The 57,671-nt window shown below is 35.5% G+C and carries 45 protein-coding genes (2 of these 45 only partly in view); 28 read left to right on the top strand and 17 right to left on the bottom strand.

Features of this window, described 5'->3' with window-relative positions:
* The 5 genes from NAT50_RS07570 to NAT50_RS07550 all read left to right on the top strand — a co-directional run.
* Positions 1 to 1,481, top strand: the 3' portion of a protein-coding gene (locus tag NAT50_RS07570; RefSeq protein ID WP_250592614.1) for a pyruvate dehydrogenase complex dihydrolipoamide acetyltransferase. Its footprint begins 136 nt before the window's first position; the window shows 1,481 of its 1,617 coding nt (coding positions 137-1,617); the start codon falls outside the window, past its left edge; its stop codon occupies positions 1,479 to 1,481.
* A 69-nt stretch (positions 1,482 to 1,550) separates the two neighbouring features.
* Positions 1,551 to 2,534, top strand: a complete 984-nt coding sequence (locus NAT50_RS07565; RefSeq protein ID WP_250592613.1) for a M28 family metallopeptidase — start codon at positions 1,551 to 1,553, stop codon at positions 2,532 to 2,534.
* Complete coding sequence (locus NAT50_RS07560; RefSeq protein WP_250592612.1) at positions 2,524 to 3,207, top strand: SDR family NAD(P)-dependent oxidoreductase; 684 nt, start codon at positions 2,524 to 2,526, stop codon at positions 3,205 to 3,207. Before NAT50_RS07565 ends, NAT50_RS07560 begins: the two co-directional genes overlap by 11 nt.
* A gap of 35 nt (positions 3,208 to 3,242) precedes the next feature.
* Complete coding sequence (locus NAT50_RS07555) at positions 3,243 to 3,839, top strand: SprT-like domain-containing protein (RefSeq protein WP_250592611.1); 597 nt, start codon at positions 3,243 to 3,245, stop codon at positions 3,837 to 3,839.
* Positions 3,840 to 3,888: 49 nt separating this feature from the next.
* On the top strand, positions 3,889 to 4,950 hold the full coding sequence (locus NAT50_RS07550) for a mannose-1-phosphate guanylyltransferase (RefSeq protein WP_250592610.1): 1,062 nt from the start codon (positions 3,889 to 3,891) through the stop codon (positions 4,948 to 4,950).
* 40 nt (positions 4,951 to 4,990) lie between these two features.
* On the opposite strand, the gene NAT50_RS07545 is transcribed toward NAT50_RS07550, so the two are convergent.
* From NAT50_RS07545 to NAT50_RS07535, 3 genes are all read right to left on the bottom strand, one after another.
* Positions 4,991 to 5,758: an ABC transporter ATP-binding protein gene (locus tag NAT50_RS07545; protein WP_250592609.1), complete on the bottom strand. Its 768-nt coding sequence runs from the start codon at positions 5,756 to 5,758 to the stop codon at positions 4,991 to 4,993.
* Positions 5,759 to 5,760: 2 nt separating this feature from the next.
* Complete coding sequence (locus NAT50_RS07540; protein ID WP_250592608.1) at positions 5,761 to 6,510, bottom strand: MlaE family ABC transporter permease; 750 nt, start codon at positions 6,508 to 6,510, stop codon at positions 5,761 to 5,763.
* A gap of 124 nt (positions 6,511 to 6,634) precedes the next feature.
* On the bottom strand, positions 6,635 to 7,486 hold the full coding sequence (locus NAT50_RS07535) for a glycosyltransferase (protein WP_250592607.1): 852 nt from the start codon (positions 7,484 to 7,486) through the stop codon (positions 6,635 to 6,637).
* 59 nt (positions 7,487 to 7,545) lie between these two features.
* Here NAT50_RS07535 and NAT50_RS07530 point away from each other — a divergent pair, with 59 nt between their 5' ends.
* The 3 genes from NAT50_RS07530 (at position 7,546) to NAT50_RS07520 (ending at position 10,950) form a co-directional block, all read left to right on the top strand.
* Positions 7,546 to 8,658 (top strand): glycosyltransferase family protein, encoded by a 1,113-nt coding sequence (locus tag NAT50_RS07530; RefSeq protein WP_250592606.1) that lies wholly within the window; start codon positions 7,546 to 7,548, stop codon positions 8,656 to 8,658.
* Positions 8,658 to 9,422 (top strand): FkbM family methyltransferase, encoded by a 765-nt coding sequence (locus NAT50_RS07525; protein WP_250592605.1) that lies wholly within the window; start codon positions 8,658 to 8,660, stop codon positions 9,420 to 9,422. The genes NAT50_RS07530 and NAT50_RS07525 overlap by 1 nt, the downstream gene beginning before the upstream one ends.
* Positions 9,423 to 9,486: 64 nt before the next feature.
* On the top strand, positions 9,487 to 10,950 hold the full coding sequence (locus tag NAT50_RS07520) for a lipopolysaccharide biosynthesis protein (protein WP_250592604.1): 1,464 nt from the start codon (positions 9,487 to 9,489) through the stop codon (positions 10,948 to 10,950).
* Between the two features lie 326 nt (positions 10,951 to 11,276).
* On the opposite strand, the gene NAT50_RS07515 is transcribed toward NAT50_RS07520, so the two are convergent.
* The 5 genes from NAT50_RS07515 to gcvP form a co-directional block, all read right to left on the bottom strand.
* Complete coding sequence (locus NAT50_RS07515) at positions 11,277 to 11,753, bottom strand: hypothetical protein (RefSeq protein ID WP_250592603.1); 477 nt, start codon at positions 11,751 to 11,753, stop codon at positions 11,277 to 11,279.
* 109 nt (positions 11,754 to 11,862) lie between these two features.
* Positions 11,863 to 12,000, bottom strand: a complete 138-nt coding sequence (locus tag NAT50_RS07510) for a hypothetical protein (protein WP_250592602.1) — start codon at positions 11,998 to 12,000, stop codon at positions 11,863 to 11,865.
* Between the two features lie 472 nt (positions 12,001 to 12,472).
* Positions 12,473 to 13,927 (bottom strand): hypothetical protein, encoded by a 1,455-nt coding sequence (locus NAT50_RS07505; protein ID WP_250592601.1) that lies wholly within the window; start codon positions 13,925 to 13,927, stop codon positions 12,473 to 12,475.
* 557 nt (positions 13,928 to 14,484) lie between these two features.
* A complete protein-coding gene (locus NAT50_RS07500; RefSeq protein ID WP_250592600.1) occupies positions 14,485 to 15,543 on the bottom strand; it encodes a 3-oxoacyl-ACP synthase III family protein in 1,059 nt (352 codons plus the stop codon).
* Between the two features lie 206 nt (positions 15,544 to 15,749).
* Entirely contained in the window at positions 15,750 to 18,599 is a 2,850-nt protein-coding gene (gene gcvP, locus NAT50_RS07495) for an aminomethyl-transferring glycine dehydrogenase (RefSeq protein WP_250592599.1), read from the bottom strand.
* Positions 18,600 to 18,837: 238 nt separating this feature from the next.
* Between gcvP and NAT50_RS07490 the strand changes: the two genes are divergently transcribed.
* The 3 genes from NAT50_RS07490 to NAT50_RS07480 all read left to right on the top strand — a co-directional run bounded on the left by NAT50_RS07490 (position 18,838) and on the right by NAT50_RS07480 (position 27,901).
* The gene (locus NAT50_RS07490) at positions 18,838 to 24,555 is read left to right on the top strand and encodes an alpha-2-macroglobulin family protein (protein ID WP_250592598.1); all 5,718 of its coding nucleotides are present in this window, start codon (positions 18,838 to 18,840) and stop codon (positions 24,553 to 24,555) included.
* A gap of 147 nt (positions 24,556 to 24,702) precedes the next feature.
* Positions 24,703 to 27,090, top strand: a complete 2,388-nt coding sequence (gene pbpC, locus NAT50_RS07485) for a penicillin-binding protein 1C (RefSeq protein ID WP_250592597.1) — start codon at positions 24,703 to 24,705, stop codon at positions 27,088 to 27,090.
* A gap of 4 nt (positions 27,091 to 27,094) precedes the next feature.
* Complete coding sequence (locus tag NAT50_RS07480; RefSeq protein ID WP_262918623.1) at positions 27,095 to 27,901, top strand: UbiA prenyltransferase family protein; 807 nt, start codon at positions 27,095 to 27,097, stop codon at positions 27,899 to 27,901.
* 35 nt (positions 27,902 to 27,936) lie between these two features.
* Here NAT50_RS07480 and NAT50_RS07475 read toward each other — a convergent pair whose 3' ends face one another.
* From NAT50_RS07475 to NAT50_RS07460, 4 genes are all read right to left on the bottom strand, one after another.
* Positions 27,937 to 29,961, bottom strand: a complete 2,025-nt coding sequence (locus NAT50_RS07475; RefSeq protein ID WP_250592596.1) for a M3 family metallopeptidase — start codon at positions 29,959 to 29,961, stop codon at positions 27,937 to 27,939.
* Positions 29,962 to 30,196: 235 nt separating this feature from the next.
* The gene (purE, locus tag NAT50_RS07470) at positions 30,197 to 30,682 is read right to left on the bottom strand and encodes a 5-(carboxyamino)imidazole ribonucleotide mutase (protein WP_250592595.1); all 486 of its coding nucleotides are present in this window, start codon (positions 30,680 to 30,682) and stop codon (positions 30,197 to 30,199) included.
* A gap of 92 nt (positions 30,683 to 30,774) precedes the next feature.
* A complete protein-coding gene (locus NAT50_RS07465; RefSeq protein WP_250592594.1) occupies positions 30,775 to 31,956 on the bottom strand; it encodes a 5-(carboxyamino)imidazole ribonucleotide synthase in 1,182 nt (393 codons plus the stop codon).
* A gap of 331 nt (positions 31,957 to 32,287) precedes the next feature.
* On the bottom strand, positions 32,288 to 32,842 hold the full coding sequence (locus tag NAT50_RS07460) for a hypothetical protein (protein ID WP_250592593.1): 555 nt from the start codon (positions 32,840 to 32,842) through the stop codon (positions 32,288 to 32,290).
* 74 nt (positions 32,843 to 32,916) lie between these two features.
* Here NAT50_RS07460 and hpt point away from each other — a divergent pair, with 74 nt between their 5' ends.
* The 12 genes from hpt (at position 32,917) to NAT50_RS07400 (ending at position 44,889) form a co-directional block, all read left to right on the top strand.
* Positions 32,917 to 33,453 (top strand): hypoxanthine phosphoribosyltransferase, encoded by a 537-nt coding sequence (gene hpt, locus NAT50_RS07455; RefSeq protein ID WP_250592592.1) that lies wholly within the window; start codon positions 32,917 to 32,919, stop codon positions 33,451 to 33,453.
* Between the two features lie 59 nt (positions 33,454 to 33,512).
* A complete protein-coding gene (locus NAT50_RS07450) occupies positions 33,513 to 34,085 on the top strand; it encodes an adenylate kinase (RefSeq protein WP_250592591.1) in 573 nt (190 codons plus the stop codon).
* 85 nt (positions 34,086 to 34,170) lie between these two features.
* Positions 34,171 to 35,400, top strand: coding sequence for a hemolysin family protein (locus tag NAT50_RS07445; RefSeq protein ID WP_250592628.1), 1,230 nt, complete (start codon positions 34,171 to 34,173; stop codon positions 35,398 to 35,400).
* Between the two features lie 68 nt (positions 35,401 to 35,468).
* Positions 35,469 to 36,470: a GTPase ObgE gene (obgE, locus tag NAT50_RS07440; RefSeq protein ID WP_250592590.1), complete on the top strand. Its 1,002-nt coding sequence runs from the start codon at positions 35,469 to 35,471 to the stop codon at positions 36,468 to 36,470.
* Positions 36,471 to 36,629: 159 nt separating this feature from the next.
* The gene (locus NAT50_RS07435) at positions 36,630 to 38,780 is read left to right on the top strand and encodes a S46 family peptidase (RefSeq protein ID WP_250592589.1); all 2,151 of its coding nucleotides are present in this window, start codon (positions 36,630 to 36,632) and stop codon (positions 38,778 to 38,780) included.
* A gap of 239 nt (positions 38,781 to 39,019) precedes the next feature.
* Positions 39,020 to 39,706 (top strand): tetratricopeptide repeat protein, encoded by a 687-nt coding sequence (locus NAT50_RS07430; RefSeq protein WP_250592588.1) that lies wholly within the window; start codon positions 39,020 to 39,022, stop codon positions 39,704 to 39,706.
* Positions 39,707 to 39,709: 3 nt separating this feature from the next.
* Entirely contained in the window at positions 39,710 to 41,065 is a 1,356-nt protein-coding gene (locus NAT50_RS07425; RefSeq protein ID WP_250592587.1) for a UDP-N-acetylmuramate--L-alanine ligase, read from the top strand.
* Positions 41,066 to 41,190: 125 nt separating this feature from the next.
* Positions 41,191 to 41,874, top strand: coding sequence for a RadC family protein (radC, locus tag NAT50_RS07420; protein WP_250592586.1), 684 nt, complete (start codon positions 41,191 to 41,193; stop codon positions 41,872 to 41,874).
* Between the two features lie 4 nt (positions 41,875 to 41,878).
* Entirely contained in the window at positions 41,879 to 42,508 is a 630-nt protein-coding gene (locus NAT50_RS07415) for an ABC transporter ATP-binding protein (protein WP_250592585.1), read from the top strand.
* Positions 42,505 to 43,737 (top strand): ABC transporter permease, encoded by a 1,233-nt coding sequence (locus tag NAT50_RS07410; RefSeq protein ID WP_250592584.1) that lies wholly within the window; start codon positions 42,505 to 42,507, stop codon positions 43,735 to 43,737. The genes NAT50_RS07415 and NAT50_RS07410 overlap by 4 nt, the downstream gene beginning before the upstream one ends.
* On the top strand, positions 43,730 to 44,203 hold the full coding sequence (locus NAT50_RS07405) for a hypothetical protein (RefSeq protein WP_250592583.1): 474 nt from the start codon (positions 43,730 to 43,732) through the stop codon (positions 44,201 to 44,203). Before NAT50_RS07410 ends, NAT50_RS07405 begins: the two co-directional genes overlap by 8 nt.
* Positions 44,203 to 44,889 carry a YjjG family noncanonical pyrimidine nucleotidase gene (locus tag NAT50_RS07400; RefSeq protein WP_250592582.1) on the top strand — a complete coding sequence of 229 codons (687 nt, stop codon included), beginning with the start codon at positions 44,203 to 44,205 and terminating at the stop codon, positions 44,887 to 44,889. The genes NAT50_RS07405 and NAT50_RS07400 overlap by 1 nt, the downstream gene beginning before the upstream one ends.
* A gap of 57 nt (positions 44,890 to 44,946) precedes the next feature.
* On the opposite strand, the gene NAT50_RS07395 is transcribed toward NAT50_RS07400, so the two are convergent.
* Positions 44,947 to 46,224 (bottom strand): replication-associated recombination protein A, encoded by a 1,278-nt coding sequence (locus NAT50_RS07395; protein WP_250592581.1) that lies wholly within the window; start codon positions 46,222 to 46,224, stop codon positions 44,947 to 44,949.
* A 131-nt stretch (positions 46,225 to 46,355) separates the two neighbouring features.
* Between NAT50_RS07395 and NAT50_RS07390 the strand changes: the two genes are divergently transcribed.
* A complete protein-coding gene (locus NAT50_RS07390; protein WP_250592580.1) occupies positions 46,356 to 47,111 on the top strand; it encodes a rhomboid family intramembrane serine protease in 756 nt (251 codons plus the stop codon).
* 29 nt (positions 47,112 to 47,140) lie between these two features.
* On the opposite strand, the gene rlmB is transcribed toward NAT50_RS07390, so the two are convergent.
* The 4 genes from rlmB to NAT50_RS07370 all read right to left on the bottom strand — a co-directional run bounded on the left by rlmB (position 47,141) and on the right by NAT50_RS07370 (position 54,336).
* Positions 47,141 to 47,875: a 23S rRNA (guanosine(2251)-2'-O)-methyltransferase RlmB gene (gene rlmB / locus NAT50_RS07385; protein WP_250592579.1), complete on the bottom strand. Its 735-nt coding sequence runs from the start codon at positions 47,873 to 47,875 to the stop codon at positions 47,141 to 47,143.
* Between the two features lie 65 nt (positions 47,876 to 47,940).
* Entirely contained in the window at positions 47,941 to 49,362 is a 1,422-nt protein-coding gene (locus NAT50_RS07380; protein ID WP_250592578.1) for a SusD/RagB family nutrient-binding outer membrane lipoprotein, read from the bottom strand.
* Between the two features lie 11 nt (positions 49,363 to 49,373).
* A complete protein-coding gene (locus tag NAT50_RS07375; RefSeq protein ID WP_250592577.1) occupies positions 49,374 to 52,583 on the bottom strand; it encodes a SusC/RagA family TonB-linked outer membrane protein in 3,210 nt (1,069 codons plus the stop codon).
* Between the two features lie 85 nt (positions 52,584 to 52,668).
* Positions 52,669 to 54,336: a ShlB/FhaC/HecB family hemolysin secretion/activation protein gene (locus NAT50_RS07370; RefSeq protein ID WP_250592576.1), complete on the bottom strand. Its 1,668-nt coding sequence runs from the start codon at positions 54,334 to 54,336 to the stop codon at positions 52,669 to 52,671.
* Positions 54,337 to 54,504: 168 nt separating this feature from the next.
* Here NAT50_RS07370 and rpsL point away from each other — a divergent pair, with 168 nt between their 5' ends.
* The 4 genes in view from rpsL to rpsJ are tightly spaced (at most 23 nt apart) and all read left to right on the top strand, a layout consistent with a single transcriptional unit that may run on beyond the window.
* Complete coding sequence (gene rpsL / locus NAT50_RS07365) at positions 54,505 to 54,888, top strand: 30S ribosomal protein S12 (protein ID WP_250592575.1); 384 nt, start codon at positions 54,505 to 54,507, stop codon at positions 54,886 to 54,888.
* Between the two features lie 23 nt (positions 54,889 to 54,911).
* The gene (rpsG, locus tag NAT50_RS07360) at positions 54,912 to 55,388 is read left to right on the top strand and encodes a 30S ribosomal protein S7 (RefSeq protein WP_250592574.1); all 477 of its coding nucleotides are present in this window, start codon (positions 54,912 to 54,914) and stop codon (positions 55,386 to 55,388) included.
* Between the two features lie 11 nt (positions 55,389 to 55,399).
* The gene (fusA, locus tag NAT50_RS07355) at positions 55,400 to 57,544 is read left to right on the top strand and encodes an elongation factor G (protein ID WP_250592573.1); all 2,145 of its coding nucleotides are present in this window, start codon (positions 55,400 to 55,402) and stop codon (positions 57,542 to 57,544) included.
* A gap of 11 nt (positions 57,545 to 57,555) precedes the next feature.
* Positions 57,556 to 57,671, top strand: partial view of a 30S ribosomal protein S10 gene (gene rpsJ, locus NAT50_RS07350; protein WP_073311719.1) — the 5' portion only. Its footprint extends 190 nt past the window's final position; 116 of the gene's 306 nt are visible here — the first part of the coding sequence; its start codon is at positions 57,556 to 57,558; the stop codon falls past the right edge of the window.

Here is a 57,671-nt window from a genome sequence, read left to right as displayed (position 1 = left end):
TGGAATTCGAGTCTTTCAATGCAGGAACTCTATTATATATTGGTATTGAAGCAGGACAATCGGCACCGGTAGACTCATTACTAGCAATTATTGGTAATGAAGGTGAAGATATTTCAGCTTTACTAAATTCTGGAACTACTCCAAAAGTAGCAGCAGAAGCAACTCCTGTTGTAGAGGAAAAAGCAGTGTCTGCTCCTCAAACAACTTCGTCATTACCGGCAGGGGTTAAAGTAGTAACGATGCCGCGTTTAAGTGATACAATGACTACCGGTACAGTAGCTACTTGGCTTAAAAAAGTTGGAGATGCTGTAAAAGAAGGTGATATCTTAGCGGAAATCGAAACTGACAAAGCAACAATGGAATTCGAATCTTTCAATTCGGGTACCTTATTATATATTGGTGTTGAAGAAGGAGGTTCTGCTCCAGTAGATAGTATTTTGGCAATATTAGGGCCTGCAGGTACTGACGTGTCGGCTATTGTGGCTGGTTTTAAAGCAGGTGGCGATTCAGTAGTTGAAGCCCCTAAAGAAGAAAGTAAACCTTCGGTAACAACAAATACAGTTTCGACTCCAATTTCTGATGCACAAGGAAGAATTTTTGCTTCGCCTTTGGCTAAAAAAATAGCACAAGAAAAAGGAATCAATCTATCTCAGGTAAAAGGATCTGGTGAAAACGGAAGAATCACTAAAGCCGATGTAGAAAACTTTACACCAGCGGTAGCTACAACTTCAGCAGCACAAGCAGTGGCGCAAGCTACGTCTACTGTTGCAGCGGTTAAACCATTTGTTCCTGCAGGTGAAGTATTCCAAGAAGAAGTGAAGAACTCTCAAATGCGAAAAGTAATTGCTAAACGTTTGGCTGAGTCGAAATTTACTGCACCACACTATTATTTAACGATCGAGTTGGATATGGATAATGCCATTGCATCGCGTAACATGATCAACGGTTTACCAGAAACAAAAGTTTCGTTTAACGATATGGTGATTAAAGCGTCTGCTATGGCTCTTAAAAAACACCCTCAGGTGAATTCGCAATGGAAAGACGAAGCAACTGTAATTAATCACCATGTTAATATTGGTGTAGCAGTAGCTGTAGAAGATGGTTTGGTTGTTCCAGTATTGAAATTTACAGATCAGATGAGTTTGACTCAAATTGGTACTTCTGTAAAAGATATGGCAGGTAGAGCAAAAGCTAAAAAAATCCAACCAGCAGAAATGGAAGGTAGTACATTTACTATTTCTAACTTAGGAATGTTTGGTATCCAGTCATTTACTTCTATTATTAATCAACCTAATTCTGCCATCTTATCGGTAGGAGCAATTATTGAAAAGCCAGTGGTTAAAAATGGTCAGATCGTCGTTGGAAATACCATGACGGTGACTTTAGCTTGCGATCACAGAACTGTTGATGGTGCAACAGGAGCGCAATTCTTGCAGACGTTTAAAGCGTTTATGGAGAATCCTGTGACAATGTTAGCATAATAGTTAAATTTCATATAACAGAATCCCATCTTTTAGATGGGATTTTTTATTTTTACATAAAATAGCTTTATGAAACGTATTATAAGAATTACTCTTTTTGTTTTTGCAATAGTTTTTGGTACCCATCTGTCGGCGCAGGATAGTGCGGTGTCTTCTCCTAAACTAGATACCCGCTCAAACTCGTTGTCATCGGAGGAAAGTATTACAAAGACATTGTTTTTTCTGACGTCTGATGAAACCAAAGGAAGAGAGCCCGGAACACCAGAAATGGAAAACGTGATGGTTTATTTGGAACAGATTTTCAAAGAGCACAACGTAAAACCTTATTATGAGACATATCGTGATAAATTATCCAATTACGATATACCGGCGTATAATATCGTTGGGGTTATAGAAGGTAACGACCCGAAGTTAAAAAATGAATACGTTGTAATTGGTGCTCATTATGATCACATTGGAAAAGCAAGTGATATTAATGGTGATATTATTGCTAATGGAGCAAATGATAATGCTGTGGGCACAACCGCAGTCACAGAACTTGTGAAATATTTTGGAAAAGCAAAGACGAATAAAAGATCGGTAATTTTAGCATTATTTACGGCAGAGGAAAAAGGTTTACTAGGTTCTAGACACTTGGCTCAAAACATGAAAAAAGCAGGAGTTAATGTTTATTTTATGTTTAATTTTGAAATGATTGGAGTGCCTATGCAAGGTAAAGACATGTTGGTCTATATGACAGGAATTACCAAATCTAATATGGCTAAAAAAATGAACGAATATGCTGGCGAAAAATGGGTTGGTTATTTGCCTGCCGAAACACGTTATCAGTTATTCAAAGCCTCAGATAATTATCCTTTTTATCAGGAATACAATATACCGGCACATACTATTTCAACTTTCGATTTTGAAAATTATGAATTTTATCATCATGCCGACGACGAATGGGATAAAATGGATGTAAAACACATGCAAAAAGTTATTAATACTTCTATTCCCGTTTTAGAAAAAATGATTAATGCCCCAGAAAAAGAAATTCAATTAGATGGAAACTAAACATATTATTATTACTGGAACTTCACGTGGTATTGGTTTTGAATTGGCTTTGCAGTTTGCCAACGCCGGACATAAGGTTCTGGCCATATCCAGAAAAACACCACAAGCTTTACTAGGACATTCAAATATATCATGTCTTTCAATCGACCTTAGTATCGAGGAAGATTTAGAGAAGGTAACTCAATTTATTGAGCATACTTGGAAAAAAGTAGATGTTTTGATTCATAATGCGGGTGTTTTACTGTTGAAACCTTTTGATCAAATATCAGCAAAGGAATTTGAAGATATTTATAAAGTGAATGTTTTTGCAGTCGCAAATCTGACCAGATGCTGTATTCCTTATTTACAAAAGGGCAGCCATGTTGTTACGGTAAGTTCTATGGGAGGAATCCAAGGAAGTATGAAATTTGCGGGATTAGCGGCTTACAGTTCTAGTAAAGGAGCCGTAATTACTTTATCAGAATTATTGGCCGAAGAATATAAAGAAAAAGGTGTTGCATTCAATGTATTAGCCTTAGGTGCGGTTCAAACAGAAATGTTACAGGAAGCTTTTCCTGGCTATCAAGCGCCTATTTCGGCAAAAGAAATGGCAGACTATATTTTCAATTTCGCATTGACTGGAAACAAATACTATAACGGGAAAGTGTTACAGGTAAGTTCAACTACCCCATAATTGGGTAGAGGATCCAATACGAGTAAACGGCAATTATGAGCGACGTACTATACAAATACCTTCCAGAGCATTCGGTTTCACTGTGTTTCGAATTGATAAAATCGAATCACGTGCATCTGAAAATTGTCAATGAACGAGTAACGCGTCACGGCGATTATCGAAGAGATGGTAGCGGAGCACATATTATTACGGTGAATTATTCGCAAAATAAATATCGTTTTTTAATTACACTCGTTCATGAAATTGCACATTTGGTAGCCTTTGAAAAATATGGAAGGCATATAAAACCACATGGGGAGGAGTGGAAGCTCACTTTTCAACGTTTAATGGTTCCTTTTATCAGACCTGAAATTTTTCCACATCAGTTATTGTCTTTAGTGGCAAGACATTTCAGAAATCCTAAAGCGAGTAGTGATACCGATGCTACTTTGGCTTTGGCTTTGAAACAATTTGATCCGGAAAACGATAAAAATTATGTTTTTGAAATTCCTTATGGTAGTACCTTTAGAATTCACAACGGGAAAATTTTTAAAAAAATAGCCTTGCGTACCAAGCGTATTGAATGTTTGGAATTGGCAACCGGAAAAGTTTATTTGTTTAATCCAAATGCAGAAGTTGAGTTGCTGAGTTAAAATTTATCTTTGTAACTTAGCGGGCTTGTTACTTTGTGACTCAAATATTATGAATAAAAATTATTACGCAATAATAATGGCCGGTGGAGTAGGTTCACGCTTTTGGCCAGTTAGTACCTCTGAATTTCCGAAACAGTTTCACGATATGCTTGGAACTGGGGAGACTTTAATTCAGAAAACATTCACTCGTTTATCTCAGATAATCCCACAGGAAAATATTTTAATTTTAACCAATGAAGTTTACAACGACATTGTGTTAGAACAATTACCGATGGTAAAGCAAGAACAGATAGTTCTAGAACCAGCCATGCGAAATACAGCACCTTGTATTTTGTATGCTTCGTTAAAAATTAAAAAGTTGAATCCGAATGCTGTCGTGGTGGTAGCTCCATCAGACCATTGGATTGAGGATGAAATTCAGTTTTGTGCCAATTTGCAGCAGTCCTTCAATTTCTGTGAGCATGATGAAAAATTAATGACTTTAGGGATTTTACCTACTTTTCCGAATACGGGTTATGGATATATCGAATTTGATAAGTTAGACACTCGTCCGGTTAAAAAAGTGAAGCAATTCCGTGAAAAACCAGATTATGCCACGGCGCGTAAGTTTATTCAGAGTAGAAACTTTTTGTGGAATGCAGGTATTTTTGTGTGGAGTGTTTCATCGGTACTTAAAGCCTTCGAAGAGTTTCAACCCACAATGTTTGCTCATTTTATGAATGGGTATGAGTTTTTCAATACAGAAAAAGAAACCGCTTTTATCAAAGATAATTATCCGTTGGCTCAGAATATTTCGGTAGACTATGCTATACTAGAAAAAGCACAAAATGTATACGTATTGCCCGCGACTTTCGATTGGAATGATCTAGGGACTTGGGGATCTTTGTACGACAAATTGCCTAAAGATGAGCAATATAATGCAGTAGTGAATGCTTCGGTATTTTTAGAAAACGCTTCGAATAATATCATTCGTACTGAAGGAAAAAAACTCGTGGTTATTGATGGTTTAACAGATTATATTGTAGTTGATAAAGAAGATGTACTTTTGATTTATCCTAAGAATAAAGAACAAGATATAAAAGCTGTAGTGGCTAAGTTAAAAGAGCAATAAAAAAAAAGAGGCTATTTCACTTTCGAAATAGCCTCTTTTTTTATAATCCTTCTTTTAGAACCGCTTCTCTGACTTTTTTAAATAATTCCGAAGAATATACAAAATCCGTTACGGCTTCATTGTCGGTTTTAAAGATTTGTGTTTTATCACCTTCCCAAGCTTTTAATCCATTTTTAAGGAATACGATTTTATCACCAATTTCCATTACAGAGTTCATATCGTGTGTATTAATCACAGTGGTAATGTTGTATTCTTTAGTAATTTCCTGAATCAAATTATCAATTACAATCGCCGTTTTAGGATCCAGTCCCGAGTTGGGTTCATCACAAAACAAATATCTAGGGTTGTTTACAATAGCTCTAGCAATGGCAACCCTTTTTTGCATACCTCCTGAGATTTCAGAAGGTTTTTTCGTATGTGCATTAACCAGATGAACTCTATCGATCACAAAATCGACACGTTCTTTAATCTCTTTTTTGGTTTTGTTGGTAAACATCTTCAAAGGGAATCCAATATTCTCTTCAACGGTCATGGAGTCGAACAAGGCACTTCCTTGAAAAACCATCCCTATTTCTGTTCGTAGTTCGCGGCGTTCATCGTCGGACATATCCGAATAAATTCTGCCGTCAAAAGAAATGGTACCACTATCTACCTGATGGATTCCTAGTAATGATTTTAAAAAAACGGTTTTTCCAGAACCGGATTGTCCTATGATCAGATTGGTTTTTCCAGCATCTAAAGTAGTCGAAATTCCTTTTAATACCATTTGGTCGCCAAACGATTTTTTGATGTCTTTTACTTCTATCATACTTATTTAGCTAAAAGGAGTTGTGTTAAGATATAATTCACTAAAATTATCACTACCGATGTCCAAACGAAAGAAACTGTGCTGGCTTTTCCTACTTCCAAAGCTCCACCTTTCATGTAGTATCCGTGAAAAGATGGGATGGTAGCGAGGATAATGGCAAAAACAAAAGTTTTTATGAAAGCATAGGTTACGTGAAACGGAATGAATTCGGTTTGTATTCCCGTCATGAATTCGCTTGGTGAAGCAAATCCTCCATAAACGGCCGCAATCCATCCGCCTAAAATACCTAAAAACATACTAATTCCTATCACAAAAGGATACAATAAGAGAGCCACTAATTTAGGAAATACCAAATAGTTTAGAGAATTAACTCCCATTACTTCCAACGCATCAATTTGTTCTGTTACTCTCATGGTTCCAATACTAGAAGTAATGAAAGATCCCATTTTACCGGCCATAATGATGGAAATAAAGGTAGGGGCAAACTCTAAAATTACCGATTGTCTGGTGGCAAATCCAATTAAATATTTAGGGATTAACGGATTGGTTAAATTTAACGCTGTTTGTATAGATACAACCCCTCCCACAAAGAAGGAAATGAAACATACAATCCCTAAGGAATCAATAATTAGGTCGTCAATTTCTTTGAAGATAAGCGTTCTCATCACCGACCATTTGGTTGGTTTTTTGAAGATCTCTTGCAACATTAAAAAATATCTTCCTATTTGCGAGGTATATCGAATTAACATCATTTACTTTTCAGTTTTGCTGCTTTTGTTCGTTAGAATTGGGTTTAAATGCCAATAGTGAATAAATATTTGGTAAAAATAACATAAAATATTGACAAAAATAAGATGGTGCTTGGCTATCGTATAATTAACTGAAAATCTTTGCCTTCATTTTTTTCCATCGGTAGGCTTTCACAAATTTGGCTTGCTCCGGTGTGACTAACATGGTTTTCTTTTCGGCTTTGGCTTTCCAAAAACCTCGAATGTAGTCTATAAACAATAGTGGTTTACCTTTTCGCATAGCCAGTTTTAGAGACGCAATGGCAGTGATAAAAAAACCGTAGCCCAGGGTGTAAAAAGCTTCGCCTTGTTTGTATCGGGAAGCTTTATTGTAATTGGCTCCCGTAGGTTTCAAATGTTTTACTTGCAGAGAGGCATCGGTAATCACTTTCCAACCATAAAATTTAGAAAGCAATTCGTCAACGGTGTCCCAGCCCATAGCCGGTTTAAGTCCACCTATTTGTTGAAAACAAGCTTTTCGGTAGGCTTTAAATGCTCCTCTGATATGGTCTTTGTCGGTTAGGTTTTCAAGAATCCATTCTCCGTTTTTTTCGATGTAGGCAAATCCGCCAGCCATTCCAATTTTTTCGTCACTTTGAAAATGAGCAATAATCGTTTCAAAATAATTGGCTGGAAAAATTAAATCAGAATCCCCTTTCACCATGATATCATATTCGTCATCCAAAGTAGCTAATCCGGCCTGAAATGCCTGAATCACTTTGCTTCCCGGTAAATGAATGGCATCGGATTTTTTTTCTACTAAAGAAATCCAAGGATGTTCTTTGGCAAAATCAGTCACAATCTGAGCCGTTTTGTCAGTAGAATTGTCGTTAACAATTACCGCTTTTTTGGGTAATACCGTTTGATTGGCAAGGGATTCTAACGTGAGACCGATGAATTTTTCTTCGTTATGTGCAGGAATGACAATATAATAGTTCATTGTTTCGAGTAAGTATATACAAATATCTTTATTTTTGTGGGATTAGAAAAATGATTGCTTTGAAAAAGAAACAAATTGCCTTTATCGAAATGGAAACGCATTCGGCGTTACTGGAACAGTGGTATTTGTTGTTAAAAGATATGACGTTTGTCGAGTATCATTTTTTTGTGAGTAAGAAGGTGAATGATAAACTAACTAGCATACCCCAATATAAAATTTCGGAGATTCCTTTTGTAGATGGGGTAGATTTTTCAGGTTTTGATGCTGTAGTGGTGAATACCATGCATCGTAATTTTGAACAGTACCAACGCTTATTGCAAGATAAACCTGTTTTATGTTTGATCCACAACTTAAATTTCAGTCTTTTTTTTGAAACGATAAGTTGGAAGAATGTTTTAGAAGAGAAACAGCGATTCACTTATTTTTTAAAATTGTATATCAAAGAGAAAGTCGCTTCCCGCAGAAAAATAATTTTAGGAGCAAAACAATTAGGCGTCTTATCGCATTCTTTATTAGAGGAAATCAAAGGGAAAAGTTCTTTGTCAGGAAAAACACAAGTCATTCAGTTGAATTATTGTCATCATTTTAGCTTTAACACTTCCAATACTATCCAAATTGTGATCCCTGGAAATGTATCGAACAAGCGAAAAGATATCAACTTGCTTTTTGACCTTTTACCACAATTACAACCGCAAGAAAAACTTCATTTTACTTTTTTAGGAAAACCTGAAAACCATAAAATTTCGAAGCAACTCGAATTTTTAAAGGAAAATTGTCATCAAAATATAACACTTTCCTATTTTGACCGATTTATTCCGTGGGAAGAATACAGTGGTCGCATTGCCGAAGCTCATTTGTTATTATGTCCTGTAAAAAAAGAGACCTCATTTTATTGGGTTGATGAAGTTTATGGAAAGACCAAAGTAAGCGGAAGTGAAGGCGATTGTATTTATAATGGTAAGATTGGCTTGTTTCCGACTACTTATCCCAAAATGGATTGGCACAATTGGTATTATGAAAATGGCGATTCGTTACGTACCATCTTAAACACACTTACCTTTGAGCATTTAGAATCGGAATACCGAAAACTAGAGCCTTTCGTAGAAAAATATGCTTTTGAAAAAGTAAAAAAAAGAGTAGAAACACAATTGATTAAACTAACCGAAATATAATGTTAAACATCTTAATCCGATGGGCATACCGCTATTGGCCAGCCTTGTACAAAAAAAGATATTATAAAACTTTAGGTTCTTTGACGACCGGGAATTACAAATGCGAACCTGAGCTTTTGTATATTCATCAGGTTCTTAAAGACGATTCGGTTTTTGTAGATATAGGAACCAATAAAGGGATTTATTTGTATCAGGCTGAAAAAGTAATTCAGAACGGAGCAATTTTCGGATTTGAACCCAACCAAAGTTTGGTAGATTATATTAAACCGCTTTTTCCAAAAGTAAAATTGTTTCCTTTGGCTGTTTCTTCCAATACTGGAACTTCCGTGTTGCACATTCCTAAAAAAGGGAACGGATTGCAAGACACCAGAGCGTCATTAGAAGAGATGGGTGAAGGGGTAGAGAAGATAGAAATTAGAACCATTACGTTAGATGATTGGGCAAAACAAGAAAACATCACTAAAATCGATTTGGTTAAAATTGATGTCGAGGGGCATGAATTCGATTCAATTAAAGGTTGTGAACAGATTTTAAAAACCCTTAAACCTATTTTTATCATCGAAATTGAATTGCGTCATGCGAACTATCCAATCCATGAAATTTTTGATTTTATTACCGGATTTGGTTATGATGTATTTTACTTCGATAGAAAGACGTTATATTTAAAACCTTTTGAAGTATCGCAAATGGCTGAATTTCAAAAAGACGAGTATTTGAATGATTTTAATAAATACATTAATAATTTTATTTTTATTCCGAGATAGTTATCATAGGCGTGTATCATAATTGATTATCAGAAGGGAACGTCACCACTTACCATTCAAAAAAATGAGCATAGTAGCAAGGCAAAGTTTAAAATACAGCATCGTAGGTTATTTTAGTACGTTAATTGGCATTTTGTCGACCGTATTCTTATATCCTAACGATTTGGAATTTGCAGGAAAACTACAATTTGTCTTCCAAACCGCCTTACTTATTTTGCCTGTGGTGGCTTTGGGAATCATGCATGCAAACGTGCGTTTTTTTCCTCAAATGTCAGCCTCCAATAACCAACAAAATCTGTTTAAATTTTCGGTAGTATTTATTCTCTTCAATTTCTTATTGGGAGTAGGCGTATTGTTGGTAGCCGTTTTATTATTGCCTCATCTGAAAATGACCGATTTCTGGCAAATGAGTCAGTATATCCTTCCGGTAGCTTTGCTGTTGGCTTTGATACAATTGACTTCTAAATACATATCTATCAAAAAGCGAATTGTTGTTCCTAATATTTTTGAAAATGTTTTTCCCAAAATAGGAATGTTAGTTGGTTTTTCAGTGTTAGTGTTTTATGGTTTTCAGGAAGAAAATGCCATTCTGCTGTACATCGGTTTTTTTGTGTTGGCACTATTTGGGATGTTGTTTTATCTGAATCGATTGGAAAAAGTTTCCTCTAAGATTAATTTCTCCTTTCTGAAAAAAGACGCCTTCGGCAAAGAATTGATTGAGTATTCGTTTTATACTTTTTTAGGGAGTATGGGCTCTGTAATAGCACTCAATATAGATACTTATATGATTGGAGAAATGTTGAGTTTTTCCGAAGTTTCTATCTATAATACATCCTTAAATTTAGTGCGAATGATTACCGTTCCTGCTTTGGGTGTATATACGATTTCGGCTCCGATCATAGCGGGGTATATCGCCGAAAACAAGCTAAAAGAGTTACAGGAACTGCATCATAAAACTTCTTTTTACCTTTTTACGATTGGTGCGGTGTTGTTTGGTTTGGTTGCTGTTGGTATTGAGGATTTGTTTGCATTAATGAAAAACGGAAACGAGTTACTCAAAGGACTCAATGTAGTTTATATCATGGGATTCGCGTTGTTGTTTGATTTGGCTACCGGTTTTAACGGTTATATTATCTCCAATTCTAAATACTATAAATTCAACAATACAACTACGATTGCTTTGGCTTTACTTACAGTTTCCACCAATCTTATTTTCTTGTTTTGGTTCCGTATGGGGATTGTTGGTGTATCATTGGCAACGGCGCTTTCATTGACCATTTACAATCTTATCAAGATTGTTTTCAATTACAGGAAGTTTGGTGTACACCCTTTTAGCGCAAAATATTTGTATGTATTAGGGGTTTTACTGTTAGTATTGTTTGTGGGCAAAGTATTACCTGATTTTGAAAACAAGTTTGTAACACTCTGTTATAAACCTTTAGTAGCTTTAGTAATCTTTGCGCTCGGGAATAAGGTTTTTAATATAATTTCGATCAAAGAAATAGTGCCGAAATCATTGTTTAAATAGTTTTTAACTTCAAAGAACTAATGCGTTCTGAATAGCATAAAATTAAATAATCGATAACAAACCGAAACAAAAAAAGCTCCTCAGAGAGAAGCTTTCCAACGTTTTGTAAACGGTTTTTTGGGATAGTGTCTATAAAAATAGTTAGTGAGATACTTCCTTAATTTATTAAGAGTTTTTGTCAAGAAACTTTATTAACTTTTTATATAATTTTATTATCAAAAACAAGATAATTGAACATATTATTAATATTAATAAACTAATAAAAGAATCAGAAAAATAGTTGACATCATATTGTGTTTTTGCTTCAAAGATATTATTTGCCATGATTATAAAATATAAGTTCCAAAAATTTGCCCAGTTAATTTATTAATTTTTAATCTAAAATGTCTTTCTTTTTCAAAAATTGTTCCTACACCTCCTTGAGTTACTGATACTGAGAGCATACCTATAATATCGATGGTTACAATGTTTTCATCGATAGATACTGAAAATTCTTTTTGATTCCAATGTCTTCCTAAAGTCATGCCTTCAATGTCAGATGTAACATTTAGAAATTTATAAGGATCGAGTTCTTGTTTTACCCTTATGCTTAGATCAAAAAAAATTGAAATATCTAATTTAGCTATTGATAATTTTTCATTTGGGTTTTGTTGAATATAACTTAGTTCAAATGTTTCAGTGCCTTTGGTTTCATCTAAATAATTTTTAAACTCATTCACACTATTAAAGCTTAAAGAATTTGATGCATCTAAATTGTTATTGAAACTAAATGTAGCATTGTTTAATCTCGCCAAATCAATCAATTGTTTAATGAATTCTTTTGAAGTAATACTAAAATTACCTTCTTAGTCTAAATGTAAAGAAAGATATTCTTTTACATTGTTATTAATTTTTTCCATTCTTGTTGAATTTTTAATCTTTCTTCCCTAAAAAATCACTAACTTTTTTATACAATTTTATTACGTAAAAAAGAATTATAAAAATAATTGCTAATGCAAAAATTTGCACTAAGAATAATTCTAAACTAAAATTTTCAATGTGTTTTTCCATTTTTTTATTTTAAAAGAGTAGTTTAATCATTTCCACAGAAATGATATTACCAGTTAATTGATTTAATTTTTATGACTATTTTCGATTTTATAGTATATAGTAAACCACACTTTTGTAATTGTGTTGAAAAAATATTCAAATCTTCACCTATTTTGAACTGCTTTAAAAAGTATCTGATAATAAATCGTCTTTTTTCATAAACTATATAGTAATTAAAAATAAACATAAAAATAAAGGGGGTTTGCAAACCCCCTCATTTTTATACTTACATAGTTAGTGAGATACTGCCTTATTTATTAAGAGTTTTTGTCAAGAAACTTTATTAACTTTTTATATAATTTTATAATAGCATATATTACAACTACCCAAATAATTATATTTATAAAAGGAATAATTGTAATGGCATAATCTAACCAATTTCCATTGTGAGCATCATCAATTTGTTCTAGATTCATCTTTTATTTTTTATTTGTTAATCAAAATACCATATCGATTCATATATGTCTCCATATGTTGAATCAACATACATGACAATTCGGATTTGTTGGTCGATTGTTAAACCATTAAATCCAGGAATTGTATAATTTTGTTTCATCGAACCATACAAAGTTACCTTATAATTGCCATTCGATAATTCAGTTATCGATGTAGCGTTGTTGTTTGGAAGCCATGAAGTAAAAGCATTTAGGCCATATAAATTGGAACTTATATTATTAGGAGATATAGTTAGTTTACCATTAATTTCCTTTCCAAATTTTATAAAAACTTTTACTCCACCCAATAAATTAATCTTAAATTTTTGTGTACTAGTGAAATTATTTTGTTGGGAAGGAAGTTCAATATTTTCAAAACTACTACTAAAATTTGTGTTATTATCTTGCAAGAATGTGTTTAGTTCATTCACACTATTAAAGCTTAAAGAATTTGATGCATCTAGATTGTTATTGAAACTAAATGTAGTATTGTTTAATCTCGCCAAATCAATCAATTGTTTAATGAATTCTACAGCTTTTAGTTCATATTCCCCGAATGGGTTTTTATTTTTATCAAGATATTCATTAACAGTTTCAAAAATAGTTTTATTTTGAAATAGAAAAAACTGTTGTTCAGGAGAAAGTTTTGTTATAAATTCAAAAAAAGTTGTATCTACATCTTCATCATTTGTAAAACCTTCTGGATCTTTTGGTTCATTTGGAGAGCTAACATATGTAGGTTCAAAAGAGTCACTGTTTCCTCCCGGACTTTCATAGTTGGAAGGAACAAAAGAAATACTGTTAAAGTCTATTGTTTCTGTAGTACTACCACCTGATTGATCATGAGAAAAACAAGCTATATATCTTTGTGGCTGAGCTTCGCAGTCGCCTTGTCCTGCAAAATGAGTTACTCCGTCGGCATTGGCACAATATATAAATTCAATGGTATAGCAATCAGAACTTGTTCTGGTGTTTTTTGAATTGCTATTTGTTAAAAGTTTAACTTTAGCAAAACCCTTGAAATTTCCTTCGTGGTGGTTTGCAGAGGTTCTGAAATATGTAATGTGTAATGCATTTTGGTTTCCATTTTTATCGACATTTAGTACGATGTTCTCAAATATGTTAAGATTTACAGTTTTAGGTTGTAAAGCGATATTGTAGGATAGGCGTCCGTTTTTTTCAACAATCTTTATCGGATCATTAGCGATTGTAAAACCGTATATTTTTTTGAGATTGCTCTTGGCTGTTACCCCTGATGTATTTTTGTTGTTGACTATTAAACTATTAAAAGCATTTTGGAATACATTGTCAACACTATATAATTTTTCAAAATTTACGAAAGAGGTTTTAATTGATTCTTGCTTGAAGTTTTCATTGGGATCATCTTGACTACAGGAAAGTATAATCGTAGTGATGAAAAATAATAATAATTTTGAAACATTTTTTAGTTTCATTTAGTTTGTTTTTTAATTTTTAGATTTTTGTTTCAACACAGTAAGGATGAAACGATAGACAATGATAAGGATTTTAACACATACAGGGTTATGGTTTTTCCGTATATTTTGTTAAAGTTTGGAAGTTGTGATCACAAGTGGAAATAGCGTTTGAGTCATGCAATTTTTATAATTCAATTTGTTTTTTATGTAAAACGTGTCAGACCTTGTTGATGCCTTTCGGTCAAAAGAACTGGATTTGGAATGCGTGAACAGAGAACTTGCTGAGGTGGATGCTTTTATTGCGGGAGTTACTGCGTACAAAGCCACTTTGTAAGAACAAAAGAGGGAATCAGAAATGACGCCCTTTTTTTGATTAACGGAATTAGTGAGTCATAGTGTTGAAAGATTCCGTTACTACGTTTAGCCCCATCGTAATTTTAGTAAACGATGGGGCGATTTCTTTTTTAGGAACTTCTTAAAAGTAAATAAACGATAACAAACTAAAACAAAAAAAAGCTCCTCAGAGAGAAGCTTTCCAACGTTTTGTAAACGGATTTTTACCGCTTACAGGCAAACTAACATTTGTAAACAATGGCATTAATGTTCATTCCGGCTCCTACCGAAGCAAACAAGATGACATCGCCTTTGTTGAGTTGTTGATTTTTTATTTCTCCCTTCACAATCAAATCATAAAGAGTAGGTACTGTGGCCACGCTGCTGTTTCCTAATTTGTGAATACTCATAGGCATAATTCCTTCTGGTGGAGTTTGCTTGTATAGGCGATAAAAACGTTGGATGATTGCTTCATCCATTTTTTCATTGGCCTGATGAATAAGTACTTTTTTAACCTCAGAAATAGGAATTCCACTTTTTTCTAAACAAGCAGCCATGGCTTTAGGCACTTGACTTAGAGCAAACTCGTATATTTTACGACCGTGCATTTTAATGTAGCGCACATCGGGATCATGATCTTTATTGAAGGAATTACCAAAAAATAAATAATAAGCTTCATCATACGTAAACGAAGCCGTTTCGTGTGCCAAGATTCCTCCGTCTTCTTTAGAAGCTTCTATAATAGTTGCTCCGGCACCATCGGAGTATATCATACTGTCTCTATCATGAATGTCTACAACCCTAGATAAGGTTTCGGCACCAATAACCAAACAACGTTTCGCCATGCCGGCTTTAATGTAGGCTTGAGCCTGAATAACGCCTTCTATCCAACCCGGACATCCAAAAAGCATGTCGTAGGCTACACATTTAGGATTTTTTATTCGAAGATCGTACTTCACTCGTGCGGCGAGACTCGGTAAGATATCGGTTTGAATGGCTCCTTTTTTAACATTGCCAAAATTGTGTGCAAATATGATATAATCGAGAGTTTCAGGGTCGATGTTGGCATCTTCAATGGCTTTTCTTGCTGCAATACTTGCAATGTCTGAAGCAAGAAGATCATCGGTTACGTATCTTCTTTCTTCGATACCAGTAATATCGTGAAATTTTTCTGTAATGGTTTCGTTAGGTAAAGGAAATGGTGTGCCGTCATCGTTAAGAAAAACATGTTTGGCGAAATCTAAATTGGTAACAATTTCAGAAGGTATGTAGCTGCCAGAGCCTGTGATTTTGATATTCATTTTGGGTATTTTTTGAGAATCACTAAATTAGTTAAACAAATTAATAGAATTTATGTAAAATTTTAATAAAATTTATTTTTGTCAATTTAGCAACAAAATAACATAAAAATTACAGTATTTATTTTTATAGAAGATTATAATGAATTACTCAATAAAAAAAACCCTTTCAAAACGAAAGGGTTGTCTTATTTGAGTGTTTTTAGAAATTAATTTTCCATATACACTTCAATCGGTGCACAAGAACAAACTAAGTTTCTGTCACCATAAGCATCGTCTACACGACGTACTGTTGGCCAGAATTTGTTCTCAGCAATATACTCTAAAGGATACGCTGCTTTTTCTCTTGAATAAGGGAAATCCCAACGATCAGCTGTTACCATCGCTAACGTATGTGGTGCATTCTTTAACGGATTGTTAGTGTCTTCTGCGGTCGCTTCAGCGATTTCTTTACGAATAGCAATCATAGCATCACAGAAACGGTCTAATTCCGCTAAATCCTCAGATTCAGTAGGTTCGATCATTAAAGTACCAGCCACCGGGAAAGAAACGGTTGGTGCGTGGAAACCATAGTCCATCAAACGTTTAGCAATGTCGGTTACTTCAATGCCGTTTTGTTTGAATTCACGACAATCTAATATCATTTCGTGAGCTGCACGACCCATTTCTCCAGAATATAAAATAGGATAATGACCTTCAAAACGCGCTTTCATGTAGTTAGCATTCAAGATCGCATGCTCTGTAGCAGAACGCAATCCTTTTGCGCCTAACATACTAATATATCCGTAAGAAATTAAACAAACTAATGCCGAACCGTAAGGTGCTGCAGAAATGGCTGAGATAGCGTCTTTACCACCTGTAGCTACGATTGGGTTGGTAGGTAAAAAGTCAACTAATTTTTCGTTCACACAAATTGGTCCTACTCCAGGTCCACCACCGCCGTGAGGGATAGCGAAAGTTTTGTGTAAGTTTAAGTGACATACATCAGCACCAATAGTAGCTGGGTTAGTTAAACCTACTTGTGCATTCATATTAGCACCATCCATGTATACTAATCCTCCGTTATCGTGGATTAATTGGGTAATTTCAATAATTGTTGACTCGTAAACTCCGTGAGTAGAAGGATAAGTCACCATTAAACAAGATAAATTGTCTTTGTGTTCGATGGCTCTTGCTCTTAAATCTTCTACGTCGATATTTCCTTCTGGGGTAGTTTTGGTTACAATGATTTTCATTCCTGCCATAGCTGCCGAAGCCGGATTGGTTCCATGAGCAGATGAAGGAATTAAACATACGTTACGGTGTCCTTCGCCACGAGAGATATGGTAAGCACGAATAGCCATTAAACCGGCATATTCGCCTTGAGCTCCCGAGTTAGGTTGTAATGAAGTTCCTTTGAAACCGGTTACCACGTTTAGTTGTTGCTCTAATTTTTTCAGCATGGTCAAATACCCTTGTGTTTGATCTGCTGGAGCAAAAGGGTGAATGCTACTCCAATTAGGCATAGAAAGCGGCAACATTTCTGCTGCTGCGTTTAGTTTCATTGTACAAGAACCCAAAGAGATCATCGAGTGGTTTAACGATAAATCTTTACGCTCTAATTTTTTGATATAACGCATCAACTGACTTTCTGAATGATGATTGTTGAAAACATCATGTTGTAAGAAAGCAGAGGTTCTTAATAATTGATTTTGAATATTGTTTTCAGTAGCTAATTCAGAAACATGAACGGCTGATTTGCCTACTGCTTCAGCAAAAATGGAAACAATAGTGTTGATGTCTGCTGTAGAAGTAGTTTCATTGAAAGAAATTGAAACACAATCGTTATTAGGGTAGAAGAAGTTGAATTCGTTCTTCTCAGCAATAGCGCGAACTTTCTCCGCATCGGCTTTCACTAAAAGGGTATCAAAATAAGCAGAATTTACTTGATTGATTCCTAGAGAAGCTAATGCTTTCGCTGTAGTTACTGCAGAAGCGTGTACTTTATCTGCAATATATTGTAATCCTTTCGGACCGTGATATACCGCATACATTCCAGCCATAACGGCTAATAATACCTGAGCAGTACAAATGTTAGACGTTGCTTTTTCACGTTTGATGTGTTGCTCACGTGTTTGTAATGCCATACGTAACGCACGGTTTCCATTGGTGTCTTGAGAAACTCCAATGATACGTCCCGGCATAGAACGTTTGTATTCTTCTTTGGTAGCAAAGTAACCGGCGTGAGGTCCGCCAAATCCCATTGGAATTCCAAAGCGTTGAGTAGTTCCTACTACTACATCCGCTCCCATTTCTCCTGGAGGAGTTAATTTTACTAACGATAAAATATCGGCGGCAACAGCAACTTTAATTTCTTTAGCTTTTGCAGAAGCGATAAAAGAAGCGTAGTCGTAAACTTGTCCGTACTTGCCTGGGTATTGTAAAATGGCTCCAAAGAACTCTTCAGAAAAATCAAAAGTTTCATGATCGCCTACTACCAATTCTACACCTATTGGAGTAGAACGAGTTTGTAATACCGAAAGGGTTTGTGGTAAAATTTCTTCCGAAACGAAGAATTTATTAGCATTGTTTTTCTTCTGATCGCGATTTCTTACATCGAATAATAATGCCATGGCTTCTGCAGCAGCAGTACCTTCGTCTAATAAAGAAGCATTGGCAATTTCCATTCCGGTAAGTTCAATAATGGTGGTTTGGAAATTCAATAACGCTTCTAAACGTCCTTGAGCAATCTCCGCCTGATACGGTGTGTAAGCGGTGTACCATCCCGGATTTTCGAAGATGTTACGTTGAATTACTGGAGGGACTATGGCAGGGTGGTATCCTAAGCCAATGTATGATTTGAAAACTTTATTTTTGGCACCCAATTCGGTGATGTGAGTGAGATACTCATATTCCGACATCGCTGGATCTAATTGTAAATCCTCTTTCAGACGAATTCCATCCGGTAAAGTTTCAAAAAGTAATTGGTCCATGTCTTTAACGCCAATGGTCTTAAACATGTGTTGTAGGTCAGATTCTCTCGGACCTATGTGTCTTAAAGCAAATGCATCTGTTCTCATCAGTTTTATGTACTGTTTGTAGTTGAATTTGAGTTTTGACTCAAATGGTTATCAAGTTGTGTTATTACGCGAACAAAAATAATTATATATTATTAAAACTGTAGTTAAAAGAGATACAATTTTTATCAAATTATGAACTAAAAATGTGATTTATTAACAGATTGATTTTATTGCTTGTTTTTTGAAAAAAGTCGTTACATTTACTTAAATAATCAAATTAAATAATTAAAGCTACTTTATGAAACTTCTAAGATTTGTCGGGGTTGCCCTGATTTTTTGTGTTCTTTTCTCCTGTGGAAAAAAAGCCGCCGATTTTGATTCTGATTTCGAACTTTTCAAAAATCAGATTTCGGCATTTACGTCTGGATTTGTCTCTGTAAAATCAGACATCAGGGTGCAACTAGCATTCAACAACCCCAACTGGAAGGTGAATCAGGAATTGGATGCGGATTTGTTGGATATTTCTCCCAGTGTTAGCGGGAAGGTAATTGCACTTTCCTCTAATACTCTTGCGTTTGTACCCGATGAAAAATTGGAGCAAAACACGTTGTATCAGGTTTCGCTACAATTAAACAAAATTACTGAAGTTCCGAAAGAACTGTCCGTGTTTAATTTCTCATTGAAAACCATCAAACAGGATTTTACGGTTACCACAGAGGACATTCAATCTTCGGATAAAGAAACGTATTATTTGAATGGGGTTCTGAAAACTGCCGATTTTTTAGCCTTTGAAGAAGCCGAAAAATTATTGGAATGCCATCAGAACGGAGATGATTTGAAAGTGGTTTTTGATAAAGACAATAGCTCTTCGACCGAATTTAAGTTTAGGGTAGAAGGGATCAAACGTTTTGAAAAAGCCAGTACGATTACTCTAGCTTGGGATGGAGATGCTTCCGATATTGATAGAGAAGGCGAATCGGAGATAGCAATTCCTGCCAAGGGAGATTTTAAGGTGATGGATATAAAGATTGGAGACGAAAACAATCAGTCATTATTGATTAATTTCTCGGATCCTTTACAAAAAGATCAGGATTTCAAAGGTTTAGTAGTTATAGAAAATACCAGTGAGGTAAAATATGCCACCATGGGTAACGTTCTGAAGGTGTATTTCTCTAATCAGGCTCCTATTCAATCAGAAGAAGTGGTTGAGGTGATTCCGACAGAAGTGGCTGTAGCAGCAGTAGATTCGGCAGCTTCAGTGGTAGAAGCAGCGGCGACAATGGTCAGTGCAGACACCGCAGTAGTTTCAGTTGACTCCGCTTCCAGTGTGCTCCCAGTGGAAGAGGTAGCTTATGAAGAGGAACAATATACCGAACCCGAAGCTATTGCCATAGCGGTTTCCGGAAACAAACTAGTAGAAGTCTTCCAAGGAATTAAGAACATCTACGGAGAAGAAATGGCCAACAATTATGCTGAAAGAATCGATTTTGATCCTATTAATCCTGCGGTGAAGTTTGTGAAAAATGGAACGATTCTGCCAAGTTCTAACAATTTAAAAATCAATTTTGCAGCAGCTAATCTTAAAAAAGTAGATGTAAAAATTTATAAAATTTATAAAAACAATATCCTCCAGTTTTTACAGGATAACGAACTTAATGGAGCGAATAATCTCAAAAAAGTCAGTCAGCCAGTGGCTAAATCCACTCTTGAGCTCAAACAAAATGAATTACTCGATTACACTAAATGGAATACGTATGCGTTGGATTTATCTAAAGTCATTACTCCCGAACCTGGGGCTATTTATCGAGTAGAATTTTCATTCAAGAAGAAATATTCTTTATTTAAATGTGCCGACGGAACTAACGATGACAGTCAAAACGATGAAGAAGAGCCCGAAGAGGACGACGTGAATTATAGCGGAACATCCGGTTACGATTATTACTATGAAGAAGACTACGAGTGGAGAGCGAGTCAAGATCCGTGTACCGATTATTACTATTACAATACGAAAGTATCTAAGAATATTTTAGCAACAGATTTAGGAGTTATCGCCAAACGAGGCAATAACAAGTCGGTTACGGTAGCGGTGAGCGATATAGTGACCACCGAACCTATTTCCGGAGCCACGGTAGAATTGTTCAACTACCAACAGCAGAAGTTAGCTTCTATGATCACGGATGGAAATGGGATGACTAATTTCGACCTGAAAAAATATGCCTATTTCGCCATTGTAACTAAAGGTAAAAACAGTACTTATGTTAAGTTAGATGATGAGCTTTCTTTGTCCATTAGTAATTTTGATGTTTCGGGTGAGAGCTTACAAAAAGGTCTAAAAGGTTTTATTTATGGAGAAAGAGGCGTTTGGCGACCAGGCGATTCTATTCATTTATCGTTTATTCTTAATGATAAGGCAAATAAGATTCCGTTACATCACCCTATTAAATTCCGTTTGAATGATCCTACGGGTAAAACAATTTACCAAACGATCCAAAAAGTAAACGAGATGAATCATTACAAGTTTGGATTACTTACGCAAACCTCGGCCATGACAGGAAATTGGGAAGCTGTGGTAAGTGTTGGAGGTGCTCAATTTTATAAAAGCGTTAAAATAGAAACGATCAAACCCAACCGATTAAAAATCAAAAGTAGTTTCAATGAAGGGATTTTATCAGCTTCTAAAAAGAATAGTAATACTATTCAGGTGTTATGGATGCACGGTGCGGTAGCGAAAGACTTAAAAACAGAAGTTCAGGCTAAATTCTCGCAACAGCAAACCATTTTCAAAGGCTATGATAATTTTGTATTTGATGATCCTACGCGTAATTTTTCCACGGAAGAAATTAATGTGTATTCCGGTAAAGTCAACCAGCAAGGAATGGTGACTTTCCCTATCAATCCCTCTCTGCAAGGACAGGCTCCGGGGATGCTCAAAGCGGCTTTTATAACCAAAGTATACGAAAATGGTGGTGATGTAAGTACGGATGTTGCTTCGGTAAAATATTCGCCGTATCCAACCTATGTAGGGATTAAAACTCCTGAACCAAACAAATACGGTTTGTTGGAAACCGGAAAAGTAAATCATTATGAGTTTGTCACTTTGGGAGAAAATGGCAAACCTAAATCGGTGAGAGGGTTAGAAGTTAAAGTCTACAAAATAGATTCCCGTTGGTGGTGGGACGAATCTTATGATAATATATCAAATTACAACACCACAACTTCTACAACAGCATACAAAACATTTATAATCAATACCGATGCATCGGGTAGAGGGAGTTTGAATTTCTCTGTTCCAGAACAAGATTGGGGACGTTACCTCATTCGCGCTATAGATCCTAATGACGGACATGCTTCCGGACAAACGGTTTTCTTAGATTATCCGTATTGGTCAGAGCGTTCTAAAAATACCGATGGAAAAGAAGCTACGATGCTTCGTTTTTCTACAGATAAAAAGGAGTATGCTGTAGGGGAAACAGCGAAGGTTTTTTTCCCTTCTAGTGAAGGAGGTCGCGCTTTAGTTTCAGTAGAGAATGGTTCCCGAGTGGTAAAAGCCTTTTGGGTCAAGACACAAAAAGGGGAAACAAAAGTCGATTTGGAAGTGACTCCAGAGATGGCTCCTAATGTTTATATTAATGTGACGATGTTGCAGCCGCATGCTTCAACGAAAAATGATTCACCAATCCGAATGTATGGTATTGTTCCGATTGCAGTGGTAGACAAACAGACGGTTTTAGAACCTGTGATTTCAATGTCAGAAGTTTTGAGACCTGAGCAAAAAGTAGCCGTAAAAGTGAGCGAAAAAACCGGTAAAGCCATGACCTATACCATAGCGGTGGTAGATGAAGGCTTGCTGGATCTTACCCGTTTTAAAACACCAAATGCTTGGGATAGCTTCTATGCTCGTGAAGCTTTGGGTGTTCGTACGTGGGATATTTACGATAATGTTATTGGAGCTTACGGAGGAAAAGTCAACCAGATTTTTAGTATTGGTGGAGATCAAGAGGCTGGTGGGGCACAAGCTAAAAAAGCGAACCGATTTAAGCCGGTAGTCATGTATTTTGGTCCTTTCAAATTAGGAAAAGGTGAAGCAAAAACGCATCAGTTTAAGTTACCAAAGTATATAGGTTCAGTAAAAACAATGGTAGTGGCGGCTAATGCAGCAAACAGTGCTTACGGTATGGCGGAGAAAGTCACTCCGGTTAAGAGTCCTTTAATGGTACTAGCTTCTTTACCAAGAAAAATTTCACCATCAGAAAAAGTAACTCTTCCGGTGACTTTATTTGCTACGGAAAAGTTTGTAAAAGAGGTAACGGTTCAAATTAAGACAAACCAAGCAGTAAAACTAGCTGGACCAACCTCACAAAAAATATATTTTGCCACCCCTGATGAAAAAATGGCTTATTTCGATTTGGTAGTCGGAAATACAACAGGAGTGGGTAAAATTCAAATTATAGCGACTTCGGGAGCGCAAAAGTCGGTTTATGAGGTAGAAATCGATGTAATGAATCCGAATCCAGTAACAACTGCTTTTACGGATGTTACTTTGGGCTCAGGAGCAAACAAAACCATTAATTGGAATAGTTTTGGTGTTGCGGGTAGTAATAAAGCAATGATCGAAATTTCATCAATTCCAACCATCGATTTCGGAAGAAGATTGAATTACCTGATTCAATATCCTTATGGATGTGTTGAACAAACCACTTCTTCGGTTTTTCCGCAATTGTATCTCACAGACGTGATTGATTTGGATTCTTCCAAAAAACAATCCATCCAACGAAATGTTACAGTTGCTATAGAAAAACTCACGAGTCTTCAGTTGGCTAATGGCGGATTTGCATACTGGCCGGGTAGTGCTCAAGCGGATGATTGGGGGACCACTTATGCAGGTCATTTTTTAATTGAAGCGGAGAAAAAAGGATATGCCTTGCCGATTAATTTTAAAACAAAATGGATTGCTTACCAACAAAAGATGGCAAAACAATGGCGTTTTGAAAGTCAGTACCAAAGTGATTTAGGTCAAGCGTATCGTTTGTACACTCTCGCTTTAGCCGGTGCGGCTGATTTGGCTTCGATGAACCGTTTAAGAGAAACCAAAAAACTTTCAAATGAGAGCAAATTGCGTTTGGCGGCCACTTATGCAATTGTAAAACAAAAGGCTGCTGGATTGGCATTATTAGCAAAAACGAATATAACCGAAACCTATTCGCCGTATTATTTTTACAGTTATGGTTCAGAAGACAGAAACCGAGCAATGACATTGGAAACATTGATTTTATTGGGTCAGAAGCAAAAGGCTTTCGCTACCGCAGTGACTTTGGCAAAAAGCTTATCGTCAGATCAATGGATGAGTACTCAAACGACGGCCTATTCGTTGTATGCAATGGCCAAATTCGCTCAATTCAATGGTGGAAAAGGCATTGATGTACAGTTCACTTCAGCCGGAAAAACGATAAAAATCAAGTCCACCAAAGCAATCGCGCAACGTGATTTGTTGGTGATAGGAAAAAACAATAAAGTATCGATTAAGAATAACAAACAGAATACTTTGTTTGTACGTGTGATACAAAGCGGAATTCTTCCGGTAGGTCAGGAAAAAGTAATGAGTAATAATGTAGTGGCTAAAGTGTTCTTCAAAGATCGAAAGGGGAATCCTGTGAATGTGACTAGAATCAATCAAGGAACCGAATTGGTAGCTGAGGTAGTTCTAACGAACCAAAAAGGAGAGTTTGTACCCAATATTGCATTGACTCAAATTCTTCCATCCGGATTCGAAATCGTAAATACTCGTTTCACGGATTATGGCAATGCTACAGAAAATATTGCGGATTATATTGATATTCGAGATGATAGAGCAAATTATCATTTTGGATTAAAGTCGAGAGAAACTCGTGTTTTTAAAATGTTAATCAACGCTTCGTACCTTGGTAAATATTATTTGCCAGGCGTGCAATGTGAAGCAATGTACGATAACAGTTTTGTAGCACGTAGTAAAGGGCAGTGGATTGAAATTGTAAAATAAAATGATGTATTAGGAAATCCGAAGCAAGATAAATTCACCTTCAGTAGGGCATTTTAAAGAAAGAGAAGTCAAATTCGTATGTAATGCGATTTCTCTTTTTGTTGCCATGATAGGTTTTATAATTTTTCGGACAACCTTTTTGATGATATGATTGATAAAAGAACACTTGAGAAGTATCCCAAACTTGTCAAGCTAGTGAATTGGATTAACGAGAACCGAAAAAAATCAATAGTAGCTTTTGTACTGTTGCTTGTGTACTATTTCTCGTTGCCACGAACGTTATTTGAAGAGCCTTTTTCAACGGTGATCGAAAGTAGCGAAGGAGATTTGTTGGCTGCTAAAATAGCAAGAGACGGACAATGGCGTTTTCCTGAACAAGATTCTATTCCTGATAAATTCAAACAATGTCTGATTTATTTTGAAGACGAATATTTTCCGTATCACTTCGGATTCAATCCTGTAGCAATGGTAAAGGCAATCCAACAAAATCGAAGTGCCGGAAAGGTGGTTCGTGGAGGAAGCACCATTACGCAACAAGTAATTCGATTGGCCCGAAAGAATAAGAAAAGAACATACTTCGAAAAAGGAGTGGAGATAATCTTGGCAACCCGATTAGAATTTAGACATTCCAAGGAAAGAATTTTAGAATTGTATGCGGCTCATGCTCCTTTTGGCGGAAATGTGGTAGGATTGGAAATGGCCGCCTGGCGTTATTTTGGCGTTCAACCCCATCAACTTTCTTGGGCCGAAAGTGCTACTCTAGCGGTCTTACCCAATGCACCCCGATTAATTTATCCGGGTAAAAATCAGCAAAAGTTATTGCAAAAAAGGAATGCTTTGCTCAAAAAATTAAGAGACCACGGTGTTATTGATGCAATGACGTATGAGTTGTCGTTACAGGAACCTTTGCCACAAAAGCCCTATCTTTTGCCACAAATTGCCCCTCATTTATTGGAAAAAGTAGCTTTGCAACAGGAAGGACAGAAAATAAGAACTACGGTAGAACTTTCGTTACAAAATAGAATCAATCAAATAGTAAGGCAATACCACAGTCAGTACAGCCAAAATGAAGTGCACAACATGGCAGTTTTAGTCATTGATGTGAAAAATAGAAATATTATAAGTTATGTTGGGAATTCACCTACCGATGTTTTGCACGACAAAGATGTAGATATTATCACGGCTCCCCGAAGTACCGGAAGTGTCTTAAAACCTTTGTTATATGCTTCGATGTTGGATGAGGGTGAGCTACTGCCCAATACGCTTGTTGCAGATATTCCAACACAGATCTCGGGCTATTCTCCTCAAAATTTCAACCTTACTTTCGATGGAGCAGTGCCGGCACAAAGGGCTTTGTCTCGTTCACTCAATATTCCGTCCGTATTAATGTTACAAGAACACGGGGTGCATAAATTCTATGAAACCCTGCGGCAATTCAAATTAAAAAATATCAACAAACATCCGGATCATTATGGTTTGTCATTAATTTTAGGTGGTGCCGAAAGCAATTTGTGGGATTTGTGCAAAACTTATGCTAATCTTACAGCGACTTTAAATCACCATGTTAAGACTTTTGGTCACTACCGTGAAAAGGAATTTGCAGAATTGAATTATCAAAAAGACTTCAAACAGGATTTTGGGGATGAGGTTAAAGAAAAGCCGATTCTTGGAGCAGGAGCGATCTATTTGACTTATAATGCCATGAAAGAAGTCAATCGCCCTGAAGCGGATGAAGCTTGGCGGTTTTATGATTCGTCCCTAGAAATCGCATGGAAAACAGGAACCAGTTTTGGAAATCGTGATGCATGGGCAATAGGAACCAACAGTGATTATGTGGTAGGAATTTGGGTAGGCAATGCTTCGGGCGAAGGTCGGCCGGAGTTAACAGGAATCGACAGTGCGGCGCCCATTTTGTTTGATGTGTTTAATCTCTTGCCAAGAAAACGTTGGTTCAAAACACCTTCGTATGATCTAGAAACTGCCGAGTGTTGTACTTTGAGTGGTCATTTAGCACAAGATAATTGTCCTAAAACCAAACAATTGATTCCTAAGAATGGTAAAAAAACGAAGGTTTGTCCTTACCATCAATTAATTCATCTAGATGCTTCAGAACAATTTAGAGTGAATAGTTCTTGTGAAAATGTAGAGAAGATGGTTTCTAAAAGTTGGTTTGTTTTGCCTCCAGTGATGGAATGGTATTATAAAAATCTTCATATAAATTATAAAACGTTACCTCCGTTTAGAAATGATTGCCAAGGAATGCAACTCAGTCGAATGGGATTTATTTATCCCAAAGGAAACAGTAAAATTTATTTGACTAAAAATTTTGAAGGGAAAATTCAGCCGGTGGTTTTAAAAGTAGCGCATAGTAATCGGGATTATAAATTGTTTTGGTACATTGATAACGAATACAAAGGAACTACCCAAACCTTTCATGAAATGCCTGTAGTAGTTCCTACTGGGAAGCATTTGATTACAGTGGTTGATGAGAAAGGAAACGAAATAAAACAATTCGTTGAAATTGTGAATGATTAGATTTTTGAAAAAAATACTCGATTTTTACATTAACGGAAGCATTCACGTGGCTTTGGCTGTATATGCTTTGGTGCAAATGACTTTTCATTTCTTCAGCCTTCCGTATGATCTGCCCATGGCTTTTTTTGCTTTCTTCGGCACAATTGTGGGCTATAACTTTGTGAAATACGAGGCGTTAATGAGGACTCAAAAAATGCAACGCACCGGAGAGAGAAAGGCTATTGTTGTATTGAGTGTTTTTTCTTTTCTGGCTACCGTTTATTATTTTTTTCAATTACAGAGAAATTCGCAATTACTCACGTTGTTGTTTTTAGGATTAATTATTCTGTATGCTTTGCCACTTTCACAAAAAATACAGAATGTTCGTAATTGGGCGGGAGTAAAGATTTATATTGTGGCCTTTTGTTGGGCGGGAGTAACACTTCTGCTGCCAATTATAAATGCCGAATTGGATTTCAGTATAGATGTTTGGTTAAAATTCATTCAGCGTTTTTTATTGGTAATTATTTTGATGCTTATTTTTGAAATTATTGATTTGAAAAAAGATGAGGCATCATTACAAACGGTTCCGCAGCAATTAGGAGTACCCAAGACCAAACAATTAAATCTTTTTCTTCTCGTATTCTTTTATGGTTTAGAATTATTGCAATCGGATTTTAAAATCACCCAGCTTTTGATTAATGCACTATTATTATTAGTGTTGGTCTTTTTTACTCTTTTTGCAAGTCCCAGACGTTCTGAATATTACACTTCTTTTTGGGTAGAAAGTGTGCCTATTTTTTGGTGGGTTTTGACTTTATTATGGAAATAAAAAACCGAAGCCTAAACTTCGGTTTTTAGAGAATTTTAAATCAATCCCGCTCTTTTTAGTAAGGCATCAGGATTGGGTTCCTGACCACGGAATTTTTTATATAAGGTCATCGGATGTTCAGTTCCGCCTTGTGAAAGAACATACTTCTGGAATTTTTCGGCAACTTCTTTATTGAAAATTCCTTTTTCCTGAAAATAAGCAAAAGCATCGGCATCGAGTACTTCGGCCCATTTGTAACTATAATAACCCGAAGAATACCCTCCTTGGAAAATATGTGAGAAAGAAACACTCATACAGTTTTCATCAACGTCAGGATATAGAGCAGTGGCTTCCATAGCCTTTTTTTCGAAGTTTTTTACGTTTTCTACAGTTACTGGCTGGCCATGATATTCCATATCCAATAGACCAAAGCTCAGTTGACGCAATGTGGCCATTCCTTCTAAGAAACTAGCACTTTCTTTAATTTTTTCTACATAGTGTTGCGGAATAATTTCGCCCGTTTCGTAATGTTTAGCGAATAAGGCTAACGCTTCCGGTTCGTAACACCAATTTTCCATTACCTGACTTGGCAATTCTACAAAATCCCAATATACCGAAGTCCCCGATAAACTAGGATAGGTTGTGTTGGCTAACATGCCATGTAAAGCATGTCCAAACTCATGAAACAAGGTAGTCACTTCGTTGAAAGTGAGCAATGAAGGTTTGGTTGCAGTAGGTTTGGTGAAATTGCAAACGATAGAAACATGAGGTCTCTCATTTTGCCCGTTTTTAATATATTGAGGTTTAAAGGAAGTCATCCAAGCGCCATTTCGTTTTCCTTTTCTTGGAAAGAAATCAGAATAAAAAATCGCTACCAGATTTCCATTGGCATCATTGACTTCAAAAGTATGTACATCTTCATGGTATTTGTCAATGTCAAAAACTTCAGTAAATGTAATGCCAAACAATCGATTGGCGATTTCGAAAGCTCCTTGTTGTACATTTTCTAATTTAAAATAAGGTTTTAACTTTTCATCATCCAAATGAAATAACTCTTGTTTTAGTTTTTCGGAGTAGTAAGCACCGTCCCATTTTTCTAACTGATCCAACTGGTCAAGTTTTTGAGCAAATGAAGTCAGTTGAGCAAATTCTCTTTCAGCAGCTGGTTTAGCTTTGTCTAATAAATCATTTAAGAAAGATTTTACTCGGTCAGGATTTTGTGCCATGCGTTCTTCCAAAACATAATGAGCGTGAGAAGGATAGCCTAGCAACTGCGCTCTTTCATGACGAAGAGAAACTATTTTTTTTACGTTTTCCTGATTATCAAAAGAGTTGTCTTGAAAAGCCTTTTTCCCGTAAGCAATTGTTATTTCCTTTCGAAGTTCACGATGGTCTGCATAAGTCACAAAAGGCTGGTAGCTAGGAAAATCTAAAGTAAAAATCCAACCTTCCTTATTGTTGTTTTTTGCCAAAGCATGCGCAGCTTCAACAGCGCCTTCCGGTAATCCTTTGAGTTCTTCCGGGTTAGTAATGTGCAGTTGGTAAGCGTTGGTTTCGGCTAGGACATTTTCCCCAAAGGTTAATTTTAATTTTGCTAGTTCGGTGTCAATTTCTCGTAGACGTTCTTTTTTGTCTTCGGCCAATAACGCTCCGTTTCTAGTGAAACTTTTGTATTTTTTTTCTAAAAGGGTAGTTTGTTCTATGGTTAAATTGAGAGTATCTTTTTGATTGTAAACAGATTGAATGCGTTCAAAAAGGGCTGTGTTTAACGTGATGTCATTACTTAGTTGGGTGAGCAAAGGAGAAATTTCCTGAGCTAGTTTTTGCATTTCATCACTAGTTTCTGCCGAATTTAAATTAAAAAAAATGCTGGTAATACGATCCAGTTGTTCGCCCGCAAATTCTAAAGCTTCAACGGTATTATTGAAAGTAGGAGTTTCCTCACTAGTAACAATTGTATTAATTTCATGCTTTGTTTGGTTGATACTTTCCTGAATAGCAGGTAGATAGTCCTCGATTTTAATCTGAGAAAATGGGGCTGTATTGTGTTTTGTGGTAAAATATTTTGTAAGTATATTCATAATTATGTGTATTTCATCGATTTTATTTGCTGTATAACTAAAAAATAATTATGTTTGGACAGTAAACCATGAAAATGAAATTGTAGCTATCATTTGGCTTCAAATTTACGATATATAAAATTTAAATATTGATTTAACCCATATCGATATTTATGTTTGTGTTACTTAAAAGCTCCTAAATACCACATTAAGGAGCTTTTTTCGTATATGGGAATCAGTTTTATTGCTTGATCAATTATTTTTTTAGATTTTCTGAAGCCTCTAAAACAGCTTGTTTTAATCCGTCTTTGTAAAAAATAATTTTGTCTAAAACACATTGGTCGTGCGCACCGATGATTTGCGCAGCTAATATTCCGGCATTTTTGGCTCCATTAAGGGCAACAGTGGCAACGGGAACGCCACCAGGCATTTGAAGAATAGACAATACAGAATCCCAACCATCGATAGAATTACTGGATTTCACAGGAACTCCAATAACAGGAAGTGGACTCATACTAGCCACCATTCCAGGAAGATGTGCAGCACCACCTGCTCCGGCAATAATTACGGAAATACCTCGGGTGTGTGCTTTTTTACTAAAATCGAATAATTTTTCAGGAGTGCGGTGCGCCGAAACAATATCAACTTCAACGTCTATGTCAAATCCTTTTAAGATATCTATGGCATCTTGCATTACCGGCATATCCGATATACTTCCCATGATTACAGCTACTTTGCTCATAATGGTATTGTGTGTTAGTTATTGTATAAGTAAAAACAAATTTCAGGTAACTCTGTTGCTTTATTCGTTGATTGGTTTCTTTAAAAAACTTTTTATTCCGTTTCTTGTTCCAATTCTACGGGTTTGCTAATCACTCGTATTGAATTTTTTACCTCTTCAGCTATCTTTCTGGCTTCTTTCATGTCTTCATTGACAATGGTTACGTGTCCCATTTTTCGGAACGGACGTGTTTCGCGTTTCCCGTAAATATGTGGTGTAACTCCATCGATAGCCAGTATTTTATCAATATTTTGATAGACTACAGGACCTGAAAAATTTTCGTCACCAACTAGGTTTACCATTACTCCAGCTACCTTGCTTTCAGGATTACCAAGCGGCAAATCTAATATGGCTCTTAAATGTTGTTCGAATTGGGAAGTGTAACTGGCTTCTATACTGAAATGTCCAGAATTGTGAGGACGAGGAGCTACTTCGTTAACTAAAATTTCATCGTCTTCGGTTAGAAACATCTCAACGGCAAGTAATCCCACATGGTTGAAGGCTTTAGAAACTTGTAGCGCAACTTCTTGTGCTTTGCTGGATACTTTTTTACTCACTCTTGCCGGACAAAGTACATATTCTACCTGATTGGCTTCGGGATGAAATTCCATTTCTACTACCGGATAGGTTTTTACTTCGCCTTTAGGATTTCGTGCAACGATAACGGCTAGTTCGTTTTTAAAAGGAACTAAAGCTTCTGCCAAACATTCTACATCGGGAAGATTAATTAAGTCTAAGGTAGATCGCACAATTTTTACACCAGTGCCATCATAACCTCCTTGAGCGCTTTTCCATACAAATGGAATTTCCAATTCGTTGTTTTCAACCGCTTTTTGAATGTGGTATAAATCAACAAATCGACGGTGAGGAGCCGTTGGGATATTGTGCTCTACATAAAAATCTTTCTGACGACCTTTGTTTTGAATGATGCGTAATGTTTTAGGCGATGGATAAACCAACTTGCCTTCAGATTCTAATTTTTCTAAGGCATCGAGATTTACATTTTCTATTTCGACAGTCAGTAAATCAACTAATTTACCAAATTCATATACGACATCATGTTCTAAAAAACTGTCGTTGTAAAAAAAGTTGCATCCAAACCGAGCTGGAGCTTCTTCGCTAGGGTCTAAAACAAAAGTTTGTATGTCGAATTTTTGTGTTTCGGTAAGAAGCATTTTACCTAATTGGCCACCGCCAAGAATTCCTAATTTAAAATTAGAAGAAAAATAATCCATTGTGTTGTTGTTTGTTGCGCAAAGATAGTATTTTTCAAATTGAGACCCAAAAAGCTACTCAAGAAGAACGTTATTTTGTTCGGAAGTTATAAGTGACAAATATTTTATTTTTAAAGATAAAAAAGAAAAGCTCGATTGGGAAATCGAGCTTTTCAGAGGCAAAACAGAAACATCAAAGTTCATGAGATTACAAAAAAATAATGTAATTAGAGTTCTCTAAAATGTGTTAATGTATATCAAAAAAAGTGAAGTACTTTTCTTAATTCAAGACAAAGGTAAGGACAAACCACAAAGGCAGAATATGGTTTTCCCATACTTTTTGTTAAAGTTTTCAGTGTTTTTTCATGGTCTTCCCCAAAATATTTTTAGCGATAGCCTTGTATGCGGGACTGTGAGTGTGATAACCTTGTTGAAGTATCGTATGAAGTTCCTCGTAAATCCAAGGATGTTTTTTGTTTAAAATGAATAAGGCCTTGATGCAATAAACTTTGGTTGCTACTTTTTCGTCTTTGATGAGCCGGTCAAAACAGATTTCGATAAGTTGTGTTTCCTGATGCAGTGTAAGGGAGATTCCGTTGGCACGATGATTGCTTTTGGTCAAAAACAAGCAGATTTTGGAAGCAGAACGAATAGCAGAATCGTTTTTAAATTGTGGTGCATGATTTAAAAAAAGAGAAACGTAAGGAAGTACCGTTTTTAGTTTCTTTTCGCAAACTAATTCTAGTATCCAGCAAGCTTGGTGCTGATTTTTATGGTCGGGATCAACTGCTGTAGCAACCACCACTTTTAAATAATCTTGGTTTCGTAAGGCTAAATTCCTATTGCGTTCCCGATCTTTTCTGTAAGCAGTACATTTTTCAATTTGTAGAGTATATTCTGAATTCATATTTCCAAAAATAAATAATTTCTTCTAACTGAATCTGAATTTATTATCTTTGCCGTTTATTTTCAAACACAACTATGGAGATTAAGTTACACGACAAGTATTTTGAGCCTTTTATATCGGCACAAGAAATTGATTTTGCAATAGCCAATCTGGCAAGACAAATTGAGGATGATTTTCTGGATGATGTTCCTGTTTTTATTGGTGTCTTGAATGGCTCTTTTATGGTTGTATCTGATTTGATGAAACATTATAACGGTGACTGTGAAGTGTCTTTCGTTAAAATGGCTTCATACGAAGGAACCCAAACTACCAATGAAGTAAAACAATTAATTGGATTAAATCAGAATTTAGAAGGGCGTACGGTTGTAATAGTAGAAGATATTGTAGATACTGGAAATACAGTAGAAGAGTTGAAACATCTTTTTAAAGAACAAAACGTAAAGCATTTCAAAATTGCTACTTTGTTTTTTAAACCGGAAGCCTATAAAAAAGACATCAAATTGGATTACGTAGGGATCAGAATTCCTAACAAATTCATTGTTGGATTCGGATTAGATTATGATGGACTAGGTAGAAATTTAAAAGATGTATACCAGTTATCAGAAAAATAATCATATAGTTACATCGGCTATAAACCATAAAAATTAAACAATTTAAACTAAAATTAAGAATGATCAATATTGTTCTTTTCGGAAAACCAGGTGCAGGAAAAGGCACACAAGCAGAATTTTTAAAAGAAAAATATAACTTAACTCATTTGTCAACGGGAGATATTTTTCGTTTTAACATGAAAAACAATACTCCTCTTGGAATAGAAGCGAAGCAATATATTGATAGAGGAGACTTGGTTCCAGATAGTCTTACCATTAATATGCTTCAAGATGAAGTAGATAAAAACCCAGAATCGGCTGGATTTTTATTCGATGGTTTTCCAAGAACTCTGGCTCAAGCAGATGCATTGGATCAGTTTTTAGCTTCAAAAGGGCAGTCAATCACGGCTACCATTGCTTTAGAAGCGGATGATGAGATTCTAGTGAAACGTTTGTTAGAGCGCGGAAAAACTTCAGGACGTGCAGACGATCAGGATGAAGAAAAAATTAGAAATCGTTATCAGGAGTACAACGAAAAAACGGCTCCTTTAATGGATTATTATAAACAACAAAATAAATTTTATGCTGTTGATGGTATAGGTACAATTGCAGAAATTACAGCTCGTTTGAGTAATGTAATCGAAAATTTGTAAATTAGGATCCAAAGTATAATCAAATTGTAAACAATTGGAAATAGTCATAATTTTCTTGCTGATTTTATTGAATGGAGTTTTTTCCATGTCAGAAATCGCACTCATATCAGCAAGAAAGAATAGGTTAGAAACCGCTGCCAAAAAAGGCAATACGAGTGCGAAAACAGCTTTAGATTTGGCCAATTCGCCAAACAAATTTTTATCTACTGTACAAATAGGAATTACACTTATTGGTATTCTTACGGGTATTTATTCTGGTGAAAAAGTAACAGAAGATGTAAAACTATTTTTTGATGGTTATCCATTTTTCCAACCTTATTCAGAGAGTTTGTCGGTTGGGATAATTGTGGTAGCCTTAACTTTCTTTTCGTTGGTTTTAGGAGAATTGCTGCCAAAACGCATCGGATTGAATTTTCCTGAAACTATAGCCAAAACAGTCGCTGTACCCATGAAAATGATTTCAACGGTAATGGCTCCTTTTATTTGGTTATTGACAGTTTCAACAGATTTTGTCTTAGATGTTTTTAAAATCAAGCCTACGGCTGATGGAAAAGTAACCGAAGAGGAAATCAAAGCCATTATTAAGGAAGGTACCGAAGTAGGAGAAGTTCAGGAAATTGAACAAGATATCGTGGAACGCGTTTTTCACATTGGAGACCGAAAAGTAAATTCTTTAATGACTCACCGTAAATCGGTAGTGTATTTATCATTAGAAGACGGTTTAGAAGAAACCAAAGCCAAAGTTTTAGATGAGTTGCATTCGGTTTATCCGGTTTGTGACGACAATCTAGACAATATTATTGGGGTAGTTTTGTTAAAAGATCTGTTCTTAAGTTTCGAAAAAGGAAATTTCAACCTGAGATCGATACTTAAAGAACCGGTATATTTTATCGAACATACTTCTGCTTATAAAGCATTGGAGAATTTCAAAAAAACAAAAGTACATTATGCTTTTGTAACCGACGAATACGGTATTCTACAAGGAATTATTACCTTAAATGATATTTTAGAAGCTCTAGTGGGTGATGCTTCAGATTTTTATGAAGAAGAGTTTCAGTTAATTGCCCGTGAAGACGGTACTTGGTTGGTTGATGGTCACTATTCTTTACATGATTTCTTGACGTATTTCGATTTAGACGATATCATCAACGATTATGAGGTAACAACGGTAAGCGGATTGATTATGACTGAGTTGTCTTACATCCCAAAAGTTGGAGAGAAGTTGATATGGAATAAAATGGAGTTGGAAGTAATGGATATGGACGGCGTTAAAATCGACAAGGTTTTAGTACGTTCTTTAAAAGATGTAAATTAGTTCTCAGGAGTAGTTTTCAGTCTCAGTTGCTGAAAATTGCAACTGTTAGTATAGATTAGAGATTAAATATGACGGAAGGGAATTTTGTAGATTATGTAAAGATTTATGCTTCATCTGGTAAAGGTGGAAAAGGATCTTCGCATCTGCATAGAGAAAAGTTTATTGAAAAAGGAGGCCCAGATGGTGGAGATGGAGGTCGCGGAGGCAATGTAATATTGGTGGGGAACAAAAACTTATGGACATTGTTTCATTTGAAGTTTTTGCGACACGTTAAAGCAGGACATGGTGGTGATGGAGGGAGTTCTCGTTCTACAGGACATGATGGTGAGGACAAATACATTGAAGTACCATTAGGAACGGTTGTTAAAGATAAAGATACCGATGAGGTTTTGTTTGAAATCACTGAAGATGGAGAACAAAAGATCCTTGTGAAAGGTGGAAAAGGCGGTTTGGGGAACTGGCATTTTAGAAGTTCTACCAATCAAACACCTCGTTATGCCCAACCAGGAATGCCTGGGGAAGAAATTGATGTGATTTTAGAGTTAAAAGTATTGGCAGATGTAGGTTTAGTAGGTTTTCCTAATGCTGGAAAATCAACTTTATTGTCCGTGTTAACTTCTGCAAAACCTAAAATTGCCGATTATCCATTTACAACCTTAAAACCTAATTTAGGAATTGTAGCGTATCGCGATTTTCAATCGTTTGTGATTGCAGATATTCCAGGGATTATTGAAGGGGCTGCGGAAGGCCGTGGATTAGGACATTATTTCCTACGCCACATCGAAAGGAATTCGACTTTGTTGTTTTTAATTCCAGCCGATGCTGATGATATCAAAGAGCAATATGACATCTTGTTAGATGAATTAAGACGATACAATCCGGAAATGTTAGACAAAGAACGTTTGGTAGTAATTTCTAAATGTGATATGTTGGATGATGAATTGAAAGAAGAAATGAAACAACAATTAGACAAAGATTTTAAAGGAATATCTTATATGTTCATTTCATCCGTTGCACAACAAGGGTTGACAGAATTGAAAGATAAATTATGGAAAATGCTAAACGAATAGGTTAGTTATAAAATAAAAAAAGCACGTTTTAAGCGTGCTTTTTTTGTGTTCATTAAAATCTTTTTGTTAAAGTTATCTTAAGAATAACCGAATATATCTTCTGAAATTTCCCGGAAGTACATAAATCAAGTATATTCGCACCACTAAAAAATAATTATTATGAAAAAATTACTTTTGTCTCTAATTGCTGCTATTATGCTTGTTCCTTCAAGTGTAAAAGCTGACGAGGGAATGTGGTTTTTAATGTTTATTGAACGTTTGAACCATAGAGATATGCAAAAAATGGGTCTTCAGTTAACAGCTGAAGAAATCTACAGCATTAATAATCACAGTTTAAAAGATGCTATCGTGCAGTTCAATGGTGGATGTACCGCTGAATTGGTTTCTAAAGACGGTTTGGTTTTAACCAATCACCACTGCGGTTACGATGCAATTGCTGAGTTATCTACTGCAGAAAAAAATCACTTAAAAAATGGTTTCTGGGCTTCATCAAGAAAAGAAGAAATGAAACCTTCAAGTTTGTTTGTTCGTTTCTTCGTTCGTATGGATGATTGTACAAAACGTATTTTAGCACAAGTAAACGACAACATGAGCGAAGCAGAACGCGAAAAAGCGATTAATGCTGAAATTGCTAAAATTGAAAAAGAAAACAATGAAGGAGGTAAATATGTAGTTTCAGTACGTTCATTTTTTCAAGGAAACGAGTTCTATTACTTTGTTTACCAAGATTATAAAGACGTTCGTTTAGTAGGAACTCCACCGGAAAGTTTAGGTAAATTTGGAGGAGATACGGACAACTGGGAATGGCCACGTCATACAGCAGATTTTTCAATGTTCCGTGTATATGGAGACGCAAATGGTAATCCAGCGGAATATTCTGAAAACAATGTACCTCTTAAGCCAAAACATTACTTACCAGTAAATATTGGTGGTGTTCAAGAAAATGATTTCGCGATGATCTTAGGTTATCCTGGACGTACCAACCGTTGGATGCCGGCTGCCGGTATCGAGCAAAATGTTAAGTTCGCTTATCCTGCTTGGGTTGAAGGAGCTAAAGTAGGTATGGATAACATGAAAAAATACATGAATCAAAGTGATGCTTTAAATTTGATTTATGCTTCTAAATTTGCTTCAACAGCGAATTATTGGAAAAACCGTCAAGGAATGATTGATGCTTTAACAAAATTTGGTACCGCTAAAACTAAAGCGGCACAAGAAGCAAAATTCAACGCTTGGGCTAACAAAAAAGAAAATAAAGCTAAATATGGAAATGTAGTAGAAACTATCAATAATTACTACAAATTAACCAACGAGAAGTCTCGCCATGACAACTATATGATGCAATTGCTAAGAACTTCTGCTTTTGCAACTGTAGGAAGAACTATGGGAAGACAGTTGGAGAACTACGCTAAAGCAGATGCTGCTAAGCGTGCTCAAATGGCTCCAGCTATTTTAGAAATGGCTGAAGAAATGTTCAAAGAAGTACATATTCCTGCTGAAAAAGATATCTTAGCGGCACAATTGAATTTATATTCAACCAAAGCTACTGGGTATGCAATTGCTCCATTAGTAGAAAAAATTGGCAAAGAAAACAATGGCGATTTTACTAAATATGTAAATGCAGCTTTCGATTTGAGTATTTTTACTTCAAAAGACAGAATTAAAGCTTTCTTAGATTTACCAAGCGAAGGAATGATTACTAACGATCCTTTATATGTGTTGTCTAATGATATGTTAACACATTTTAATTCAAAATCTGATGCGATTGCTAAAGCACAAAACGATTACGGTGCAGCTTTCCGTAAATTGGTTGAAGGTTTAAGAGAGTCTAAAATTGGAACAATCAAATATCCAGATGCTAACTCAACATTGCGTTTAACTTACGGAAAAGTTCGTTCTTTGCCTGCAGATAAGCGTAATGATGCTAAAATTAACAACTACACTACTTTAGCAGGACAAGTTAAAAAATACAAAAAAGGTGATGCTGAATTTGACTTGCCAGAACGTGTTTTAGAAATGAATAAAAACAAAGATTTTGGTCGTTATGCTGATAAAGATGGTTCATTACATGTTAACTTCTTAACAGATAATGATATCACTGGTGGTAACTCTGGATCTCCGGTATTAAACGGAAAAGGAGAGTTAATTGGACTTGCTTTCGATGGTAATATCGAAGCAATGGCAGGAGACGTAATCTTTGATAAAAAATTACAAAGAACAATTAACGTAGATATCCGTTATGTGTTGTGGGTGATCGAGAATTTCTCGGGAGCAAAACACATTGTTGATGAAATGACGTTAGTGAAATAATAAGTTTCTACTTCAAATCATAAAATCCGAATTCAATTTGAATTCGGATTTTTTTGTTATATTGTTTAATGTATCTTTACTAAAGATTTATCCTAAGAAAATACTTTAGTAAACGGGGCTTATTTTGAAGGAATAGGATTACACTTTAAGGGATAAAAATCAAAAGATTTTGGTGTTAAAAATAGAGAAAGGATAAAATAACCGAGAATAGGTTAGTCAAAAAGTAAAATTCGAAACGAATGAAGATAGGTTATTATGTGATTGTCCTGATTTCTGTGAGTTTGTGGTCACAATCTAATTTTGAAAAAGCAGAGCGTTTATTCCTTCAGAAACAATTTGTTCAGGCGAAACCTTTGTTGGAACAAGAATTAAGGGTGAGACCTAATGACATAAAAGTCACCGAATACTTGGGAGATATAGCAGGATATCAAAAGGAGTGGGACGAAGCAGTTTTCTATTACAAGAAGTTAAAAGACAAATACCCTAAAACAGCCAATTATCAATTTAAATTTGGAGGAGCATTGGGAATGAAAGCTAAAAACAGCAATAAATTTAAGGCTTTGGGAATGATTGATGATGTTAAAGAGGCTTTTGAAACTGCTGCACGACTTGATGAAAAACATATAGAAACCCGTTGGGCTTTAGTCATGTTATACATAGAATTGCCAGGAATTATAGGAGGAAGTGAATCTAAGGCTCAAAAATATGCCAACGAACTGATGAATCTTTCCAAAGTGGATGGCTATTTGGCCAAAGGATATATCGATGTCTATTTTAAACGGTATGAAAAAGCCGAAATAAATTATAAAAAAGCACATCAAATAGGAGGTTCCAAAGTAACGTTTGAAAAATTATATGACTTATATTTGAAAAAACTAAAGGATAAAGAAAAAGCACTACAATTAAAAAAAGAATACTTAAATTAACAAATGCGTACACATTTCATAGCCATTGGCGGAGCCGCTATGCACAATCTAGCATTGGCATTACATTGTAAAGGAGATCAGGTAACAGGGAGTGATGATGCAATCTTTGAACCTTCGAAATCCAGACTAGAAAATAAAGGATTATTACCTCAAGAGTTAGGATGGTTTCCAGAAAAAATCACAGCCGATATTGATGCCGTTATTTTAGGAATGCATGCCAAGGCCGATAATCCAGAATTATTAAAAGCACAGGAATTAGGATTGAAAATTTATTCGTATCCTGAATTTTTATATGAACAATCTAAAAATAAAACAAGAGTTGTAATTGGAGGTTCACACGGAAAAACAACCATTACATCTATGATTCTTCATGTAATGCATTACCATAATATTGAAGTAGATTATATGGTAGGTGCTCAATTGGAAGGTTTTGATACCATGGTGCATTTAACAGAAGAAAACGATTTTATTGTTTTAGAAGGAGACGAATATTTGTCATCACCTATCGATAGAAGGCCTAAATTTCATTTGTACCAACCCAATATTGCTTTAATCTCCGGAATTGCTTGGGATCATATAAATGTGTTTCCAACGTATGAAAATTATGTAGAACAATTCGAAATTTTTATTCAGAAAATTACTAATGGAGGAATTTTAGTGTATAACGAAAATGATCCTGAGGTGAAGCGTGTTGCAGAAAAGGCAGATAATCCTATTCGTAAAATTCCTTATCACACTCCTGAGTATTCGGTTCAGAACGGCATAACGCTCTTGGAAACTCCAGAAGGGCCAATGCCAATAGAAGTTTTCGGTGCGCATAACTTGAATAATTTAGCCGGAGCCAAATGGATTTGTCAGAATATGGGTGTTGATGAAGCCGATTTTTATGAAGCGATAGCTAGTTTCAAAGGAGCTTCGAAGCGTTTGGAGAAAATAGCAGAAAGAGCGAATAAAGTGGCGTTTAAAGATTTTGCTCATTCCCCAAGCAAGGTCGCAGCTACCACCAAGGCCGTAAAAGAGCAATATCCTGACCGTAAATTAATTGCTTGCCTAGAGCTACATACGTATAGTAGCCTTAATTCAGAATTTTTGAAAGAATACCAAGGTGCTTTAGATGATGCTGATTTGGCTGTGGTTTTTTACTCGCCAGATGCTGTTAAAATAAAACAGCTACAGGAAGTAACATATGAGCAAATTGCCCAAGCTTTCAAACGTGATAATTTGGTGATTTATACCAATCCTGCCGAATTTAAACAATTTTTATTTAGCACTGATTTTGATAATTCAGCTCTGCTTTTGATGAGTTCCGGAAATTATGGAGGATTAAACTTTGATGAAGTAAAAACGTTGATATCTTAAGTTTCATCTTTTTTAAATATTGAAAGATCTCATAAGAAAAATACTTATGAGATTTTTTTTGCTCTTTTCTTTGCCGATAGTATAAAAATTCTTTTATTTGTTATCTATTTAAAAGCCAGTAAATTATGTATATGCCAATCAATCAGTGGGCGGAAGACGATCGTCCACGTGAAAAGTTCCTTCTGAAAGGAAAATCTACTTTATCCGATTCTGAATTAATAGCTATCCTCATTGGATCTGGTTCAAGGAACGAGAGCGCCGTTCAATTGTGTCAACGCATTTTAGGATCAGTCAACAACAATCTTCATCATTTGGGCAAATTATCTGTCCCACAACTCATGCAGTTTAAAGGAATAGGAGAAGCTAAAGCGATTACTATAGCTGCCGCTCTCGAGTTAGGACGCCGACGTCGAGAAGAAGATTCTTTAGAACTCACAAAAATAACTTCCAGCAAAGCAGTTTTCGAATTAATGCAACCTATAATAGGCGAGTTGCCGCATGAGGAATTTTGGGTATTGTTTCTTAATAATTCCAATAAAGTGATGTATAAATCACAAATAAGTAAAGGAGGTATCACGGGAACCGTGGTGGATACTCGATTGGTTTTTAAAATTGCTCTAGAGCATCATGCCGTGAGTATGATTTTAGTTCATAATCACCCTTCAGGTAAATTAGAGGCGAGTGAAGCTGATAAACAAATCACAAAAAAAGTTAAAGAAGCGGGAAAGCACCTCGATATTTTGATTCTGGATCATATTATTGTCACTGAAAAGAGTTATTTTAGCTTCGCCGATGAAGGAATAATTTAATGGTATGATTTCAACTAAAAATATTACTTTTTCATATCAAAACCAGGCAACGTTTCAGTTCCCGGATTTGATTTGTCAAGCCAAAGAAACATTATTAATTACTGGAAATTCAGGAGTAGGAAAAACGACTTTGCTACACTTGTTGGGAGGTTTGTTGCGTCCCGCTTCAGGAGAGATACTAATCGGAAGTCAAAATCTGAATGATTTAACCGAAAAACAATTGGATGCTTTTCGAGGTCAAAATATAGGTTTGGTTTTACAACAAAGTCATTTTGTAGAATCTTTTAACGTATTAGAAAACGTAGTTTTAGCGTCATGGTTGGCTTCCGGTAAGAAAGAAACAGAAAAAGCTACTGCTATTTTATCCCATTTGGGAATGCAAGAACATTTGCATAAAATGACCTCACAGCTAAGTATGGGACAACAGCAAAGAGTTTCAATAGCACGAGCCCTTATTAATAACCCTAAGATTCTTTTGGCAGATGAACCAACATCTAGTTTGGATGACGTAAGCACTGCTAAAGTTGCAGATTTGTTAGAAAATTTGGCTGCAGAGTACAATACCGCACTCATTATTGTGACCCATGATTCTCGATTAAAAGATCGATTTACTAATCAAATTTCATTGTCATGATCGTAAAATTAGCTTGGAAAAATATCTGGTTTAAACCCCTCAATACAACCTTGAGTATGTTGTTATTAGCTGCTAGTGTAGCTATCATAACCTTGTTGATTTTATTACAAAAACAATTTGAAGAACAATTTTCTAATAATGCAGATAATGTCGATTTGGTATTAGGAGCGCAAGGAAGTCCTTTACAGTTGGTATTGTCTTCGGTGTATCAGGTAGATGCTCCAACGGGTAATATTAATTATGATTCTGCAAGAGTTTGGATGCGACATCCTTTTGTTCAGTCGGCAATTCCTTTGGCTTTTGGAGATAACTACTTAGGCTACAAAATTGTAGGAACAACTCCGGAATATTTAGAAAAATTTAATTCATCAGTAAACGAAGGGAAAATTTTTCAAAAAAATCTGGAAGTAGTAATAGGAGCTAGTGTTGCAAAAAAATTAAACCTTAAGGTAGGAGATACTTTTCAGGGTACACATGGTGATGCCAAAGAAGGGGAGAAGCATGAAGAGTTTGATTATTTGGTTACAGGTATTGCTTCGCCTACGGGTAAAGTGATAGATAATCTTATTGTTTGTAATGTAGAAACAGTTTGGCAGATGCACGATGAAGGACATGGTGAGGCAATTCAGGAGGAACATGAGCACGATGAGCATGCGCATGAAGTGGTACATGTTGAATCTCCCAAGGAAATTACCGCTGTTTTGTTGAAATTTCGAAATAAGATGGGAATTGTAACCTGGCCTCGAATGATTGCCCAGAATACAAAAATGCAAGCAGCCTCTCCTGCAATAGAAATCAATCGATTATTTACCCTTTTTGGTGTAGGATTAAAGACTTTAGAGTATTTAGCTTATGGAATCATGCTGATTTCAGGGATAAGCATTTTTATAGCATTATTTAATCGTTTAAAAGAACGTAAGTATGAATTTGCACTTTTGCGTTTACATGGTGCTACTAGACTTCAAATTCTTTTAGTAGTTATTGTTGAAAGTCTATTTTTATGTATAACGGGTTACCTTTTTGGAACAGTTATTGGTAGAATAGCTCTCGGATGGCTTTCTGCTGCTTCAGAGGAAGATTTTAAAATGGCATTCAATCCAACTGAAATCATCTGGGATAAGGAAGGTTATTTGTTTATTGTAACGCTTTTAGTAGGAATCGCTGCGGCTTTGATTCCTGCAATCAAAGCATATCGTCTAAATATATCAAAAACATTGGCAAATGGATAAAATTAAAATTGTTGTAGTAGTATTGGTTTTCGGTTTGTTTGGTTTTCAAAAAATCGATGCTTCAAAAAAAGAAATACAAAAAACTGTCGTTACGGACACGCTTACTTGGAAAAAATTAGGTCAAATTAAATTTGTTAAAAAACCTCATAAAGATTACGGAAGTATCGATTATCCTTTAATCAGTCCTGAAGTAAAGAAACTTAATAATAAACGCATAGTAATAACTGGTTTTATTGTTCCTATCGATAATGTGAACTATGCTATCAGTAAAAATGTGTTTGCAGCATGTTTTTTTTGTGGTAAAGCAGGACCAGAAACTATAATGGGAATCAAATTTAGAGCTGGAAAAATGAAATTGCGTACGGATCAGTATGTGACACTTGAAGGGATTCTGAAAGTAAATGAAAGTGATCCCGATAATTGGATGTACAATGTAGAGGACGCTGTAATTGTAAAAGGAAATTAATGTTTCAAGGAATTAACCATATCTTTTTTGACTTAGATCATACGCTTTGGGACTTTGATCGGAATTCAGAAAGCGCTTTTGAGATCATTTTAAAAGAAACATTACCCGAGGTATCTCCAAAGGATTTTGTTAGGGTTTATGTGCCTATTAATCAATCCTGCTGGAAATTGTATCAAAATGATTTGATTACACACGAAGAGTTGCGTTATAAAAGACTAAAAGATTCTTTTGAAAGTTTAGGAATTTCAGTTTCTGATGCATTGATCCATAAAATAGCCGATGATTATATTGCACACTTGCCGAATAGCAATCATCTTTTTGAAGGTTGTATCGAAACTTTGGAATATTTGTATGAAAAATATACTTTACACATAATCACCAACGGATTTGCTTCGGTACAGTTTAAAAAACTAGAAAATTCAGGTATACACCATTTTTTTACTACAGTAACTCATTCAGAAATAGCAGGAGTAAAGAAGCCTCATGCAGGAATTTTTGAGCTTGCCTTAGCTCAAGCACAAGCTTCTAAAGAAGAAAGTGTCATGATTGGTGACTGTTTAGATGCAGATATAGGTGGCGCTTCTAATTTCGGCATGCAATCCATCTTATTTAATTCTGGTGATGTTTTTATAGATGAGGAGATATTTCAGATTTCTGAATTGTCTCAACTGAAAGAATTGTTCTAATATTATAATAAATTAGTTCTCATATCGACTGCTGAGAACCATTGAAGACAAAGTTATTTAATAGTCATATTTGTCTCTCCAACGGTTTTTCAAAAATTGACGTAACTCTCTTTCTCGAGCATTATCACCGGGTTCAAAGAATTTAGTTTCTGATATTTCTGTTGGAAGGAATTCTTGTGCTACAAAATTATTGCTGTAATCGTGGGAATACTTATACTCATCTCCGTAGCCTAGCTCTTTCATAAGTTTTGTAGGAGCATTTCGTAAATGAAGGGGTACAGGTAGGTCACCTGTCTGTTTTACAATTTGTTGTGCTTTTCCAATAGCCATGTAACTAGTATTGCTTTTTGCAGATGTAGCTAGATAAATAGCACATTGACTCAAAAGGATACGACTTTCAGGATAACCTATAGTGGTTACAGCCTGAAAAGTATTATTAGCCATGATTAATGCTGTTGGATTTGCATTTCCAATATCTTCACTAGCCGCTATAAGCATTCTACGTGCAATAAATTTCACATCTTCACCGCCTTCAATCATTCGTGCTAACCAATAAATGGCTCCGTTGGGATCACTTCCTCGAATAGATTTGATAAAAGCAGAGATGATATCATAATGTTGCTCCCCGGTTTTGTCATACAAAACCGTATTTTTCTGTACCATTGCCATCACTTTTTCATTGGTGATTTCTATGGTTTCTCCTTCTGAAGCATTTATAATTAATTCGAAAATATTGAGTAGTTTACGTCCGTCTCCACCAGAAAGCCTTAGTAGTGCCTCGGTTTCTTTAAGAGTAATTTTTTTGTTTTTTAATACAGTATCGGTATGAATGGCTCTATGCAATAAAGCTTCTAGATCAGCTTTAGTAAATGCATTTAAAACATACACCTGACAACGTGACAATAAAGCAGGAATGACTTCAAAACTCGGATTTTCAGTGGTTGCTCCAATCAAAGTCACCCATCCTTTTTCTACGGCAGCCAATAATGAATCTTGTTGTGATTTGCTAAATCGGTGAATCTCATCGATGAAAAGTATAGGGTTTTTTGTGGTAAATAAACCTCCATTTTGCTTGGCTTTTTCAATGACCTCTCTAATGTCTTTTACTCCCGAATTAATCGCACTCAATTCGTAAAAAGGGCGTTGACTCTCATTAGCCATGATTTGTGCCAATGTGGTCTTACCTGTCCCGGGAGGTCCCCATAAGATTAAAGAAGGGATGATTCCTTTAGCGATTTGATGAGTCAACGACCCATTTTCGCCTACTAGATGTGTTTGACTGATATATTCTTTTAAAGATTTTGGTCGAATTCTTTCTGCTAATGGTGCTTCCATTTTGTAAAATTACAATTTTTCTCGTTTAATTCAACTGGTTTTGATCTTACTAGACATACGTGACTGAAAAGCTATTTTATGACATAAATTCACTATTTTGTCTTTGGTTGTATTTTTGTTAGTAGTAAAGTATGAACGATTCTGATTTTAAATTTACTACTTCTGTAATTGCCTGGCCTTTATTCTTTGTTTTGATTTTGTGGGCTATTTTTTTGTTGCAGATCGTGTTGCCTGGAGATCTATATTATTTAGGTGTTTTACCGCGGACTTTATCGGGTTTGTCAGGAGTTTTATTTAGTGCTTTTCTGCATGGAGATATAAAACATTTATGGAATAATTCAGCAGCACTTTTTGTTTTATTGATGTTTTTACGATACTTCTATCGACAAAATTCTTTTAAAGTTTTATTCTACGGAATCCTATTATCGGGTTTCGGAACTTGGTTGATAGGAAGAGATAATTATCACATTGGTGCTAGCGGTTTGATTTATGTTTTAGTAAGCTTTATGTTTTTTGAAGGATTTCAGACGAAGCATTACCGTCTAATGGCTTTGTCGTTTCTAATAGTTTTATGGTATGGTGGGATGATTTGGTATATGTTTCCTTCTGCTGAAATACATATTTCATGGGAAGCGCATTTAAGTGGTTTCATTTCTGGTTTTTTACTTTCCAAAATTTTAGGTTCCAAAGTTTATGAAAAACCAATTATTTACGATTGGCAACATCCAGATTTTGATCCTTCACAAGATGAGTTTATGAAGCATTTTGATGAGAACGGAAATTTTGTACCCAAGTCAAATGAAACAGTAGAAGAAAAGAACAGTCATTTTACATCGAATTATCCTGTTAATTATTTCTATATTGATAAAAAAAAGGAGGAACTTTAATCAGCACCTCCTTTTTGAATTGATTTGTTTTAAAGTCTTTGTCTTACAGCTTCGTATAAAAACGCACCGCAAGCTACGGAAACATTTAATGATTCGATAGTGCCAAACATCGGGAGTTTCGCTTTCTCATCTACAATTTTTAAGACTGACGGATTCACACCTCTATCTTCACTTCCCATAATAATTGCTACAGGTTCATTAAAATTGATGTCGTAGATGTTTTGATCCGTTTTTTCTGTAGCGGCCACAGTTTTTATACCTGAACCTTGTAGATAGAAAACAGCATCTTTTATGTGATCTACTTTACAGATAGGGACATTGAAAACAGCTCCAGCAGACGTTTTTACAGTATCTCCATTAACGGGTGCTGCTCCTTGTTTTTGGATAATTATTCCATCTACTCCGGTGCACTCTGCAGTTCGAATAATTGCTCCAAAATTTCTAGCATCTGATAACTGATCTAGTATAAGTAGTAAAGGTTTTTTACCACTATCTAATAACTTTTCGATTAGAGTTTCTAAGTTAGAAAAAGAAATAGGAGCAATAGTTGCCACTGCACCTTGATGGTTGTTTGATGTTAATTTGTTTAGTTTTTCTACAGGAACATACGAAAAGTTAATATTATTTTTTTTCATAGTCCGCATAAGCTCTTGCATCAAATCACCTTGTGCATCTTTTTGGATGAATACCTTATCGATTTCTTTTTTAGCATTGATCGCTTCTATTATAGCTCGTATCCCAAAAATTTGATTTTCCTTTTCCATGTCGCAAAGGTATAAAAAAACCACCGCAAAAGCGGTGGTTTTTAAAAATCTGTTTGGTAAACGAATTAGTTAACGTCCCAGAAGATTTTAGTGTTTAATAAATCTGACCCCATAGCCGCTTTAGCAGCATTATAGTTAGTCATATTTAAAGTTTGTTCTGCTAAAGGATAAGTATATCTTGTAGGTACAGGCAATTCAGAAACTGCTGCTAAATTCATAACAGGAGCATCATATTTTCTGTATACAGACCATCCTTCAAAACCTCTGTTGTACATAGCCAACCAGAATTGAAGACCTATTTTTTGTCTCCATGTTCCTGCAGCTGTAGAATAAGCAACATCAGTTCTGTCTAGGTAATCTGTAATATCTGAAGAATCTACACCCCAATCTTCCATAGAAGCTGTGATAGCATTATTATAATGATCTTCTGCAGTTCCACCAACAGAGTATGTTCTTTCACTAGCCTCTGCTAATAAGAATGATACTTCTGCATAATCTAATAAAACACCTCTAAAAGTTGGGTCATGCATAACTTTTCCAATGTGAGTATAGTTAGAGAAAGAGTTGTTCTCTCCATAAGGTCCACCAACGTAAACACCAGCTCCTAAATTGTTATCAAAGTAAGCTGATCTTCTTGGATCAGATAAGTCATTCATATAGTCAACAATAGTGTTTGCAACAACGAAATCGCTTCTTCCACTTTGTACTAAATCTACCCATAGTGGGTTAGTGTTAGGAGTAGAAGATTGATAAGCTAAAGTTGCATTGTCAGCATTTGAAGTGAAAACACCAGCAGCAACTGCTTGTTCAGCAGCTTGCTTTGCAGCTGTATTGTTTACATCTGCCATTCTCATGGCGATTTTCAATTTCAAAGAGTTAGCTAATTTTTCCCATTTTGTGATATCACCACCATAAATGATGTCTGCAGAAGTAAAACCAGCTTCAGATGATGGAGCACCTGCATCAAAAAGAGCAATTGCAGCATTCAAACGTACTAATAAATCAGCGTAGATATCAGTATCGTTGTCATATGCAGGGGTAGGATCAGCAGAACCTTGAAGCGCTTCCGAATAAGGAATATCTCCATAAGTATCTACTAATTGTTGCCAAGCGTATACTTCTAATACTTCAATCATAGCTTTTTTATTGTCAGTATTGGCTTTCAATTTTGCATCTTTCAAATCATACAATACATCTCTGTACATTTCTGACCAATGATTGTCGGCAATTTTACGAGTTACCAAATCATAATTGGCCTCATCTACATAAGTAGTTTCTGTCCAATATTGAGCGAATAATCGGAATACGTTAGTGTTAACGTTTGTGCTTTCCATTTGATCAAATAAACTCTTCGTTGCAGAAGTGAACAATGATTCAGAAGATACATTGGTCGGGTTATTTGGATCTCTATTTAAATCTTCATACTTCTCATCACTAGCACAGCTAAAGATAAAAGCAGTCGATAATAATACTAAATATTTTTTCATCTTTTTTATTTTTAGAATTCTAATCTTAAACTTCCTCCGATTTCTCTAACAGCTGGGTAAGCACCTGATTGGTATCCTTGAATATTACCCGCTCCTAAACCAGCTTCAGGATCTGAATATGGAGTATTTTTGTGGATGATCCATAGGTTTCTTCCAGTTAGAGAGAAAGAAAGGTTTTGTAAATATAAAGATTTTGCAACTGTACTAGGGAAGTTGTAAGATAAGCTCACTTCTCTTAATTTTACGAATGAAGCATCGTAAACGTGAGATGCTTGAGGCGTTCTTACATAACCCCATGGGTTTCCATAAGTGGATGCATCAGCTACCACTGTGTTTGGAGTACCATCAGCTTGTACACCTGGTAAAATTACACCACCACCTACAGCTTTTGGATCACGTACCGGGTTGCCTAAATGGTTAGTTCCGGCAGTGAAATCATATAAACCTGTCGCATAACCATAATAAGTGTCTAATGAGAATACATCACCACCTTTTTTAACGTCAATCAAGAAACTTAAATTGATGTTTTTATATTTAAGGTTGTTTTTGAAACCTCCAGTCCAATCAGGGTTGATATTACCGATAATTTCATTACTTCCAGTAGTTCTTGCGTAATAACCATTAGCTTGTACTACTTTTTGACCATTTAAGTATATATAGTCTCTACCTCTAATTACTCCAAAAGGCTCTCCTAATTGTGCACCTAAAGTCACACCACCTTGTACAGATGCTAATTGAATAAATTCAATACCTTCTGCTAAACGAGTAACTTCACTTCTGTTGGTAGCAAAGTTTACTTTGAAATCCCATGAGAAGTTGTCTTTTTTAACAGGATTAGCATTTACAACTGCCTCGAAACCTTTGTTTTCCATATCGGCACCATTTAACCATAAGTTGGAAGCACCAGTAGCAGTTGATACATCAATAGGAGTAATTAAATCAACTGTTTTTCTTTTGTAGTACGAAACATCAAAACCAACGCGTCTGTTTAAGAATTGCATCTCCAAACCAACCTCGATATCCTTACTAGTTTCAGATTTTAAGTTAGGATTATTGAAAGATGAAGGGTTTGAAGCTGTAGCAGAACCATTGAAAGATGCACCAATACCGTAAGTATTAAATACTTGGTAAGGATCAGTATCACTACCTACTTCTGCGTAGTTTGCTCTTACTTTACCAAATGTTAACCAATCTTTTTTGATTAAGTTTGAGAAAATAACACTTGTTGATACTGATGGGTAGTAGTAAGTATTATTGTTAATTGGTAATGAAGAAGAACGGTCTCTTCTTAAAGTTCCATCTATGTAATAAGTTCCTTTGTAGCCTAAACCAACTTTACCGTAGATACCATCTACTTTTTTAGTATAGTCAACTTTAGCCATATCTCCAGAAGTTAATGGATTTACAGAGTTAGAAAGTGTAAATAAGCCTGGAGTAACTAATCCTCCATTTGTTGATGCGGCTAAGGCATTAACTTTGTTAACTCGGGTATTGAAACCGATTAAAGCGTCTAAACTTAAATCTTCCGTGAAGTTATGATTGAATGTACCCATTAAATCATAGTTCATTTCTGAAGCTTTTCTGTTAGTCACAGTATAATCCGAAGGATCTGCTGAGCCTACCTCGATTCTTTCTTCTCTGATTTCAGAGTAAGTATCAAAAGCAAAACGTCCCATTACACTGAACCAATTGGTTACTTTTTGGTTCAAGGTTAAGTTTCCTAAGTAACGATCACGACTATCAGATTGATAATTTTTGTATAAAGTCCAATATACGTTGTCAGTATAGATTGGAGAAAGGTCATCAGATGAGTTTACATTCCATGTGATGTTTTGTCCTGTATTAAAGAAAGCATCTTTTTGTTGGTAAATATCAACGTTAGTCTGCCACCATTGTCTGAAAGCCTGCATTGGGTTTCTTGAATCATAACCCGTACCGTTTCTTCCTTTTCCTTTAGTGTTAGTGTAAGAGAAATCAATTGATGCCGTTAATTTGTCGTTTAATTTCTGTGAACCAGCAAAAGTAATTGAATTTCTTTTGATTGATGCGTTAGGCATTACCCCTTCTTGCATTTTGTTAGTGAAACCTAAACGGAAAGAGTTAGTTTCATTGCTTTTTCCAAAAGAAACTGAATTAGTTGATGTTAAAGCAGTTTCAAATATATCATTTGGTGTGTGTTTTCCAGCAACCCATGGAGTAGGCTGTAAATAACCTGGTAATTGAGGGAAAATTGAAGTCCATTGATAAACTAATAAATTTGGATCGAAAGCCGCACCGTAAGAAGCATCTTCTGTGAAAGGCACTACTTGGTCTGTGGTTCCATTTCCATCTATATCATAATTTAAGAAATATGGATCATCATAGTAAGGACCATAACCTGCACCATATTTGTTTTGATAAACTGGTAATGTTTTTTTGTCTACTGAACCAACAGTTAATGAAGTGTTTACAGTCACACCTATTGAATCTGTTTTTTTACCTTTTTTAGTGGTAATGATGATTGCACCGCTACTTGCTCTAGAACCGTAAAGTGCTGTTGCAGCAGCTCCTTTAAGTACGTTTACGCTTTCGATATCGTCAGGGTTGATATCCATCGCAGCATTACCATAATCATAACCACCACGTCCAGCTTTTTGACCGCCAGAGTTGTTGGTTTCATTGATTACAGGAGTACCGTCAATCACAATCAAAGCTTGGTTGTTACCAGAAATTGAGTTAAATCCACGAACTTGGATATTAGCTGAACCTCCCATAGTACCAAAAGATTGGATGTTAAGACCAGCAACTTCCCCAGATAAAGCGTCAGCGAAGTTTGTTACTGGAGTGTCAGAAATGTCACTTCCTTTTACTTCTTGAGTAGCATAACCTAAAGATTTTTTTTCACGCTTAACACCTAATGCAGTAACCACAACCTCTTTTAATTGGTTGGTTCCGTCTTGCATTACAACGTTAATTGTGTTAGAAGCTCCTACAGTTCTTGTAGCTTCGCTCATTCCTAAGAAAGAGAATACTAATACCTCTCCTTCTTTAGCTTTAACAGAATAAGTTCCGTCAAAAGCTGTCTGAACTCCTCTTGTAGTACCTTTAACTACTACATTTACGCCAGGTAGTGGTCCGCTTGCGTCAGAAACCACACCGGTGATTGTTTTCTCTTGAGCAAAAGAAAACTGCATTGTAAACGCTGCTAATAGCGTTAAAATCCATTTGAACTTTGATCTCATTTTTATAAAATATTTGATTAGTTTGCGCAAATTTGCATTTTTTTTATCATTTTTCCTAGAGAAAAGAGAAAAAAAATAGAGTATACTAAAAGTTGTTTTTGAAATTCAACTGAATTATCGAATTGTTTAGTTTAATATTTTGGTTCTTGGTACTTCCATTTGTTAGGGCTACATTGAATAAACCATTTTTTGTTAATAACCCGAATCCTATGCCAATACCTAATAAATTAGAGTTTTGTTGAGTTGTTTTGTCTTGAAGATAGCCGTAATCTGTAATAGTGTAGAGATACAGGTTTGGTGTTGGGATGTAGCGATATTCAGTCTGAATAGAACTGAATAAATTTCCTTGTAGGCTATTTTCATTGAAGCCTCTTATAGAATTGAGTCCGCCAAAACGAAATAATTCATTGGTTAGATATTGATTGCTTTCTAAGTATTGATTTTGATTTCTCAAGAAAAAAATGTTTTTTCTATTCAAGTAGAAATTATGAGAAATTTCTGTTGAGAAAAAGAATTGGTTGTTCTTATATTGAGTTCCAGTTCTTTTTCCAGTTCCAATTTTTGTGTAAAAAAAAGTTTTTTTTGGAAACAAAATATTGTCGTCGGTATCGAAATACTCAAAATTTGTAGTTAGAAAATAGTTGGTGAAATCACTTATTTGGTTGTTGTTGATGTTTAGAATATTGCTAGATTCTGTTTCTTGATAACCAACGAATAAGCGAGCATTGTGTTTGAAGTAATAACCTAAATTTATGTTAGTTAGCGTATTTTGATAGGTGCTGTCTTGTTTAAAAATGTTTAGTTGGGCTTTCAAACCTATGCGTGATTGCATTAGGTAGGGAAGTTCTAGGGTGCTGTCAAAGGTTTTTTGATTATTCCCATCGCTTTTCCAGAAAATTTTTATTTTTTCTCCGCTGTTTAATAAATTTTCTAATTGGAGATCTAAGTATCCGCTTAATGATAATTTTTTCTGTTTGTCATTGGTAAATCCTAAAAAACCATCAAAGGTGTTGGGTTTGTTTTTTTCTGCATAAACAAAAATTTTGGTAGAGTCATTAGTGAATAATATTTCAGGAAATTTGGTTTGTTTTACAAAACTCAATTTATTGATTTCGTTATATAGTTTCTGAAGATTTTCTTGGTTGTAAGTTTTTCGTTTGTATTGTCTCTTCAAATTGGTCAAGTGGTTTTTTGGGAATTTATCATAACCGTTAATTACAATCAAATCCATTTTTCTGTTCTGCTCCCTATTTATTTCGAGTTGGGCTTGTAAAATGTTTTTTTCTTGTTTTTGGTTGATTAGTTTTAGTTTTGTTAAAGGATATCCTTTTTTTTCGTATTGTGTTAAAAGTGATTCAAGATAATTTTCGACATCTTTTGTGTTGATTTTTACTGTGTCTTTTAAAGTGTTAAATATTACCCATGGGTATTCTGCTTGATCTTTTTTATTGATATATATATAGGTCTGTTTGATTTGTGAATTTAAAAATGTTTTGGTGAGAAATATTGAGTCGTTGATTTTTTTAATGTTTTCGAATTGAGCTTCAAAAAAACCAATAGTTTCTATTTTTTTCTTGAAGTTTTTTTCTTCTTCAAGTATCGATTTAACAGAAGAATGTTTTTTTTGATAACTAATACTGTCAATAATTTTGTTTTCATCCTGATTGTCGGATGAAATTGTAAGATAGAATTGTTGTCCAAAGGAATTTTGGATATATAAAAGGAAAAAAAGTATTAAAAATCGTAAACTCAAGCGAAAAAAATTTGGATAAAAATAACTCAAAAAATCTACATTCTTTAAGTTAAAAATAAATGTGCTGAAAATTAATAATTTAGAGTTTGTTATTTGAAAATTAATATATACATTTGCAACCCCGTAAAATGCGGGATTTTATAAACAAGTAATTTTTAGTATTTAATTATGCCAACAATTCAACAATTAGTAAGAACAGGAAGAGTCCAAATGACTAAGAAGAGTAAATCGGCTGCTTTAGATTCTTGTCCTCAAAGAAGAGGGGTTTGTACGCGTGTTTACACTACTACACCAAAAAAACCAAACTCTGCAATGCGTAAAGTTGCGCGTGTACGTTTGACTAATGGTAATGAAGTGAATGCTTACATCCCGGGTGAAGGACACAATTTACAAGAGCACTCGATAGTATTAGTTAGAGGAGGAAGGGTAAAAGATTTGCCAGGAGTTAGATACCACATCGTACGTGGTGCTTTAGATACTGCCGGAGTAAACGGTCGTACACAAAGAAGATCTAAATATGGAGCAAAACGCCCTAAAGACGCTAAAAAGTAATTTTTAACTTTTAAGAAAAAGACATGAGAAAAAGACAGGCCAAAAAAAGACCTCTTTTACCAGATCCGAAATTTAACGATCAGTTAGTAACACGTTTTGTAAACAACTTAATGTGGGATGGTAAAAAATCGACTGCTTTCGCAGTATTCTATGATGCGTTAGATATTGTAGAGTCTAAAAAACAAGATGCTGAAAAATCAGCTTTAGAACTTTGGAAAGATGCACTAACAAATGTTATGCCTCACGTTGAAGTTCGTTCACGTAGAGTAGGGGGAGCTACCTTTCAGATCCCAATGCAAATTCGTCCAGATAGAAAAATTTCTATGGCGATGAAATGGTTAATTCTTTACGCAAGAAAAAGAAACGAGAAATCTATGGCAGGTAAGTTAGCTTCTGAAATTTTAGCTGCGGCTAAAGAAGAAGGTGCTGCTGTTAAGAAAAGAATGGATACTCACAAAATGGCAGATGCTAATAAAGCATTCTCTCACTTTAGATTTTAATTCGTAAAGAAATGGCAAGAGATTTAAAATATACAAGAAATATAGGTATTGCAGCTCACATTGATGCGGGTAAAACTACAACAACTGAGCGTATTTTGTTTTACACTGGTAAGACTCATAAACTTGGAGAAGTTCACGATGGTGCATCAACAATGGACTGGATGGAGCAAGAGGCTGAAAGAGGTATTACAATTACATCTGCTGCAACAACTTGTGAGTGGAACTTCCCGACAGTACAAGGTAAAACTACACCTGAGTCGAAACCGTACCACTTTAATATTATCGATACTCCAGGTCACGTTGACTTTACAGTGGAGGTAAACCGTTCATTACGTGTATTAGATGGTTTGGTTTTCTTATTTAGTGCAGTTGATGGTGTTGAGCCTCAGTCTGAAACTAACTGGAGACTAGCAGATCAATATAGAGTTCCACGTATGGGATTCGTTAATAAAATGGACCGTCAAGGGGCTAACTTCTTGTCGGTATGTCAGCAAGTTAAAGATATGTTGAAATCTAATGCGGTAGCAATCACGTTGCCAATTGGTGATGAGGCAGATTTCAAAGGAGTAGTTGACTTAGTGAAGAATCAGGCTATTATATGGCATGAAGAAACTCAAGGAGCTACTTTTGATATCGTTGATATCCCAGCTGATATGGTGGATGAAGTAAAAGAATACCGTTCTAAATTAATTGAAGAAATCGCTTCTTATGATGAAAACTTATTAGATAAGTACATGGAAGACGAAAATTCAATTACTGAAGAAGAAATTAATACTGCTTTACGTGCTGCTACAATTGACATGGCGATCATTCCTATGTTGTGTGGTTCTTCTTTTAAAAACAAAGGAGTTCAATTCATGTTAGATGCAGTGTGTAAATATTTACCTTCTCCAGTAGATAAAGAAGGTATCGAAGGTATTCACCCTGATGATAAAGATTTATTAGAAGAAGATCAAAAGAAAATCATCCGTCGTCCTGATGTAAAAGAGCCTTTTGCTGCTTTAGCATTTAAAATTGCTACTGACCCTTATGTAGGTCGTTTAGCTTTCTTCCGTGCTTATTCAGGTCGTTTAGATGCAGGTTCTTATATCTTGAACACTCGTTCTGGAAATAAAGAGCGTATTTCTCGTATCTATCAAATGCACGCTAACAAGCAAAATCCAATCGAATTTATTGAAGCTGGAGATATTGGAGCGGCAGTTGGATTTAAAGATATCAAAACTGGGGATACAATGTGTGATGAAAAACACCCAATTATCCTTGAGTCAATGAAATTCCCTGATCCAGTAATCGGTATTGCAATTGAGCCTAAAACAAAAGCTGACGTGGATAAAATGGGTATGGCTTTAGCTAAATTAGCTGAGGAAGATCCAACGTTTACAGTGAAAACTGATGAGGCTTCTGGACAAACGATTATTTCAGGTATGGGTGAGCTTCACTTAGATATCTTAGTAGATCGTATGAAACGTGAGTTCAAAGTGGAAGTTAACCAAGGTGAACCTCAGGTTGAGTACAAAGAGGCGTTTACTAAATCTGCACAACATAGAGAAGTGTATAAAAAACAATCTGGTGGTCGTGGTAAATTCGGGGATATCGTTTTCCGTTTAGAGCCTGCAGAACCAGGAACAGTTGGATTACAATTCGTAAATGAAGTAAAAGGTGGTAACGTACCTAAAGAGTATATTCCTGCAGTTGAAAAAGGTTTCAAAGAAGCAATGAAACAAGGTCCTTTAGCAGGATATGTTGTAGATAGCTTAAAAGTAACCTTATTGGATGGTTCTTACCACCCTGTGGATTCGGATGCTTTATCTTTCGAATTAGCTGCAAAAATGGGTTACAAAGAAGTGGCTAAAGCTGCTGGAGCTGTAATTCTTGAGCCAATCATGAAAATTGAAGTTATTACTCCAGAAGAAAACATGGGTGATATCGTTGGTGACTTGAACCGTCGTCGTGGTCAAGTAAATGATATGGGTGATAGAAATGGTGCAAAAACTATTAAAGCAAATGTTCCATTATCAGAAATGTTTGGATATGTTACAACTTTAAGAACTTTATCTTCAGGTCGTGCTACTTCAACAATGGAATTCTCTCATTATGAAGAAACTCCATCTAACATTTCAGAAGCAGTAATCAAGAAAGCAAAAGGTAACGCTTAATTTTTAAGAAAATGAGTCAAAAAATCAGAATAAAATTAAAATCTTACGATCACATGTTGGTTGATAAATCAGCAGAGAAAATCGTAAAAACTGTAAAAAGTACAGGTGCTGTGGTGACTGGTCCAAT

This window comes from Flavobacterium luminosum, from assembly GCF_023635005.1.
Classification (GTDB): domain Bacteria; phylum Bacteroidota; class Bacteroidia; order Flavobacteriales; family Flavobacteriaceae; genus Flavobacterium; species Flavobacterium luminosum.
The sequence above is the reverse complement of the archived record's forward strand: the minus strand, read 5'-3'. Positions and strand labels throughout refer to the sequence as shown.

Excerpts from the sequence above, each read along its gene's own strand:
- NAT50_RS07450 (WP_250592591.1), top strand. The coding sequence starts at position 33,513 with ATGATCAATATTGTTCTTTTCGGAAAACCAGGTGCAGGAAAAGGCACA.
- NAT50_RS07535 (WP_250592607.1), bottom strand. The coding sequence starts at position 7,486 with ATGAACTATTATATTGTCATTCCTGCACATAACGAAGAAAAATTCATC.
- NAT50_RS07460 (WP_250592593.1), bottom strand. The coding sequence starts at position 32,842 with ATGAATTCAGAATATACTCTACAAATTGAAAAATGTACTGCTTACAGA.
- radC (WP_250592586.1), top strand. The coding sequence starts at position 41,191 with ATGTATATGCCAATCAATCAGTGGGCGGAAGACGATCGTCCACGTGAA.
- NAT50_RS07415 (WP_250592585.1), top strand. The coding sequence starts at position 41,879 with ATGATTTCAACTAAAAATATTACTTTTTCATATCAAAACCAGGCAACG.
- NAT50_RS07540 (WP_250592608.1), bottom strand. The coding sequence starts at position 6,510 with ATGATGTTAATTCGATATACCTCGCAAATAGGAAGATATTTTTTAATG.
- NAT50_RS07390 (WP_250592580.1), top strand. The coding sequence starts at position 46,356 with ATGAACGATTCTGATTTTAAATTTACTACTTCTGTAATTGCCTGGCCT.
- NAT50_RS07510 (WP_250592602.1), bottom strand. The coding sequence starts at position 12,000 with ATGGAAAAACACATTGAAAATTTTAGTTTAGAATTATTCTTAGTGCAA.
- fusA (WP_250592573.1), top strand. The coding sequence starts at position 55,400 with ATGGCAAGAGATTTAAAATATACAAGAAATATAGGTATTGCAGCTCAC.
- purE (WP_250592595.1), bottom strand. The coding sequence starts at position 30,682 with ATGAGCAAAGTAGCTGTAATCATGGGAAGTATATCGGATATGCCGGTA.
- NAT50_RS07475 (WP_250592596.1), bottom strand. The coding sequence starts at position 29,961 with ATGAATATACTTACAAAATATTTTACCACAAAACACAATACAGCCCCA.
- NAT50_RS07560 (WP_250592612.1), top strand. The coding sequence starts at position 2,524 with ATGGAAACTAAACATATTATTATTACTGGAACTTCACGTGGTATTGGT.
- rlmB (WP_250592579.1), bottom strand. The coding sequence starts at position 47,875 with ATGGAAAAGGAAAATCAAATTTTTGGGATACGAGCTATAATAGAAGCG.
- gcvP (WP_250592599.1), bottom strand. The coding sequence starts at position 18,599 with ATGAGAACAGATGCATTTGCTTTAAGACACATAGGTCCGAGAGAATCT.
- hpt (WP_250592592.1), top strand. The coding sequence starts at position 32,917 with ATGGAGATTAAGTTACACGACAAGTATTTTGAGCCTTTTATATCGGCA.
- NAT50_RS07445 (WP_250592628.1), top strand. The coding sequence starts at position 34,171 with ATGTCAGAAATCGCACTCATATCAGCAAGAAAGAATAGGTTAGAAACC.
- NAT50_RS07505 (WP_250592601.1), bottom strand. The coding sequence starts at position 13,927 with ATGAAACTAAAAAATGTTTCAAAATTATTATTATTTTTCATCACTACG.
- obgE (WP_250592590.1), top strand. The coding sequence starts at position 35,469 with ATGACGGAAGGGAATTTTGTAGATTATGTAAAGATTTATGCTTCATCT.
- NAT50_RS07380 (WP_250592578.1), bottom strand. The coding sequence starts at position 49,362 with ATGAAAAAATATTTAGTATTATTATCGACTGCTTTTATCTTTAGCTGT.
- NAT50_RS07430 (WP_250592588.1), top strand. The coding sequence starts at position 39,020 with ATGAAGATAGGTTATTATGTGATTGTCCTGATTTCTGTGAGTTTGTGG.
- NAT50_RS07465 (WP_250592594.1), bottom strand. The coding sequence starts at position 31,956 with ATGGATTATTTTTCTTCTAATTTTAAATTAGGAATTCTTGGCGGTGGC.
- NAT50_RS07550 (WP_250592610.1), top strand. The coding sequence starts at position 3,889 with ATGAATAAAAATTATTACGCAATAATAATGGCCGGTGGAGTAGGTTCA.
- NAT50_RS07565 (WP_250592613.1), top strand. The coding sequence starts at position 1,551 with ATGAAACGTATTATAAGAATTACTCTTTTTGTTTTTGCAATAGTTTTT.
- NAT50_RS07395 (WP_250592581.1), bottom strand. The coding sequence starts at position 46,224 with ATGGAAGCACCATTAGCAGAAAGAATTCGACCAAAATCTTTAAAAGAA.
- NAT50_RS07425 (WP_250592587.1), top strand. The coding sequence starts at position 39,710 with ATGCGTACACATTTCATAGCCATTGGCGGAGCCGCTATGCACAATCTA.
- NAT50_RS07520 (WP_250592604.1), top strand. The coding sequence starts at position 9,487 with ATGAGCATAGTAGCAAGGCAAAGTTTAAAATACAGCATCGTAGGTTAT.
- NAT50_RS07490 (WP_250592598.1), top strand. The coding sequence starts at position 18,838 with ATGAAACTTCTAAGATTTGTCGGGGTTGCCCTGATTTTTTGTGTTCTT.
- NAT50_RS07545 (WP_250592609.1), bottom strand. The coding sequence starts at position 5,758 with ATGATAGAAGTAAAAGACATCAAAAAATCGTTTGGCGACCAAATGGTA.
- pbpC (WP_250592597.1), top strand. The coding sequence starts at position 24,703 with ATGATTGATAAAAGAACACTTGAGAAGTATCCCAAACTTGTCAAGCTA.
- rpsG (WP_250592574.1), top strand. The coding sequence starts at position 54,912 with ATGAGAAAAAGACAGGCCAAAAAAAGACCTCTTTTACCAGATCCGAAA.
- rpsL (WP_250592575.1), top strand. The coding sequence starts at position 54,505 with ATGCCAACAATTCAACAATTAGTAAGAACAGGAAGAGTCCAAATGACT.
- NAT50_RS07555 (WP_250592611.1), top strand. The coding sequence starts at position 3,243 with ATGAGCGACGTACTATACAAATACCTTCCAGAGCATTCGGTTTCACTG.
- NAT50_RS07410 (WP_250592584.1), top strand. The coding sequence starts at position 42,505 with ATGATCGTAAAATTAGCTTGGAAAAATATCTGGTTTAAACCCCTCAAT.
- NAT50_RS07400 (WP_250592582.1), top strand. The coding sequence starts at position 44,203 with ATGTTTCAAGGAATTAACCATATCTTTTTTGACTTAGATCATACGCTT.
- NAT50_RS07435 (WP_250592589.1), top strand. The coding sequence starts at position 36,630 with ATGAAAAAATTACTTTTGTCTCTAATTGCTGCTATTATGCTTGTTCCT.
- NAT50_RS07405 (WP_250592583.1), top strand. The coding sequence starts at position 43,730 with ATGGATAAAATTAAAATTGTTGTAGTAGTATTGGTTTTCGGTTTGTTT.
- NAT50_RS07500 (WP_250592600.1), bottom strand. The coding sequence starts at position 15,543 with ATGAATATCAAAATCACAGGCTCTGGCAGCTACATACCTTCTGAAATT.
- NAT50_RS07525 (WP_250592605.1), top strand. The coding sequence starts at position 8,658 with ATGTTAAACATCTTAATCCGATGGGCATACCGCTATTGGCCAGCCTTG.
- NAT50_RS07375 (WP_250592577.1), bottom strand. The coding sequence starts at position 52,583 with ATGAGATCAAAGTTCAAATGGATTTTAACGCTATTAGCAGCGTTTACA.